The following is a 55,587-nucleotide window of genomic DNA, read 5'->3' on the forward strand; positions in this document are numbered from 1 at the left end:
GCCACCGCCATCACTGCCAATGTGGTACGAGCCGGCGCCCGCGGACGCTACTTCAACACAGTGGACCTGGTGAACCGGCTCGAGGAGGAAACGCGCCTCGGCAAGGCCGGCACGCTGGCGGCCCAGCTTTCGCGCCTCGATCTCGTGGTGCTCGACGAGCTTGGCTACCTGCCGTTTGCACGCTCGGGCGGTCAACTGCTCTTCCACCTCGTCAGCAAGCTCTACGAGAAGACCTCGGTCATCGTCACCACCAACCTGGCCTTTGGTGAGTGGCCGACCGTCTTTGGCGACCCCAAGATGACCACCGCGCTGCTCGACCGCATTACCCACCATTGCGACATCGTCGAAACCGGCAACGACAGCTGGCGCTTCAAACATCGAAGCTGAAGCCTGGGGCACCGGCAGAGAACGCTTCGCGCTGGTTGCGCCTCCGGTCGGGCTACGCCCGCCCTACGCCGCAACCAGCACGAACAGTGCGCCCGTCATACCCGTTACGCTGCTCGACGAAGGGGGTCCCTTTTGCACGCCGATAGGGGGTCCTTTTTGGACGCCGATTGACATGGGAAAGCTCAGGCTCAGCTTAGGCCGGTCGCGGTTCATGGAGCGGCAGGTGCCTTTACCGCATCAAGGACGACAAGCGTCCGGTAGGTCGATACCGCATCGTTGTCGGCGAATAAGGAACGTGCGAGCACTTCATAGCTCGCCATGTCCGGCACGCTGACAATCAGGACGAACCCGCCATTGCCAGTGACGTAATAGCATTGCTGTACTTCGACGGTCTGGCGGAACAGCGCCTTGATTGGTTCGACCAGCTCGGAGCGATCATTTACGAGATGAACTTCGACCACGATGGCGATCCGAGGTCCTTCAAGCGTCGGCGAAACAATCGCCACGTTAGCGATGATCGTGCCATTAGCTTCCATTGCGGCGATGCGCCGCTGCACTGCGGCCGGCGAGAGGTTCACCCGCTCGGCAATCGTTCTTTGAGGCGTGCGATTGTCACGCCGAAGGATGTCGAGGATCGCCCGATCGAAGCGGTCGAGTGGATTAGTCCGATAATTTGTCTCGCTCATCAAGCCCCCCGTGAGTGGATGTCTCGTGCGGTAAGCCGAAGTTAAGCGCTCGCCTCACCCAAATGAGACTATAACCCACAAGATGATTGATGCAGCACCCGCCACCTCCAATCGTCCGTCTGCCCCAATGATCGGCGCAAGCGCCGTCTTGGTGTCCTTGGTCGCGCAGAATGTTGGCGCTGCCTTTGCCAAGCACCTGTTCCCGCTGGTCGGCGCTTACGGCACCACAGGCCTGCGCATCGCTCTGGCGGCGTTGCTGCTTTTTGCACTGCGGCGACCGTGGCGGAGGCGGCCCTCTCGCGCCATGCTGTCGGCGCTCATTGCCTATGGGGCGATGCTCGGGTCGATGAACCTGCTGATCTATCAGGCCTTCGCTCGCCTCCCCATTGGCATCGCGACCGGAATCGAGGTGCTTGGACCGCTGATGGTGGTGCTCTGCGGGTCACGATCGCGGCGAGACATTGTCTGGTTCGTCGCGGCGGTGATCGGCCTTGTGCTGCTGTTGCCGCTTCGCTCGGGCGCGGCGCTCGATCCGATTGGATTGGTTTTTGCAGGCGGCGCGGCGACCTGCTGGGCGCTCTACATTGTTTATGGGAAGCGCGTTTCCGGCGCACTCGGTGGGGATGCGGTCGCTTGGGGAATGATAGTCGCAGCCGCCATTTCCGTGCCGATTGGCGCGGCAACGGCAGGCTCTGCCTTACTGGCACCGTTGGTCCTAGCTGTCGGTTTCGCCGTGGCGATCCTGTCGAGCGCCTTGCCCTACTCGCTGGAAATGGAGGCGATGCGCCGGTTGCCGTCCCACGTCTTCGGCATTCTGCTCAGCGCTGCACCAGCTGTTGCGGCGCTGGCCGGCTTTGTCGTTCTGGGGGAGGTGCTGACGCCACTTCAATGGTTCGCTATTCTGCTCATCATGGCAGCGTCTTCAGGCAGCGCGGTATCGGCCACCAAGCAACCCGCCCTGACCATCTAATGCGGCGAGCGGGAGGCCCCCGTGCCGTTCCCGATTGGGAACCCCAGCCAGGATCACAGAAGGTGAGGGAGGGCACTTCACCTCTCGGGCGGCACCATTTCCCAAAACCTGTTCCCGATTGCGCTTTCTCGAAATGGACACCTGGCGACGGGGTTATGGGACTGGGGTCGTGTCGCCAAAGTCCTGAGTTCCGAGCGTCTCGTATGTCGCTATTTTGCGACATCACTGCAGTGACTTGCCCATCCGGACTAGCGGTACCGACACGCCATCTGCTGCTGCTGCAGCGATCGGCGCCTCCAGTCGCCGGTATCCGCACGCCGTGTAGAGCGGCTCCCCCGCCAGCGTAGCCATCATCTCTGAGCGAACGAAACCGGCGGTGCGCGCGGCGCTCTCGCACAAGTCTAAGATCATGCGGCCGAGGCCGCGCCGAACATAGCCAGGGTCAGTGTACATCGCACGGATCCGCGCCGCATCGATCGCCGGATCGAGGCGTTCGGGCTCTCGGGCCACGATGCTCGCGTCTCCTCCGAACAGCGTCTTGCGGTAACTCCACCCGCCACAGCCCGCGATCGTGTCCCCGTCGAGCAGCATGAAGTAGGTACCATCCCGCAGCAGTTGCGTGTCCAAACCCATTACCTGATGGCTGGCACGGATCTGATCAGGTGTCAGAAAACCTGATTGCAGCTGGTCGATGGCGCGGCGGATCGTGATCTTGAGGGCGTCCAGATCGTCGATCGTGGCGGTGCGTGGAGTAAGCTTCACGTCTTGTCCCATGAGAAGCGGTGAGACGGACCGATCCGCCTCACCGCTGCTTGTCAGTACTTCACGCGCAGACGCGTATAGTAGAAGCCGCCGTTGAATCCGAAGGGGCCGCCATTTCGCGGGTATACCTGACCATCAGAGGTCCCGCCGGTTAGCGGATAGATCTGCACGGTCGCGGTCGGAGCGAGCCGATCGGGCCGTTCGTCGGTGAAATTCTGCGCACCGACTGCCAGCGTGAAATGGTCGGCAAAGGTATAGCTCAGCTCGAGGTCGGTGGTGAACTTGCCGCCGAAACGCTGATTAGGCACGCCGTTGGTCTGACCGTAATCCTGCGCACTGGTGAACGAGCTATAATAGTTCTCGCGCACGTTGAAGCTCAGGTTGTCGAGCGACCAATTGCCATTGAATACCACACGGTGCTTGGGTGCTAAATTCTCCGCATCGATCAGCTGCGCCGCGCTGATGATCCGCGTGTTGTAGTCGACGACCTTGGTATCATTGTAATTGTACGCGATCGAAAAGTTGAGCAGTGCTTCGCTCAGCGTCGTGCGCCAGGTGCCGACGACATCGATGCCGCGGGTGCGCGTCTTGAACCCGTTGGTGAAATATTGCACCTGCCCGCCGACGCCGACTGGGAGCAGAGCGGGCTGCGCGGCGAGATCGGCCGCGGTGACGATGAACGGCGAGGTGAGGCCGATGCGGTTGCGCAGATCGATCTGATAGCCGTCAACCGTGATCGTCATGTTGGCGACCGGTTCCAGGATGAAGCCAGCGCCGTAGTTGGTCGACTTCTCCGGCGTCAGATCGCTCGCGCCGTAATATTGCGCCACTGCGGTGTTGGTCGGGTAGGTGCCGCTCTGGAATGCGACGCCGTTGTTGAACGAGGTCGTCACAATCGAGACGTTGGATTGACCGGGCGAAGGCGCGTGGAAGCCGGTGCCGATGCTGCCGCGGACAGAGAAGGCGTCAGCGAATTTGTAGAGCGCGTTGACCTTACCGACCCAGGCGTCGCCGAAGGTGTTATAATGCTCGTAGCGGCCGGCTGCACCGACCGTCAGCGCTTCGGTCAGATCGGTCTCGAGCCCGACGTACAGGCCATAGGCTTTCTGGCTGAACTTGCCCGCTGTCTGCGGGCTGGTGCCGGCATAGCCGCTCGCACCGACACCCTGCGCGGCGGTCGTGCCGGAGAAGGCGTACACGCCGGGCGCGGTCTGCGTGTAGAGCCGCTGCGCGACCGCGTAAGGACCGGCGGCATAGGATTGCTCGTCTCCGGCAGTCTGCTCGTAGGTTTCCTTGCGGAATTCACCACCGAACGAGATCGTCAGTGGCGCTGCGAGCCCGAGGTCAGCGGCATAGGTGAAGTCGGCGTTGGCGTTCACTTCCTTCTGGATCAGATCGCCGAAGTCGAAACTGGTCTGGGTCGCGGGACCGAAGGAGAAGTTGGCCGAGCTGTACATCGACAGCGCCAGCTTGTTTCGCGCCCAGGTGCCCGACAAGTCGTAGCTGAAGTCGCCGCTCGTCCCCTTGTAGCCGACTACGCCGTAGATCTCTTGCGACTTGCCGACGAAGCGCGGCGTGAAGCCTGCCGGATAGAGGTTGGCGAAACGGAAGGTGTTGGTGTCGCGCACGAAGCCGCCTGCAGGGCAAGTAGCGTTGCCGGTTGGACACGGCGTCAGGAAGAAGGTGTTGTTGAAGGCGCCGTTCGCGCCCTGGTTGCGCACCACGCCATTGGTGTCGACCGCGGTGCTCGATACGGGAGCGCGGTAGTTGAAGCTCTGGTTGCCCTTACTCTCGGCGTAATTGCCGAACGCGTAGAGCTTGCTGTTGTCGGTGACGTTGATCGCGGCGTTCACCACCGATTTGAACCCGTGCATGGGCGAATTGCCCCAGATCTGCACCGGTCCGGGAAAGTTCGGCAGTTGCGACGCGAGCGCGGGGAAGTTCTGCGCGAAATTGGCCGCCGACGGTCGCGTGACACCGCGGCTGGTCTGGCCCTCGTCGACGTATTCGGCGGTTGCGCTGATGAAGCCCCAAGTGCCTTTGAGGCCGGCGTTGCCGGCGATCTGGTAGCTCTCGCCGTCACCCGCGTAGTACTGGCCCGCCCGGCCGACGATCTCGATCCCCTGATCTTCGCGCAGACCGTAGTTCAGCACGCCGGCGATCGCGTCAGAGCCATATTGCGCGGTGGCACCTTCGCGCAGCACCTGCAGGCTGCCGATCGCGAGCGAGGGGATGGCGGAGATGTCCGGACCCTGCGCACCGCGCCCGAGCCCGGTATCGCTGCCGCCGTAGACCTGCACCAGCGCCGCGCGATTGTAGCGCTTGCCGTTCAGCATGACGAGCACCTGATCGCCCGCCAACCCGCGCAGCGACGGCGAGCGCACGAAGGTGGACGCGTCGGAGATCGAGTTCTGCCCGGCGTAGAACGAGGGCACGATGTTCTTCAGCTGGTCGATCATGTTCGCCGACGGCTGTGTCGTCAGTTCGGCCGCGCTGATGACGTCGACCGGTGATGGCGAGTTGGCCAGCGTGCGATCGGTGCGTCGCGTACCGAGCACGACGATGTCGTCGCTGGGATCCGCGGAGGCGGCAGTGCCGGCCGATGCCGACGCGTCCTGCGCCGCCTCCGCTTGCGGCAGGGTCGTTGTCGCCGCAGTTGTCGTCGCGACAGGCTCCGCCGCGTGCGCGGTACCGGCAGCAAGCAGCGCGAACGCGATCGCGCCAGCTGACGTGGTATGTCTGATCATCTGATGCTCCCTTGATGAGTGGCTCTCAGGCGTCCTTCCCCATGTTCCCGTTCCCGACCGCCGATTGAGCTCGGCGCGCCGGAACGCTTGATGATCAGCCCTGCAAATGTGGCGGTGTCGTTTGCTCGCATCGCCTGAAGCAACAATGGCCGCGTCGGCACTAGACTGACAAACAGAATCTTTCGCGTCTGCGCTTGAGGGTATCCATGTTGCAGAATTGATACAGGTAAGTGATGTAAGGAAGCTATGTGCAAGCTGCCGCGGTGATCCGCCCTGCCACCCCCGCCGACGCGGGGTGACTACACGAAAGTGACGTATCTGCACGCTAAGGGCGAACAAATCCGGTACGATGCCAGCAGATGCTATTCGCAGGCTTTCCTGCCCCTTTTATGTGGTGCCGCCCTACGGGCGCCGATATGGGAGGGCGGCAATCCGATTGACCAACGATCGAGGTAGAACCCTGCTCGCCAAATATGTGAGCTGGTTGCCCATCCCCGGTATGGCGAAGGATTGCCGATAAACCAGAGCGTGGACTGCATGGGCCGCGCACCGGTCAACGTCCATCAAACCCAACCTCCCCCACTTCAAATCGCTGAGGGCAGCCATGTCTGTGTCGATTCCACCGGGTGCAAAAGACCCAACACTCACTCCCGTCCCGGCAAGCTCCACGGAAAGCGCTCGCATGAGGGTGCTCACATAGGCTTTCGACGCGCCGTAGACCGCTTGGAAGGGCACGGATGTTTCGCCCGCCAGGCTCGACACGGCGATTACTGAGGATTCAAACGGCTGCTCCCTGAAAATCGCAATCAGGCGAGCCAGCAAATCCGTGAAACCGAGTATGTTTGTTTCAATTACCTCGGCATAAGTGTCGGCACGGCCTGCATCAAATGAACCAACGCTCGTCATTCCGGCAACCAACAAAGCGGCTGTTACTTGCAATTCTGCAACCTTAGCCGCGATTTTCTCCCTGCCCTCGATTTCACGTTGATCAGCCACTATAATCTCGCACGGCACATTGAACCGCTCGTCAATTTCGGTCTGTAGCTCCCGCAAGTTGTCGAGCCTTCGTCCAACAATCAGGGGCTTGGCCTGGTACGATGCCGCCAAGCGGAGGGCGGACGCTCTGCCCAAACCGGTCGAAGCCCCTGTGACCAGCACCCACGAGTTCTTGATCGCCAGCGGTTTCACGCGTTTTCCAGAGCCTTGTATAGGGCGGTTTTGCCGATCTTGAGCCGGGCCGCCGCCTCACGAACAGTGAGGCCCGCTGCGATATGCGCCCGCGCTTTACGTAGTTTGTCGGGGGTAACGACAGGCCGGCGACCACCCTTGTTGCCCCGCTCGCGTGCGGCCTTGAGGCCGGCATGAGTGCGTTCACGGATCAGGTCACGCTCGAATTGGGCCAGCGAGCCGAAGATGTTGAACACCAGCATGCCGCCCGGCGTCGTGGTGTCGATATTCTCGGTGAGTGAGCGGAACCCGATGCCGCGCGCCGCAAGCTCGCCGACCTTCTCGATCAGGTGGCTCATCGAGCGGCCGAGGCGGTCGAGTTTCCAGACCACCAGCGTGTCGCCGGGGCGCAAATAGGCGAGCGCTTCGGTTAGGCCAGGCCGATCGGCTTTTGCCCCGGATGCGTGATCGTCGAATATACGGTCGCACCCGGCAGTGTTCAGCGCGTCAAGCTGGAGCGACAGCTTCTGGTCTGCGGTCGAGACGCGCGCATAGCCGATCAGCGCCATGCGCGGGTCCGAAGTGTCCGTTTTCCCATCTTGACGCGATCTTGTCCGAATCGCCGTTACAGGTCCAGAGTTGACGGACACATTCACGCTGGCCGTCCAATCACCGTCTGACGGACAGCCTCAAGCAGGTTCAGGGTCATGGCGAGGCGACGCCTGCTCACCCGCGAGGCGCTTGCGGGTCAGTTCGATCCCCCGACTGACGAACGCGAGATCGCGCGACATTTCACCCTGTCACGCGAGGATCTCGATTGGGTCTCGATCCGGCGTGGTCCCGCATCGCAGCTCGGTTACGCCATGACGCTCCTTTATATGCGCTGGCCCGGGCGGGTACTCGGCGCGGACGAGACGCCGCCCGCAGCGGTCCTGTCGTTCGTCGCCCGTCAGCTCGATGTGCCTGAAGCGGCTTGGCATGACTATGGCCGTCGTGAGCCGACCCGCCGTGCGCATCTCACCGATCTGGCACGACGCATGGGCTATCGAGCGTTCGGCCGGACCGACTTCCACGCACTGGCCACCTTCGCCATGCCCGTGGCGCAGACCATCATCCAGCCATTGCAGCTGGCCGAGATCGTCATCGACGAAATGCGACGGCGTCGCCTGTTGCTGCCGCCCGTCACCGTCATCGAGGCGATCGTACGACGAGCGCGCCGCCAGGCCGACGAACTCGTCCACGATGTGCTGACCCAGGGGCTGGGTGATGGCGGACGTACCCGCCTCGATGCGCTGCTCGCCCGTCGTGGCGACCGGGGTGCGACGTGGCTGTCGTGGCTGCGCAACCCGCCGCTGTCGCCGGCACCGCGCAACGTCATGCGCCTGCTCGAACGACTGGATCATGTCCGGGCGATCGGACTGGCCCCGGCGCGGGCCGCTACGATCCCGACCGCGGCCTTCGACCGCATCGCCGACGAGGCGGTGCGGATCACATCGCAGCATCTGGCGGAACTGCCCGACCGGCGCCGCCATGCCGTCCTGGCGGCAGCCGCGCTGCGGCTTCGTGAGAGCCTCGCCGATGCGGTGCTGGCGATGACGGACAAGCTGCTCGGCAGCATGATGCGGCGCGCCGAGAACCGGACGCGCGACAAGGCGCTGGGTACGATCCGCGCGCTCCAGGCACAGTTGCGCCTGCTCACCGGCTCCTGCCGCCTGCTGATCGATGCACGGGCGCAAGGCTTGGACTCGCTTGCCGCGATGGCGATCGACTGGGAGAAACTGGGAACGGCGGTCGGGGAAGCGGAGATACTGGTCGCGCCGGAGACGACCGATCGTACTGCCGAGCTGATCGACCGGCATCGCTCGCTGCGTGCGGTGATCGGGCCGTTCCTGGGCGCCTCCACCTTCCGGGGTGCCGGCCCGGTCCAGGGGCTGCTCGATGCGGTCCGGATTGTCGGTGAGGTTTATCGGACCGGCAGGCGACGCTTGCCCGACAATCCACCGCTTCGCTTCGTGCCGCCATCGTGGCGGCCTTTCGTGCTGCGCGACGGGCAGGTCGTCCGCGCAGCCTATGAACTGTGCGCTCTCACCCAGTTGCGCGATCGGCTGCGTGCCGGCGACATATGGGTAGAGGAAAGTCGCCAGTATCGTGCTTTCGACAGCTACCTCCTGCCGCCCGCCACCTTTGCGGCGCTACGCGAGCGCGGGCCGTTGCCGTTGGCGATCGACACCGACTTCGATACCTTCATTGCCGGTCGCCGTGCCCGCCTCGATACCGCGATCGAACAAGTCACGGCGCTCGCCCGGCAGGGGGAACTGCCCCAGGTACGGCTCGACGCCGGCGGGCTCGTCATCTCGCCGCTCAAGGCCGTAACCCCGCCCAGTACAGAGGACGTGCGGCGCATGGTCTACGACCGCCTGCCGCGCGTGAAGATCACCGATCTGTTGCTGGAGGTCGATGGCTGGACCGGCTTTTCCGAATGCTTCACGCATCGCCGCTCCGGTCGACCGGCCGATGATCGTAACGCGCTTCTCACCGTGATCCTGGCGGACGGCATCAATCTCGGCCTGACGCGCATGGCGGATACCTGCCAGGCGGCCACCCTGCGCCAGCTCGCACATCTGCATGACTGGCACGTCAGCGAGAGCGCCTATGGCGCAGCGCTGGCGCGACTGATCGACGCGCATCGCGCCCTGCCGCTAAGCAGCCTGTGGGGCGACGGCACCACGTCGTCGAGCGATGGCCAGCTCTTTCACGCCGGTGGGCGCGGGGCTGCGATCGGTGACATCAACGCGCGTAACGGCAACGAACCCGGCGTCAGCTTCTACACCCACATCTCGGATCAATATGACCCGTTTGCGAGCAGGGTGATCGCGGCGACAGCGGGCAAGGCGCCCTATGTCCTCGACGGGCTGCTCTACCATGCCACCGGTCTGTCGATCGAAGAGCATTACACCGATACCGGCGGGGCCTCCGACCATGTATTTGGCCTCATGCCGTTCTTCGGCTACCGCTTCGCGCCGCGTTTGCGGGATCTGAAGGAACGACGCCTGCATCTGCTGCCGCAGCAGGATGCCGGGGCGCTGCTCGTCGGACTGACCGGCGATCCGGTCGCGGTCGGCCACGTCGCTGACCATTGGGACGAACTGCTCCGCCTCGTCACCTCGATCCGCAGCGGCACCGTCACCGCCTCCGCCATGCTGCGCCGGTTGTCCGCCTATCCACGTCAGAACGGCCTTGCGCTGGCATTGCGTGAGGTCGGGCGGATCGAACGCTCGATTTTCATGCTCGACTGGTTGCGCGACATCGACCTGCGCCGGCGTGCCCAGGCCGGACTCAACAAGGGAGAGGCGCGCAACGCGCTCGCCCGAGCGCTGTTCTTCAATCAGCTCGGCGAACTGCGGGACCGCCGGTTCGAAAACCAGACCTACCGCGCCTCCGGCCTCAACCTGCTCGTAGCCGCCATCATCCTGTGGAACACCCGCTACCTCGAACAGGCCATCGCCGGCATGGCCGTGCCTCCTGAAACTGCCCGCCACATCGCACCGCTCGGGTGGGAGCATATCTCGCTCACCGGCGACTACCGCTGGAACACCGACGACCGCCCTCCGGTCGGCCAGCTCAGGCCGCTACGCACACCCACATCGTTGCTCGCTGCATGACGCGGCTTCGTGTTCGCCTATCGTTCACGCAACACCCGGTGCTCCATATGCAATGCCTCGGGGAGAAGCTCCGGGTTGGCCGTGAGATAGATGATCCGGGTGTCGCAGCTCCGTCGCAGCTCATCAGCGATCATCGGGCCGGTGAAGCCGTCGGCCAGATTGAGGTCGATGATCGCGATCTCAGGAGCAAATTCGATGACGGCTCGAGCGCTCTCGATACTGTCAACGATCATGATCGCGTCGATCCCGGAATCCCGCGCGAGATCCTCTAGGTGGCTGGCAACGGCCGGAATGTCCTCGGCGATCAGCAATCGGTGCATCCGCTTTTCCCCTGTTGTCGTCCGAACAGGTTCAGCCGCCATGCGTTCCAGTCTTATGCATTTTTCCGTGCATAGCGGGAGCCAAAGCGCGCGGTCGTCGTTGAAGCCTATTGCAATCAATGGAGATGCATCGTGGGCGAGTTCGTGGACAAGGTGAAGGGCGCGATCAACGACCTGGTCGGTGACGCCAAGCAGGAGGTCGGCACCCGGACCGATAACCCCGATCTGGCAGCAGACGGCGCCGCACAGCAGGCGACCGGCAAAGGGCAGAAGCTCAAGGGCGGCATCAAAGGCGCGCTCGGTGACAAAATCTGATCAGCCTCGGCCGAAAGGGTCGTGACTGAAAGCAAGGGGCACCTCGATATGAGCACCCCTCCGACTGTTGGAAGACACTCGACATCGTAATCGTCCACGCCGTGCTGCGTGAACTTGAAGGGGATTAGCAATGGCGTCGGACGGCAAAGCGCGGAAGCAGGATTACGCAGGCGGGGAAACGCATCAGATCGCTGACGACGATCATCCGGTGCTCACGACCAACCATGGCATGCCGATCTCGGACAATCAGAACCAGCTGAAGGCGGGGCCGCGCGGCCCGGTGCTGATCGAGGACGAAGTCTTCCGCGAGAAGATGAACCATTTCGATCACGAACGCATCCCCGAGCGCATTGTCCACGCCCGCGGCTCGGCCGCGCACGGCTATTTCGAGTGCACCGAGAGCCTCGCCGATATCACCGTCGCCGATCTGTTCCAGAAGAAAGGCCAGCGCACCGAGGTGTTCACTCGCTTCTCGACCGTCGCGGGCGGTGCCGGATCGGTCGACACGCCGCGCGACGTGCGCGGCTTCGCGGTCAAGTTCTATACGCGCGAGGGCAATTGGGATCTTGTCGGCAACAACATCCCCGTCTTCTTCATCCAGGACGCGATCAAGTTTCCAGACCTGATCCACGCGGCCAAAATGGAGGCTGATCGCGGCTACCCGCAAGCGGCAACCGCGCACGACACGTTCTGGGACTTCATTTCGCTGATGCCCGAGTCCACCCACATGGTCATGTGGGCGATGTCCGACCGCACGCTGCCCCGCACCTTCGCAAACATGGAGGGGTTCGGCGTCCACACGTTCCGCTTCATCAACAAGGAGGGGAAGTCGACCTTCGTCAAGTTTCACTGGAAGCCGAAGGCGGGCCTCGCCTCCACGATCTGGGACGAGACGGTGAAGATTGCCGGCGCCGATCCGGACTTCCAGCGCCGCAATCTGTTCGAGAGCATCGATCGCGGCGATTTCCCGACCTGGGAGCTGGGCGTGCAGCTGTTCGACGAGGCGTTCGCCGAAAGCCAGCCCTACGACGTGCTCGACGCGACCAAGATCATTCCCGAGGAGGTGCTGCCCGTCCGCATCGTCGGCAAGATGGTGCTCGACCGCTATCCTGACAATTTTTTCGCCGAAACCGAACAGGCCGCATTCGTGCCGAGCCATGTCGTCCCGGGCATCGGCTTCTCGAACGATCCGCTGCTGCAGGGCCGTTTGTTCAGCTATACGGACACGCAGCTATCGCGGCTTGGCTCGGTCAATTTCCATCAGCTGCCGATCAACCGCGCGAAGGGCCGTGCCGAGGCGGCGGGCTGCCCGTTCATGAACCAGCAGCGCGATGGCCACATGCAGATGTCGGTTCCCAAGGGTCGCGCCAATTACGAGCCCAACAGCCTGGCGCAGGCGGGCGAAGAAGCCGGCGCCCGCGAAGACCCGGAGCGTGGCTACAAGACTTTCCCCTCGGAAGAGCAGGGCCAGAAGCTGCGCATCCGGCCGGAGAGCTTCGCCGACCATTACAGCCAGGCGCGGCTGTTTTTCCGGTCGATGGACCCGGCCGAACAGGCGCACATCGCCTCGGCGCTGGTGTTCGAGCTCAGCAAGGTCAGCCTTGAGCATATCCGCATCTCGGTCATGGCCAACCTGCGCAACGTCGACGAGACTCTGGCGCAACGCGTCGCCGATGGCCTCGCGATGGACCTGCCGCCGCCATCGAAGACCGCCGCCCCGGTTCTCGACATGGATCCCTCGCCCGCGCTGCGCATCATCCGCGGTCCGCTCGAAAAGCACACGCTGGAAGGCCGCACGGTCGGCATCCTGATCGCCGACGGAACCGACGCCGGCGAGCTGTCGACGCTCAAGGACGCGGTGAAGGCCGCTGGCGGCACGCCGATGACGATCGCGCCCAAAGTCGGCAAGGTGCCCCTGTCCGACGGCAGCGCGATCGCCGCGGACGCGCAGCTGTTCGGCCAGCCGTCGGTGACGGTCGATGCTTGCGCGGTGATCCTGTCTGAGGCGGCTGCGGCCAAGCTCGTCAAGGAAGGCGCCGCGGTGCAATGGGTGATGGACGCTTTCGGCCACTTGAAGGCGATCGGCGTTAACGACGCCGCCAAGCCGCTCCTCGACAAGGCGGGGGTCGAGCCCGACGAGGGCGTCACCGACCTTGCCGGCTTCGTCGAGGCGGCAAAGAAGCGTTATTGGGATCGGGAAGCGTCGGTTCGAACGCTGGCGTGATCGCTCGAGACGTCTCCACGCCCGACCTCGGTCGGGCGCACCCTCACGAAAGGACGGCACATGGCAAATCTGCTCGGCGCGCTCATAGGCGCTGCAATCGACCGCGGTGACGGTGACAGCGGGATCAAGGGCGCTATCATCGGCACCGTCGCTGAAACGGCGATCCGGGGACTGGCGCCCATTGTCGCGACCTACGCACTTGGATGGGGCGTTCAATACGCAGTCCGCAAAGGGTGGCATCTGGTTGCGGGGGCCGATCCGATCGAACCCGCCAATGGAATACTGCGTCGCTGATGCCGAGTGTGCACGCGACGCTGGCCGCAGATCGGGGCACCTCAGATCCGGCGATGCTCCCGAATGATTGACTGCGTGATCATCGGCGGCGGACCGGCAGGCCTGACCGCCGCCATTTATCTCGCACGGTTCCGTCGCAACGTCGTTGTAATTGATGACGGCAACAGCCGGGCAAGCTGGATTCCCAGGTCGCATAATCATCCCGGCTTCCCGGAAGGGATCGGCGGAGACGAGCTGCTCGTGCGGATGCGCGCGCAGGCCGAGCGCTATGGCGCGGTGCTGCATCCTGAACGCGCAACGGCATTGGAGCGGAAGGGAGACGGGTTTCTCGTATCCACAGTGAACCGCACGCTGGACGCGCGTATGACGTTGCTCGCGACAGGTGTGGTCAATCGCAGTCCGCAGATCGATCCCGCCACGCACAGGCGGGCATTGGAAAGCGGCAAGTTGCGCTACTGCCCGATCTGCGACGGTTTCGAGGTCACCGACATGCGCATCGCCGTGATCGGCGCCGACGAACACGGCGTCGCGGAGGCACTTTTTCTCAGGACATATTCGTCAAAGATCACGTTGCTGGCAGAGCGGACCGTCGACCTCGACGAAGAGGACCGACAGGCGCTCCAAGAGGCCGGGATCGCGCTCGCCGGTGCGCCGCTAGCCTCCATCGACTTCGAGTCGGGAGATGATGTCATAATCGCCTTGGAAGACGGTGCCGGCACCGTAGTCGTGGACACCGTGTATCCGGCGCTTGGCTCGGACATCAACAATGCGCTGGCCATCGATATGGGGGTCGCATTGAGTGACTGCCGGTGCATTGCCACTGACGAGGATCAGCGCACCAATCTACCCGGTTGCTATGCTGCCGGCGATGTCGTGGCCGGTCTCGATCAGATCAGCGTGGCGACAGGTCACGGGGCGAAAGCGGCAACGGCGATTCACAACGCGCTTCGAGCGCTTGACGGGCAGACGGCGGACAAATGATCGGTTCCAAGCGTCTTAGCGACTTGACCGCGTCCATATCAAACCAAGACCATGCTCGCGATCGCCGCACCAGATGTCAGTCTTCGCACTCACTGCTCGGTGGCTGCGTGAACAGTTTCGATATTTCACCCCGGATGAGTGCGTAACATTCGCAGGATTCCTCCCGCAGTAGGTCGGGATTGATCACCGAGATCTTGCCGCGTTTGTACTCTATCGCTCCGATCGAGAGAAATTCGCGGGCAACGATGTTGACGGCGTTTCGCTTGACCCCGAGCATTTCGGCAAGGAATTCCTGCTTCAAGGGCAGCCTGTCGGTCTCGGTCCGATCGTGGGTGGTCAGGATCCAGCGCGCGAGGCGCTGGCGAACGGTATGAAGCGCGTTACAGGCAACCGATTGTAGTGACATTCGCACCATGACCTCGCGCCAGCGAGTAACGGCCGAACAGAACTCCACGCTCTCGTCCACCAGATCTTCGAAATCTTCCGCTTTGACCCGGTAGCCGCTGCCGGGGAGTTGAACGACATAGCGGTTGAAAGCGTCGTCGACATAGCCGCTCGCACTCAAACCTGCGGCTCCCTCACGCCCGATCGTCATTCCCTCAGCGGTTCGACCGTCGCTCATGACCGCGACCAGCGAGATCATGCCGGTCAGCGGCAGAAAGACGTGAGTGAGCGGTTGACCGGGCTCGTACAATACCTGTCCGGCTTCCAGCAGCACGGGCTCCAGGCGATCGTCCATCCGCGCCCGCTCATCGGGAGGAACCCGATCGAGAAGGTGGTTGCTGCTCGAAAGAGCCGCACCGTTCTCGCGATCTGCGGGATCGTCAGCCAATGAAAAGCTCCTCTCTAGCTGCATGCTCAACGCGCCGCCCTACACGTCGACCAATTTCGACAAAAGAAACCTCCGCGGGAACGCGCCATGTGAAAAACCGTTAATGAACGGTTGAATACATAACCGGGCGATAGCAGCATGGTTCGATCGGCATGGAGAGCGCTAGGCGGCACGGCGATGCCTGTCGCCGGGGCTGTTCTGCTCGCTTCCTGTGCCAGCCCTTCGACACAAATAGCGACCGGGCTTGGAGGGTACGGACTAAGCGAAGGTTCGGCGCGATGCATGGGAGATCGCCTGCAGTCGCGCCTGTCGCTGGGCCAGCTCCGACAACTCGGTCGCGCCGCACAAGCTTTGAGTCAGTCGCAGGCCGGGCGCCTGACGGCCAATGACCTGATCCGCGCGGGCGCTCAGGTCAACGACGTCAAAATACCCCTGGAAGTCACGAAAGCGGCCGCATCTTGCGGTGCGTTGACGGAAGCGGCCGGGGTTCAGGGAGGTTGATATGAACGATGTCCGCTATGCGGGGGGAACCGTGATCGACGGGACCCGCGACTTTACGAACCAGGTCTGGATGTACGCGCAGGAATGGGGGCCGCGCATTATCGGCGCGCTGGTCATTCTTCTGATCGGATGGCTGGTTGCACGCGCCGTCAAATGGGGCGTCGCGAACCTCATCAATCGGACGCCGCTGGCGCGGCGCGCCAATCAACCCAACCATCCGCCACGCGATAAGTCGACGATCGGTGCGCAGGTCGGGGATGCTGCGTTCTGGGTCGTTCTGCTGGTTGCCTTCTTCCTTGCAGCCCAGCCGCTCGGCCTCGCTAGCGCGACGGGTCCGCTTGCCGACATGCTGAACGGCTTCGGCAATGCCGTCCCGCGGATCATCGGCGCCGGTCTGATCCTTTTCCTCGGTTATATCCTGGCAAGCGTGGCGAAGAAGGCGGTCGAAGCCGTCATCACCGCGAGCCATGTCGAACGATTGTCGGCGCACGTCGGCAGCACGCCGCCCGCCGACCCGAGCGCCTTGCCGCGCGCGGTCGGTAGCGTCGTGTTTGCGCTGATCATCATTCCGGTGGCGATCGCGGCGCTCGACACACTCAATATCGCCGCCATCTCGCAGCCGGCGACTGCCATGCTGCGGATCATTCTCGACGCCATTCCGCATGTGATTGCGGCAGGCATCATCATCACGCTTGCCTACTACCTCGGCAAATTCGCTTCGCAGCTGATCACGTCCTTCCTAGGCTCGACCGGCGTTGACAAGGCGATTAACTCCCTGGGCCTGTTTCCCCGGAGCGATGCGCCCGACGACGGCGTCACCGGCGCCGAGCAGGTATCCGTCAAGGCGGGTGCGACGCTCACCCCGTCGAAGATGATCGGGTCGGGCGTCTTCATCGCCATTGTCATCTTCGGTCTGATGGAGGCGTTCCGGCAGCTCAATTTCGCCTATGGTTCGCGGATCATGGCGGAGGTGCTGACGCTCTTCGGTCAGGTGGTCTTCGGTGCGATCATCATCGCCGCAGCCGTCGCAATCGCACGCCTGATCTCGACGACGATTAAGGCAAGCGGCGGGGCCGGTGCCGACTTTACCGCTTCGCTCACAAAGGTGGCGATCATCGTCCTGGGCACAGCTATCGGCTTGCGCTTCATGGGTCTGGCGGACGACATCATCAATCTGGCGTTCGGCCTCATTCTCGGGGCAATCGCGGTGGCGTTCGCACTCGCTTTTGGCCTTGGCGGGCGCGATCAAGCCGGCAGGATCGTTCAGAGGCTGCTGGGCAAGGCAGAGGATGAGGCGAACCGGCCTGCTGCGCCCTCTACCGTACCGGTCGCCCCTGCGTCGCCGATCGCTCCGCGCGAACAGGACACGCAGGCATGACCCGCTGGATGAGCAAATCGCTGTTGGCTGTCGGCATCCTGCTGGCGGGCTGTGACGGCCGTCGCGAAAACGCCGGAGAGCAGGCGGACGCCAATGCCGGCGTCGTCTCCGGCGAAGATACGTTGGTCAGCGGCCCTGCAGAAACGGCGGGAGAGGCGCAGGATCGTGCGGCAGAAAGCGCGAACGCGGCCATCGAAGCGAACGCCGATGCCGCCGAGGACCGCGCGGACGCGATACGCAGTACGGCCGATCGGGAAGCCGATGCGCTCGAGGAACGAGCCAAGAAGGTCCGTCGGGATGCCGAGCAGAAGGCTGGCGCGGCCGAAGAACGTGCAGACGCCATTCGCGGCAAATGATGTTCACGGGTCGATCGCCCGGGACTGTACCTGAAGGCCCAGAGAGGTCGCGCGTAGCAACTTGATCGGGGCCCGGGGGCACGCGCTCCCGGGCCCCTTTTTACCCCTAGGTTTTGACACCGGAATGGCGCGATATGGAAACACCCGATGATTGCGAAGCTGCCGCGATCGAGCGCGAGCTTGGCTACTGCGAAAGCCGTGCGCACGCGGAAAAGCGGGCAGCGCGCCTTAGCCGGAGCGTCGAGGCAGTCATCGCCCACCGACGCCTTGCGGACGCATACGATTCAAGAGCGCAACGCCTGCGATGTCGCGTTGAAAATCACCCTTATCCGGCCAAGGAATAATCGTGCATCGTGTCATCGACATTACCGTGCCCTCGAACCGCGGCGAGCAGCTGATCGCCGCGCTGAACCAGCTCGAAGGGGTAGTCGGGCTGACGTGGCAGCACGGCGCTTCGATCAAACCCGTCGGCGACGTGGTGACCGTCCACGCCCTCAATCGTGCAACCGACGATGTGATGCGCGCCGTGGCGACGATCGGCAGCGATACGCCGTTCACGGTCGTAACGGCGGAGGTCGCGAGCATCAGCGACCCCGAAAACCAGAAGCAGATCGACGCCGACGTCGACGAGGCGATATGGGAGGAGCTCGAAACCGGTCTCCGGCATCAGGGACGCCTCACCGCAAATTTCCTGATTCTGATGGCGCTTGGCGGCGTTATCGGCGCCGCCGGAGCGTTCACCGAGCCCGCGATCGCGGCAGTGGCATATGTCGCGTCCGCGATCATCGCTCCCGGATTCGAGCCCCTGGCGAAACTGCCGTTGGGCATCGTGCTGAAACGGGCCGAAGTAGCCCGTGCCGGCATGCTGGCGACGCTCACTGGCTACGCGGTTCTGGCGGCTGCCGCAGGGGCGACATGGCTACTGCTTTCCAACTTCGGCGGCGTCCAATCGTCAGCCTTCCTCGAGGGCGACGTCCTCAAGCATACGATCCATCCTTCGGCGGAGCTGTTGACGATCGCGCTTGCCGGGGCTTTTGCCGGCGTACTCATCCAGGCCTCATACCGCCGAAGCGTGATCGCGGGCGCGCTGGTCGCCATGCGGCTGATCGAAGCAGCGTCGGTGGCGGGCATAGCCCTGGCGATGGGGCGCCTTGATTTGGCGGCCGCCAGCGGGGCGCGATTGGCGGTCGACGCCGGCTTCGTACTGGTCGCGGGTGTGATCGTTTTCGGCCTCAAGCAGCTCATCGTCCACCGTCGCGCGCCGCTGCACTGACGGCTCGCGTGGTCCCGCTCCCTGCACCCGCCTTTATTCGATGAAACGAAACCCCTCACAATGAACGATCATTCCGCCTCCGCAACGCACGATAACCGGGTCTGCATCATCGGCTGCGGGCGGGTCGGGATGGCGAGCGCCTACGCGCTCATCCAGAGCAGCTTCATCCGCGAACTCGTGCTGGTCGGCCGAGACCGCGAAAGGACCGAAGGCGAGGTCATGGACCTCGAACACGCGGTCGCGGTCCCGATGAAGTCTCCCATCAACGTCATCAACGGCAGCTACGCTGACGCCGCATCCAGCTCCGTAGTGGTCATCGCTGCCGGAAAGGCCACAGGCGGCAGCGACACCTCGCGGCTCGATCTCCTCGACGCCAACGCACCGATCGTGCGTGAGATCGTCGGCAAACTCAAGAAGGAGGGGTTCGACGGCGTGATCGTCATGGCAACCAACCCGGTCGACCTGCTCGTCCAGGTCGCGCTCGAGGAATCGGGGCTCCCGACAGGCCAGGTCGTCGGGACGGGGACATTGGTCGATACCGCCAGATTGCGCGGGATGCTCGCCGAAGCATTCGATATCGAGCCGCGCGGGGTCGATGCCTATATCATCGGCGAACATGGGGATTCCGAAGTCGCCGTATGGAGCGGTGCACGCATCGCCGGCGTGCCTCTCCTCCGACACTCGGACAGCGGAGAGGCACGGGACCTTGATCGGATGCTCGAGCGCGTTCGTCGCGCGGCACCCGAGGTCGTTCGTCGCAAGGGGCATACCGAATATGCCATCGGCCTGTGCGTCCAGCGGATCTGCGAAGCCGTACTGCGCAATGAGCACGCGGTTCTCGCGGTCTCCACGGTCCTTGATGGTGAATATGGTCTGACCGACGTGTGCCTCGGCACACCGTGCGTGGTCGGCAAGAACGGGATCGAGCGGATCATCGAGCTCGATCTCGACGAAGAGGAGTGCAAAGCTCTCCACCGCTCCGCTGAGACATTGCGGCGGCTTAACCCTCGATTATCGGCAGGCGCGGCATGACGATCGGGAACGACAAGGCCGGTGCTGGAGCGCGGTCGCCGTTCGCGATCCCGACCGAAGGCTGGCTGGCCGTGCTCCGCCGAACCTGGGAAGAGACCGGCAAGGACAATATCGGCCTCATCGCCGCCGGTATCGCCTTCTATGCATTCGCCGCGATCGTCCCGCTGCTCGGCGCGGTTGTCCTCAGCTACGGTCTCTTCGCCGAGCCCGAGACGGTTCGCAGTAACGTCGAGCACGTGTTCGCCGCAGTGCCGCGCGAGGCGGCCACCATCATCACCGAACAACTCGTGACCGTCGTCGAGACCTCGAAGGGCAAGCAGGGTCTCGGCCTGATCATCGCGATCGCGCTCGCCTTTTATGGCGCCACCAAAGGCGCGTCGGCGATCGTGACAGCGCTCAACGTCGCTTATGGCGAGACCGAGCGGCGCGGGTTCTTCCGCGTCAACCTCCTGTATTTCGCGCTGGTCGCCGGCGGTGTGTTCCTGATCTTCCTGGCGATCGCATCGACAACGCTTCTCGGATTTCTCGAAAGCCTGGTTCCGCGCGCTTCGGACGTTCTTCTCACACTCATCAGGGTCGCAGGTTACGCCCTTCTGGGAGCATTCGTCGTGACGGCTGCCGCGATCCTGTATCGCTTCGGACCGGATCGCCGCAAACCGTCATGGGTCTGGCTATCGCCGGGATCGCTGGCCGCCACAATGCTTTGGCTGGGCGGGACCGCCGGCTTCGGCGTCTATGTGTCGAATTTCGGCAACTATGGCGCGACCTATGGTTCGCTGAGCGCGGTGATTGTGATGCTCACCTGGCTGTGGCTGTCGGCGTTCGTCTTTCTGCTGGGCGCCGAGTTGAATGCCGAGCTCGAACGTCAGGTCGAGGGGGCGGAGGCGCAGCCATCCACCTCTCCTCTCAGCGATTCGCCGCACGGGCGAACGCCAGACCCGTCAGGTGACGATCGACGGGCGAGGGCGCCCGACAAGGTCGGGACACGCGCTCCCCCGACCAACGGCCCGGCCTGGGTCGAGGGTGCGTTGTGTGCCGCGGGGCTGCTCCTGCTGCGCAACGGCAAGCCCGGCAAGGCGGCGGTGGCCATCGTCGGCGCAGTCGCCGCCTATAAAATCGGTCGGGGCGCAAGCACTCGGCGCAGCAACGGCTTAAAACTCTCGGCACAGGTAACATCGAACGAACCCGAGCGTTCGCACCTCTCACCAACGAAGGAGTACCCAATGGCAGACCGTGACAATGATATCAGCGTCCTCAACAGCCTGATCGCCACCACCCTCGACAGCGTGGATGGCTATACTGAAGCCGCGGGCGATATCGAAAATCCTCGCTACGGCAGCGTGTTCTCGGATCGTGCTCGTGAACGCCGCGAGGTCGTGAGCGACCTTCAGGCGGAAGTCCGCCGTTTGGGCGGCGATCCCGAAGATGACGGGACCGTGCTTGCCGGAGCCCACCGCATGTTCCTCGACCTCAAGGCCAAGGTCACGGGGCAGGACGACAAGGCGATCATCGACGAGGTCGAGCGGGGCGAAGACCATATCAAGGCGAAGTTCGACGATGCGTTGGCGAAGGAGGATCTGTCGCCGGAGGTGCGGGCGGCAATCGCCAAGGCCAACCAGTCGGTGCAGGAAGGCCACGATCAGATGCGCGACCTGAAGCATAGCATGGAACGCTAACACCAGAACCTTAGCGACGCCGATACGCGTTGCCGACGTGACTTTTCAGCCCGGTCCGCACGCGCGAGGCCGGGCTGAATTATTTGAGGCCAACGCAGCCAAGCCATCGTCATCTCTAGAGTCCGTGCGCGAGCGGTTCTTTCGTGCCTGAACGGAACCCGCCGCTTACACTCTGGTTATGCATCCTGCCGTGCATAGGCATTTTACATAGAACGGGGATCGTCACCAATGAACGACTGGATGCCTAGGCCTGACACCTCGCTAACGCGCTTCGCCGAGGTCCGCATATGACTGACGCGGTCGTGCACCCTCCACGCGCGCGCATGTCCAAGCGCATGACGGCGGAGGCGTTCGGCACATTCTGGCTCGTGCTCGGTGGGTGCGGCACCGCCGTGCTCGCGACCGGAGAGGGCGGTGTCGGCGTTCTGGGGGTTGCGCTGGCTTTCGGCCTGACCGTGTTCACCATGGCGTTCGCCATTGGCGCGATCTCCGGGGGGCATTTCAATCCTGCGGTGACGGTCGGCCTGACCGCCGCAGGCCGCTTCCCGGCGCGGGAGATTCCCGCTTACGTGGCGGCCCAACTCGTCGGCGCGATCGTCGCTTCGCTGCTCCTTCTCATGATCGCCCGCAGCATGCCCGGTTTCGATCTCGGAGGATTTGCGACGAACGGATACGGCGACGCATCGCCCAAGGGATATCCGTTGGTCATTGCGCTGGTCGTCGAGACGGTGCTGACGGCAGCCTTCCTGATGGTCATCCTGGGCGCGACCGATGAACGGTCGCCAGCGGCATTCGCGCCTCTGGCGATCGGTCTGGCACTGACCCTGATCCACCTCCTCTCGATCCCGGTGACCAACACGTCGGTTAATCCTGCGCGCAGTACCGGTCCTGCCTTAGTGGTCGGGGGCACCGCTCTCGCTCAGTTGTGGGCGTTCTGGGTCGCGCCGCTGGTCGGTGCCGTGCTCGCCGGTCTGGTCGGTCGCTGGCTGTTCTCGCACGCCGACGATGTCCGGTCACCCGGACCCATCTCGGTCGCCAAGCTGGATCGCCTGGTGGACCCGGTGACGACGCCGACAGCGGGCTATGACGTCAACAGCAAGTAATCTTGAAAGGACACTCTGATGGATGGGTACCCTTCCTCCCGATCCCTACGCTCCCGATCCGGTCCATGATCCCGATGGCGCACCCCGGCCCGACAATCAGCGAGACAGCTTGCCCGGGCCGGATAATCCCGATGCGCCGTCAATCGATGATCCGGAAGTTCCCGATCAGCAGCCGGTAGAGGAGCCCGGAGCTCCGGGCGACGCGCCGAGCGATAGTCCGACACAGACCCAGGCCTGATGGCTCCCGCACCGTCGCGGACAGTCAAGTTTTAAGAGGATAAATAACATGGCAGTGAAGTTCGCAGGGACGATGAATGCGATCAATCGCGGTCTCGAAGATACCAAGCCCGCCAAGGGTGTTGATATGATCGAGGATTGGGAAGCCGCGCTGGCAGACGTCGATGTTCCGGGTGCGAAGGGCATCTTGCGTGATCTGACGTCGTTACGGAAGCAGCTCGAGAAGTCCGAGCCGGACGCCGATCGGGTCCATGCGCTTGTTCACCGCCTCGGCACTGCTACGACGAAGATCGCCGAGAAGGCCGATAAGTCGCAGGACAAGCTGAAGGCCCTGGGTGAGGCGCTGACCGAGGCGGGCGTGGACAGCCCCGACGAGGACGAGGATACCGCAGCCGCTGCCGCACCGAAGCGCGCGCCCAAAAAGAAGTGATCGAGGCGGCGGGACGATTGTCCCGCCGCGTATCGGCAGTAGTTAACTGATCGAGGGAGTAGATCCATGGCGAAGTCGGAGAAGGGTTCGAAAGGCGCCGAACGCGTCGAAAGCGATGGCACAGCGGTGAACACCAGCGTCGAGAGCAGCGCTCGCGATCAGGTGGCCGAAGCACTGACCAAGGCGACTGCCGACAGCTACACCCTGTATGCCAAGACCCTCGGGGTCCATTGGAACGTTCAGGGGGCCAGCTTTTACGGTCTGCACAACATGACCGAGGCGCAGTATCAGGAACTCCACGAAGCTGCCGACGCGATCGCGGAGCGCATCAGGGCCTTGGGCAAACTTGCCCCAACGGGTAACGCCTCATTCCGCGAGCTGACGGTCATCGACAATGATGCGCCCCATAAGCCGACGCGCGAGATGATCGCCGAACTTGTCGACGACAACGAGAAGGTCGCGCGGCGAATGAGTGAATTCGCCCAACTGGCGGACGAGGCCGGAGATTTGTTCAGCCACGACATGCTGGTAGCGCGGATCGGCGTTCATGAGCAGAATGCATGGATGTTGCGCGCCAGTCTTTCTGACTAGAGACTGACGGGGCGGGCAATTGCAGGATCGGCACGCCGACGTCAACGCCGAGACGAAATGAAGTCAGGCGGGCGATTGTTTTTTGAGGGTCAACCACGGGAGACGAGCGATGAAGAGAATTTTGGCGGGCACGGCCGCGGTTGCGCTGATGTCGCTGGCGGCTTGCAACAGCAGTCCGCGCGAACAGGCTGCCGACAACATCGAGGCGAACGCCGAGCGCGTCGCGGACAACCTCGAAAATGCGGCCGACAACGCGCCGACAGAAGCTTCGGAGGATCGCCTGGAAAATCGCGCCGACGCGGCGCGCGAGCTGGGGGACAAGAAGGCCGAGGATATGCGGACCAACGATCCCGACACCAATCTCTCGAACGGTATGTAGAATGGAGTCTCAAGCGTAGCAGCTGTTCAGAGTAGCCAATTGGAAATTGGGCGCCTACATGTCACGGGTGCCCGACTTCTAACCTCCTGCCAGCGCTCAAGCCCGGTTGCCGGCATTAGAGACGGCAATCGCAAGTGTTGAGTGCCAGCGAAACCTATCGACGTGCACGCCACAGCGACTTGAAGTCGGCTACTCTTCTGAGGCCGCATGATGCCATGCGGACGGCGTCATCGCAGAATCTCTTTCTGAGCGTACTGTCCGTCGTCAGAACATTCGGCACAACTCGCGGCGTAAATTAGCGGAGTGGGGGCCTCGTCTGGGGTTGATGTTAGGCGGCGCGCTTGCGGTGAAGCAAGCGCCGATGTTGAGGGCAGAGCGTTTGTTTCCCGCTAAACAACGCTAAGGCCAGGTTTGATCTACCAGCGTGTTAGTATGGCAGTATGGCAGCTCCCACCCTCACCATCCCCGTTCAGACGGTCCCCGGCTCCGTCCAAGATCGACCGTTGGTTCAACCTCAGCGTCATAGCCGCGCGGTTGCACAGCTCAGAGGGAGCTCTTCAACGCGCGCGGAAAAGCTGCCGAACTCCCTACCTAGTCTGACGGACCTGCCGAGGCCCCACACCAAGCAACTGCTGCATAACTCTTCGCATGTTGCCGTCGTCGCCGAACCCGCATGCCTTCGCGACTGCTGCGATCGACTGATCACTGTTGACCAGGAGTCCGATTGCGCGTTCTACTCTAAGCTCTGCAAGGTAGCGGAAGGGCGGCTTCCCGGTGGAAGTGGTGAACGCTCGAGTCAGGTGATGCCTACTTAAGCCGACGTGGGCTGCTAGCTCCGCGAGAGAGATCGGTCTCGCCTGATGTTCGTGCAGAAAGTCTTTGGCGCAAGCCAACTGCTTGGCCGACAAGCCACCCTTTATCGGCTTGAGAATGCTGCGTAAGCCGAGTGCCTCGATCGCTGCCAGAATGCAAAGCTGGTCGGCGTATAGCTGATCGCCACCCGACCTCGCCACATCGCTTATCTTCTTCATTGTTCCAACCAGGGCAGGATCGCGACCATACAGAACAGGCTCGATTTCAGCACCCCGATACTGCTCAAGGGCCTCGCCGATGAGAACAGGGTCAAAGTAAAGAGCAGTATATGTGCTTTTACTGCCTACTGGATCGCACCAGCCCTTGGCATCTCTATGCGGAGGGAGCAGTGTCAAAGTGTCTTGCAGAGTAGTCTGAGTGCTATGCTCACCACCGTCGATCTGTATCTCTCCGTCCGCGATACTCATGTCATGCAGGGGGCACCTCAAGGTTTGTCATATGGACAGCGGCAGTCGGAACAAATGGTCAACAAAAGCCTGAGCGTTGCCGCAAAGTATATTAAGTTTCGTGGGTTTGTGAGGTTGGACGAGTTGGAAGTTACCGGATCACCTCTCGTGATGTTTCACCCGCGGAGCTCGTAGTAGACGATCTGCCATCCATTCTTGGGACCGCGCCACTGGGTGATCTGAAAGCTATGGGCTTGTGCAGACCCGTCCAGGACGCGGCTACTCCACCGTAGCGTTTCATCGTAACTGCTTCCGGACGATAACGCACCCGCTATGCGCCGAATGGGCAGCTTGGCGGGGAGCCTGCGGATGCGTCGGCCATCGTTGCCGACAAAGATAACGTCTTCGGCCACGCTTCGTCTTGGAACAGCCAACCAGTCGACCTGTTTGCCGGCCTGCTCCTGTCGCAAAACAGACGCGATCTCTTTCGCATCGCTAACGGCTTGGATTTGGAGCTGTTCATTGGTGAGTTTTGCCGAGCACTCAGGTTCGATCGCTTGTAAACTTTCTGCCGCTAATGCCTTCGATCCATCCCGACGATAGTCGTCGATTTCCCAGCGCCACCCCTCAGCACTGTTCCGCCAAAGCGTCTTATATGATCCAACTCGATTTCCGCCATCGTACAGCCCGCCGATAACAACTGCCGACCCGCTCGGATCACAGGACGGAAAGACAAGTTCGGGTCTGCGCTCGGCATGGCTCTCGACACTCATCATTGTGAGCCACCACCTTCGGCTACTCTCGGCTGCTTGCAACATGCTGGCCACAGATGGAGAGCGCGCGGTTTCGGGCGCATGTTGTATTGGCCAGGGGTCGCTTTGTGGACCGAAACTGCGTGCCGCTGCCTGACGGCCACTGGCAAGTACAGCTTCCGAGTAGGCCCGCTCCGCCTCCAGCGCGGAATTCGGCGAACTTGCCGCTAGTAGAAGCGCGAAGATCATGGCGAAATCCTACTCCTCAATCAACGTGTCGAGCGATGTACGGGCATCTGCGCCGGATGGTTGAGCGCCCGATAGAGCGTGGCATGATGACACTTCAGCAGCTTCGCCGCTTCGCGCACCGATGTGCCTTCGCCGACGAGACGCTGTCCGAGCGCGATCTGGTCCGGAGTGAGCTTGGGCTTACGCCCGAACTTCACGCCGCGCGCCATGGCTGCCGCGCGGCCGGAACTGGTACGCTGGTGGATCAGCTCGCGCTCGAACTCCGCGATGCCGGCGAACACGGTGAGCACCATGCGTCCCGCAGGCGTGGTCGTGTCGGCCCAGGGCTCGGCGAGCGAGCGCAGCCCCGCTCCCGCCTCGTTCAGCTTCTCGGCGATGTCGAGCAGGTCGCGCGTCGAACGCGCTAGGCGATCGAGCCGGGTGACCACAACCACGTCGTCGTCGCGCAGCTGCTCCAGCATCCGGTCGAGTTCCGGTCGGGCGCGCTTGGCGCCGGACACCTTCTCCTCGAATGTCCGCCGGCATCCGGCCGCCTTCAGTGCCGTCTTTTGAAGCGTGAGATCCTGATCGTCGGTAGATACGCGCGCATAGCCGAGGAGCATGTCGCAGATGTGCATTGGAACACGGCTGATTAGCAACAGACATTTGCGACAGCGTCCGCCCTCGTGGCGTGACCGGTCAGGGCCGCTGTCGCGAAACTTGAGAGTTACGCGACACCTCGCACGTGTCGGCCATAAACTATACGCTCCCGGACAGGGGGTGATCGATGGCCAGACGCGATCTGTTAACGGGCGACGAACGCCGCGCGTTGTTCGGCGTGCCCCTCGACCATGCCTCGCTCGCCAAGCATTACACGGTTGCCGATGAGGACCGGCCACTGATCGAAGCGAAGCGCGGCGACGCCAACCGGCTCGGCTTCGCGCTGCACCTCGCCCTGCTGCGTCATCCCGGCTTCGGCATACGCCACGACGATGTCGTCCCCGATTTTCTGATCCGGCACCTGGCCGCGCAACTCGACATCGCGCCCACAGCGTTCGAGGGCTACGCGCATCGCGCCCAGACCCGGCTCGAACACGCCTGGGAGGCGATGGAGCGTTTGCGCCTGCGCGCGTTCGAGGCGGCCGACGTCCCCGGCGCGCTCGGCGCAGCCACCCGCGCGGCGGAAGCGACCGAACGGGGCAAGCCGATCGCCGCGGCAGTGCTGGGCCATTTGCGTGCTGCCCGGATCGTTCTGCCCGCGCCCGCCCGTATCGAGCGGATCGGGGTGGCGGGGCGCGCCATGGCGCGCCGCCTCGCGGCCGACACGCTGGTCGATGCGCTTGCTCCGGAGCAGGTGACGGGGCTGGATGCGTTGCTGATCGTGGACCAGGATCGCAGCACGACGCCGCTCGCGTGGCTGCGCGACACGTCGGACAGCCCGACCGCGCGCAATCTCGCCGGCATTCTCGCCCGGCTCGCGCACGTGCGCCGGCTCGGGCTCGACCCGGGCATGGCCGGCCGCATCCACGAGCACCGCTTCGAGCAGCTCGTGCGCGAAGGCCACGTCGCGCCCGCGTTCCTCCTGTCCGACTACTCGCTCCGCAGAAGGCGCGCGACACTCGCCGCAGCCGTCATCGACCTGGAAGCGCGGCTCGCGGACGCCGCGATCGAGATGTTCGGCAAGCAGACCGGCCTCCTGTTCGCCAGGGCCAGGGCCGCGCAGAAGCGCGGCATCGAGGCGACCACACGCGACGTGAACCGGCTCATGCGGCTGCTGGGCGCCACGGTCGGCGCACTCCGGGTCGCGCGCGAGGACGGGTTGGACGTCTGGGCGGCGCTCGACGACGGGGTGGGCTGGACGAGGCTTCTGGACGCCGAGAGCGAGGCGACCGCGATCGCCGACCTGACTCGCGACGAGCCGCTGATCCGCGCGGCGGGGCGCTACATGACGATGCGGCGCTACGCGCCCGCGTTTTTTGACGCGTTCCGGTTCAAGGCGGCAGGCTCGCGCGACGGCGTGCTCGGCGCGATCAAGGTCGTGCGCGCGCTGAACGCGACCGGGCGGCGAGACGTACCGGCCGATGCGCCCATGCCGTTTTCCAGAAAATGGAAGGCGGCGATCACCGAGGGCGGCGTCATCGACCGCCGTCGCTACGAAACCGCCACGGTCGCGACCGTGCGCGAGCGGCTCCAATCGGGCGACCTGTGGGTGGAGGGTACGCGCGAACACCTGCGCTTCGACAGCTATATGCTCCCGCCCGGCAAAGCGGCCGAGATCGCGCTCACGCTGCCGTTCGACACCGACGTCGGCCGCTACTTGGAGGGGCGCGCCAGGCTGCTCGACTGGCGGTTGCGCCGGTTCGCAGGCTCGCTGAAGCGCGGCACGCTCGACGGCGTGGAGCTGCGGGGCGGTAACCTCAGGGTCAGCCCGCTCGCGGCCGTAACGCCCGCTGCGGCCGACAGGCTGGACGCGGCCGTCGACCGGCTCATGCCCCGCGTGCGCATCACCGAGCTGCTCGCCGAGGTGGAAGCCCGCACCGGGTTCCTGTGCGCATTTCCGGAACTGCGCTCGGGCCGCGCCCACTCCAACCCGCAGGCCGTGCTCGCCGCGATCCTGGCAGACGCGACGAACCTCGGCATCGAGCGCATGGCCAACGCCAGCCAGGGCGTCACCTACGCCCAGCTCGCCTGGACGCATGGCTGGTACGTATCGGAAGAGAATTACGCGGCAGGGCTGCGCCATCTGGTGGACGCGCAAGCCGCGCTGCCGCTCACGCGCGTGTGGGGCGACGGCACCGCGTCGAGCTCGGACGGGCAGTTCTTCCGCTCGGGCAGGCGGGGCGCGGCCGGCAGCACCAACGCGCGCTACGACCGGGAGCCGGGGCAGAAGATCTACGCCCATGTCGCCGATACCTACGCGCCCTACCATGTCCGGCTGATCTCGGCGACCGCGGCGGAGGCGCCCTATGTGCTGGACGGGCTGGTCGCGCACGGCTGCGGCATCGAACCCGCGACCCACTATGCCGATACGGGCGGCGCGTCCGACCACGTGTTCGCGCTCGCGCACCTACTCGGCTTCCGGTTCGTGCCCCGCCTGCGCGATCTAGCCGATCGCCGGCTCGGCCTGTTCCCGGGCACGGCCCGCCCCGAGGCGCTCGCGAAGCTGATCGGGCGCCCGTTCAACATCGCTGCCATCCGCGAAAGCTGGGACGAGATCGTCCGGCTCGCCGCGTCCGTGAAGGCCGGCGTGGTGCTACCGTCGGTCATGCTGAAGAAGCTGGCCGCGTACCGTCGCCAGAACCGGCTCGACTTCGCGCTCCAGGAGCTGGGCCGGATCGAGCGCACCCTGTTCACGCTCGACTGGCTAGAATCCAGGGCGCTCCGCCAGCAGTGTCAGGCTGGGCTCAACAAGGGCGAGGCGCGTCACACGCTCGCCCAAGCCGTGTTCGTCCACAAACAGGGCCGCCTGCGCGATCCGCAGTTCGAGAACCAGGCGCTGAAAGCGTCCGGGCTGACGCTGGTCACCGCCGCGATCGTGTACTGGAACACGCTTTACATGGGCCGCGCCGTCGAGCATCTGCGCGCCAGCGGCGAGCCCGCGCCCGACGAGCTGCTCGCCCATGTAGCCCCGCTAGGCTGGCGACACATCAGCCTGACCGGCGATTACCTCTGGCAAAACGCCGCTGCCGAGCTCGATCAAGACGGCTACCGCGCACTCAACATCGCCGGCGGACCCGGAGCCAAGGTGGCCTGAGCCGCCCTGTTCGCTACCTGTTCAGCTTACCGCTGTCCGTGTCACAAACCTTGAGGTGCTCCCATGCAGGGCTAAATAGAATGTTGGGCCACTACGGCTAAATTCGTAGGGTCCAGTGTTAGACACATTCGTCCATTCTACTGAAAATCCGCTCCAGTCATGGTGAACGGAGACCGGCCCGCGTGGGTCTACGAACAGATCTCTGAGTGTCGACATATGGCATCAAACCTGCGAATATTGCTACGACAGAGCTTCTGTTGCTGATTCGGGGCGTCGAACGTAATGGACGGTATGGGGGAATGCCAGAGCGGAATAGGTCACGGGGATAGGTAGACCGATCTGCCAAATGACATTCGGGCACGACTGGCGGAAATCCCGAGAACCGATCTTCACTTGCAGACATGAGGGGGAAATATGGCAAATCCGCCGTGCAGTAGCACTGAGCCCGACATTCTCGCATGCCGCTCACGTGCTTTCTTTTTCGAACATATGTTCAATCAGTCGACGGATTGCTTGTTCTTCGTCCGGCCCGATGCCGATGGACGACTTGTACTCGAATCTGTAAATTCAGCGGCAATGAAGTACGTTACTGTTAGCTATGATCAAGCCCTCGGGAAGCATCCGATTGACGTTGCGGCAAGTGGAACAGGTCTGTTTGACGACGGCACGTTGGCTGAGGTTTTTAAAACGGGTGAGGTGCACCGCCGCCAGCCCCACGAAGAAACTCAGGGCGGGACGGTCAGATTCGACGCGGTATACTCGCCAGTTTACGGCTCCGACGGGGGTCTGATCGGTGTTTTGGGGAGTGCTCGTGACATCACCAACGTTCGAGCGCTCGAAGATAGACTGCGTCACACCCAAAGGATCGAGGCTCTGGGCGCCCTATCAGGCGGTATAGCGCACGATCTTGCCAACGTTCTGACTGCCCTTTCTGGATGTCTGCACTTGCTTCAGAAGCGCATGCCCAGCAGTGAGTGCTCCGACATTATTTCCGAAGCACAACGAACTATAGATCGTGGTACGGCTATAACGGGTCGTCTTCTCTCCTTCATTCACAAGAGAGGGCGTGAACTGGCGCGAGTTGACGTCGTAAAATGTTTAATTGAGCTTGCGCCGTCGATCACCCGCTTTGTGGGGAACAACGTCGAACTCTCGATAACCGGCTGTGATACTGCATTCGTGATGGTAGACCGCCATGAGCTAGAAACAGTCATTATCAATCTTGTTACAAACAGCCGCGACGCGATGCCGAACGGCGGCCGCATCGTTATCAATGTTGAGCTGAAGGACATTCATGCAGACAGTGGCTGTTTAGAACATTATGTTCTGATAGGGGTGCACGATACGGGGACCGGCATACCTCCGGATCTACTAAAGAGCGTGATGGAACCCTACTTTACAACCAAACCGGATGGCGCAGGGACGGGACTTGGACTGAGCTTAGCATCGGATCTCATGCGCAGCTCTGGCGGTCATTTCTATTTAGAAAGCGTCGAAGGGGAAGGCACTACAGCTTACTTGAGGTTCAAACAAGTTTGAGCGGCACGGCGTCTTGCCTGCCTGTCTTCGCTTCCATTTCGCTTGTGACAATATTAGCCACAGCAGACGTCTAGAGACGGTCGTGTCCGAACAGTTCAGCCTTCCAGCTTAAGCGCGCGAAAGCACGCGAAGTCACAGGTCTACGTGTGGCCTGTGTTCGCCTCACGAGAGGCTTGTGATCTGCCGGAGACCCTCTGGCGGCTTCAGGAACGAAAGTCCTTTTACGTCGGCCCGGCGCTCCTGAGCGACCGGGCGGCTTCCTGCCAGCAAGCAGTCACGCCGTTACGGGACGTGCCACGCCTGACCGACGCATCTCGCGATAAACGGTCGAACGTCCGATGCCCAGCTGCCGTGCCGCCTCGGCAGGAGATACATTCGCCTCAACCAGTTTGAGAGCTGCGCTGACTTTGCCCTGGTCCAGTGGCTGCCGTCCGGGCAGCTTTCCCTTGGCGCGTGCCGCGGCGACGCCATCCTTGGTGCGTTCGGAGATTAGCCTTCTCTCGAAATGCGCAATGGCGCCGAACACGTGGAAGACAAGCTCGCCAGCGGCGGACGTGGTATCGATCTTCTCCTCCAGGCTGAGCAGCTCGATGCCGCGCTCCTTGAGCATCTTCACAGTCGAGAGCAGCTCGCCCAGCGAACGGCCGAGCCGATCGAGGCGGACAACGGCCAGTGTATCGCCGTCGCGCGCGAAGGCGATCAGTTCGGCCAGGCCGGGCCGCTCCATGCTCTTGCCGGACATGACGTCGGTGAAGGTGCGGATCGCGCCGGCCTTGTTCAGTCGCATCTCCTGCCCCGCGACATCCTGATCACCGGTACTGACGCGGGCGTAGCCCAGAATGTCGGGCATTATGGTAGTCCCTCAAACGTCCGTTCTGTGGACAGTCAGCCGAGCGGCGTGGCGAAATGGCTTAACCCGTCCAACAACCATGTCCCTTTACTCGCGACCGTCTACAACCTCAACATACCTTTTCTGGACGGTTGGACGAACTGATGCGCAAACACACGCTGCTGACCGACCTTGAACGCGAGCAGCTGATTGGCATTCCCAGCAACGACGATGAGCTCGCCCGGCTCTACACGCTCGATCGCACCGACCTCGACATGATCCGCCTGCGACGACATCCCCGCAATCGGCTCGGGGTCGCGCTGCAACTCGCCGTCATGCGGTATCCCGGCACCTCGCTCGCACAACATCTTCAGCAAGGCGGAGGTATACCGCGCGAACTCGTGGCCTACCTTGCCGCTCAGCTGAACCTTGCTCCCGGTTCACTTGCGGACTACGCCACGCGCGAGCAGACGATGACCGATCACGCCCGCCAGCTTGCCGCTGCGCTCAATCTGCGCGGCCCAATCCGATCTGACGTGCCGTTTCTGATCGAGGCGGCAACCCAGGCAGCCTGGTCAACCGACAACGGCATGGTGATCGCACGTGGGATTGTAGGTGCCCTGCGAAAGGCTAGCATCCTACTGCCGGCGGTCTCGACGATCGAGCGCGCCGGCATCGCCGGCAGAGCGCGTGCCCGGAAGCGCGCCGCCGCCGAGATGACGCAGAGCCTCGGCGGCGAGCAGCTGGCAGCGCTCGATGCGCTGCTCGAAGTGGATGAGGTGAGCGGCATGGTTGTACTCACTTGGCTGAAAACCATCCCGATCGTCGCGAAATCAGATAATCTGCGGGGCGTCCTGGACCGGCTGCGTGCCGTGCGTGCCCTGAAGCTGCCGACCGCCATAGGCGATACGGTTCATCCGGATCGCCAGCGCCGGTTCGTCCGAGAGGGGCGTGCTTCACCCGCCTATATGATCGAGCGCTACGCGCAAGATCGTCGCCACGCGATCCTGGTGGCGGCCATAGACGACCTCGAGGGTCGGCTGATCGATGCCGCTCTCGACATGGCCGACAAGCTCATCGGGAGCCTCTTTCGTCGTGCCAGGAACAGGCAGGAGCGGCGTTACGCAAGCACGCCGGCCCAGGTGGGTCGCCTCATGCGTCTGTTCCGGGGCACCATCGACGCCCTTGCCAATGCCGTGGAGGAAGGAAGCGACCCTATCGATGCGATCGACGAGGCGGTGGGTTGGGCCACGCTCGTGCGGGCACGACCCGACGTGTCGCGCATTGCCGACACCGCCGTTGAGGATCCGCTGGTCGCCGCGGGCGACCAATATGGGGTCAGGACATAGAACGGGCACAGATATACGCTAAGCGTCTCTGCGCGCACTTATGGGTCGACTCTATGCGTCGACGACTCCAGCATTCCAAAGGCATCCATCGGACAGTTGTAGCATCGCCTCTCGTCGCAGAGCCGGCATATCGTCAGCGCCGAGACAGCGTCGTCAGACATCTGCGCAAGTATTGTCTCGGCAATACGTTCCAGCACGAGGCGGTCAGCATTCGAGACATGGCTAAGGATTTCGGATAAAGTCTCGTTTCTTCGTTGCAGGATCGCAGATAGGCGAGTCTCGCCTGCCTCAGTGAGCATCAGCGCTACTGCACGACGGTCCCGTAGCGCTTTGGATCGAACGGCGAACCCGGCTGCAACCAATCGATCGACAAGCCGCACCGTCCCCGCGTGGGACAAGCCTAGCACCCGTCCTAATTCGTCGATCGAAAGACCGGTCGCGTGACCGATGACGACGATCGCCGCGGTGGTTTCGCCACCGCCGGGTATCGTCGGGTCGAATGCCGCCTTCTTAATTCGATCGGTGATGCCCACTGCGAGGGCGCCGAACAGATTGACGAGCCGGTCCGAGAGTACGTTCAAAGGGTTGCCTCATTCATTGACGGCGTATAGTGTATGCGCAGCGCATATATCACGCCTGTCTAAGCATGAAGGCAGGTCATGCGCCATGATGAAAGCGAGGCACCATGTTTTCGACATTACACATAGCTGAAAAGACGACCGGCTCTCGCGGGTCTCTCGCGTTGCTGCGCTGGGCGCTGGTGGTCATCTTTCTCTGGTTCGGTTGCATGAAATTCACGAGCTATGAAGCGATGGGCATCGCGCCATTGATGAAGAACAGTCCGATCATGAGCTGGATTCCGGCCGTTTTTGGGGTGCAGGGTGGAAGCTATTTTATAGGCACCGTCGAGCTCGCGACGGCCGCTGCGCTGATTATCGGTGCTTTCAACAAGACGGCCTCCGCTCTCGGCGCGGCGATGTCATGCCTGACTTATGCCGTGACACTGACGTTTTTCCTGAGCACGCCTGGCGTCGCCGAGCCGACCGCTGGCGGGTTCCCGGCGATTTCGGCCGGAACCGGACAGTTCCTGTTGAAGGACCTGGTGCTTCTTGCGGCATCAGCGTGCCTTCTACTTGCGTCCATACGGACAGCAGACGCGTGACGGCAAACAGGTGATAGGCGACGCTCCGGACCTGCGCTTTTGCCGAACCATACCCGCCTCAGCCCATAACGATCGACAAACCCTGTCGCTTTGATAGGGTGTTCGAAAACATGCTTTCGAGGGTTTGTCGTACATGCTGGTCGGATATATGCGGGTGTCAACGACCGATGACCGCCAAACGGTCGATCTCCAGCGGGACGCGCTCGTCGCAACCGGGGTCGATCATCGGCATCTCCATACCGACAAGGCATCCGGCGCGCGCGACGACCGACCAGGCCTGAAAGCCTGCCTCGACTATCTGAACGCGGGCGACACACTGATCGTGTGGAAGCTCGACCGGCTCGGACGCTCGCTGCCGCACCTGCTGACGATCGTCACCGATCTGAAGGCGCGCGGCATCGCGTTCCGGTCGCTGACCGAGCAGATGGATACGACCACGCCGCACGGCGAATTGCTGTTCTCGCTGTTCGGTGCATTGGCACAATATGAGCGTGCGCTCACGCGCGAACGGGTGATGGCGGGACTGGCTGCTGCCAAACGCCGGGGACGCCAAGGTGGCCGCCCGCCGATGATCGACGCCGAAACGCTCGAGCGGATCACCGCCGCGCTGGATGGCGGGGCCAGCAAGGCGTCCGTCTGCCGGACCTTCAAGGTGCCGCGTTCGACCCTTCTCGGCACGCTTGCCCGGATCGGCTGGACCGCACCGGCCAAGGTCTAAGCCGATGCCGCGTCGCGCCGTCCTGTCGGACGAGCAACGCGCGGCGTTGCTCGCGCTTCCCGACGACGAAACCCTGCTCGTCCAGCACTGGACATTGAGCCGGGACGACTTGGCCATCATCGTCCGCCGGAGGCGACCGCATAACCGGCTGGGTTTCGCGATCCAGCTTTGCGCGCTGCGCTATCCTGGCCGTTTCCTGCGACCCGGTGAACTGATCCCTGATACGCCGCTCGCGTTCGTCGCAGAGCAATTGCAGGTCGGACCCGAGGTGCTGGCCGACTACGCGACGCGCGGCCCGACCCGGTACGAACAGCTCGATGCACTGCGCGATGCATTCGGCTTCATGCCGCTCAGTCGGCCGCTGCGAACGACGTTGCAGGAATGGCTCCTGCCGATCGCGCTGACGACGACCAGCGGGGCTAGGCTGGCGCGCGTGATGCTGGATGAGTGCCGGCGACGGCGCATCATTGTGCCGGGCATCAGTTCGGTCGAGCGGATGGTCGCACAGGCGTTGCTCGATGCCGAACGCCATGTCGCCGAGCATCTGACCCGAGGACTCGATGCTCGACAGCGCCGGCTGCTCGATGCGCTTCTCCTGCCCCACACAGGCACGAACTTGAGCGATCTGGCCTGGGTGCGGCAGTCACCCGGCAAGCCCGGCCGAAAGACATTCGCCGCCATCATCGAGCGACTGACACTGCTTCGGGCCATCGGGATCGATCCGGATATCGCCGTAGGCGTCCATCCCGAGCGCCTCCGACGCCTGTGCCAGGAAGGCGTGCGGCTGACCGCGCAACATGTTCGGACGCTGCAAGCGACGCGGCGTCGCGCCACATTGGTGGCGACCATCCTCGAAACCATCGTTACCCTCACCGACGATGCGGTGCTGATGTTCGATCGCCTGCTTGGGCAGATGTTCCGGCGCGAACAGAACAGCGCGGACACGACACTCAAGCGCAACCGGCGCACCATCAACGGCAAAATCCGGCTGCTTGCCCAACTCGGCGCTGCCTTGCTCGCCGCCAAGATATCAGGTGGCGATATCGGCGCTGCGGTCGAGGCAGCGATCGGATGGAATGATCTCGGCCGCGAGGTCGATGAAGCCCGCAAGCTGATCCGCCCCGATTCGGTCGATCCCGTCGCGGTCGCCGCGACCAATTACCCCGTCCTCCGACAGGTCGGTCCCTCGTTCATCGCCTCGTTCACATTCGGGGCGGTGCCAGCCTGCCATGCGCTCGCGCGAGCGGTCGCGATCATGCGCGACCTTCATTTTGGTCATCTGCGCAAATTGCCTGCAGGCACGCCAGTCGGCTTCATCCGGCAAGCTTGGCGTCGGGCGATCGGCACCGGCATTCCCGATCGCAGGATCTATGAATTGTGCGTGCTGGTCGAGCTTCGCGACCGGCTTCGCGCCGGCGACATGTGGGTCGAGGGAAGCCGACGCTATCGTGCTGTCGAGCAGCAACTCATTCCTGCCCCCGTATTCGCCAACATGCGCGCGGCCGGCCCCTTGCCGATACCGGCACCGGATACGGCCGATATCTGGCTGGCCGAACGACGCGCCCGCCTCGCCCGTCGATTGGCCGAGGTCGAGCGAAAGGCGGAGACGGACGCGCTGGAAGACGTGCAGCTCAGCTTGGGCAGGCTGCGGATTTCGCCCTTGAAGGCGATTACTCCCGAGGAATCCGATACCGCCCTTGCGCCGCTCTATGCGCATCTGCCCGCGATCCGCATCACCGACCTTCTTGCCGAAGTCGATCGATGGACCGGGTTCAGCCAGTGCTTCACGCATCTGCAAAGTGGCCGTGCCGCGGATGAACCACGTGCGATCCTCACGGCGGTGCTCGCCGATGCCACCAATCTGGGCCATACGCGCATGGCGGAAGCCTGCAATCTCGTGACCCAGCGCCAACTCGGTTGGCTCGCCTCGTGGCATCTGCGCGAGGAAACCTACGGTCGCGCGCTCGCCCGGCTTGTCGACGCCCAACACACCGCGCCGCTGGCCGCGCTGTTCGGGTCCGGCACCTCGTCCAGCTCAGACGGTCAGAACTTTCCGCTCGACCGCCGCGCCCAGGCAACCGGCGCAGTCAATCCGCACAAGGGGACAGAGCCGGCTGTCTCCTTTTACAGCCACGTCTCGGATCGCTACGCGCCGTTCCATTCCACAGTTATCTCCGCTTCGGCGAGCGAGGCGGCACAGGTGCTCGACGGGCTGCTCCACCACGGCGCCGATCTGCACATCGAAGAGCATCACGTCGATGGCGGGGGCGTCTCCGACCATGTGTTCGCGCTATGTCATCTGCTTGGGTTCCGGTTCGCGCCGCGTATCCCGAATATCGCCGCACGCCGTTTGCACCTGTTTAACGGCATCGAACCCGGCCCCGATATTGCGCCGCTGGTCGCGGGCCGCATCGACGAAGGTCTGATCGAGGCACACTGGGACGACGTGCTGCGACTGGGAACCTCGATCCGCACAGGCGTCGTCAGCGCCTCGATCATGCTGGAACGGCTCGGCTCCTATCCACGCGCCAACGGCCTGGCACTGGCGTTGCGCGAGATCGGTCGCGTCGAGCGTACCCTGTTCACGCTCGACTGGATCGAGCAGCCCGAACAGCGTCGCCGCGCCACCCGCGAACTCAACAAGGGAGAAGCGGAAAATGCCCTGAAACGCGCCATCTTCTTCCATCGCATCGGCCGTATCCGCGATCATGCGCTGCAAGCCCAAAGCCATCGGGCGAGCGCGCTGAACCTCGTCGCCGGTGCCATCGTCCTGTGGAACACGACCTACCTGCAAGCCGCCCGGATGCATCTCGCCAACCTCGGCCGGCCGGTCCCGCCGGACCTGCTGCAACACCTATCACCGCTCGGTTGGCAGCATATCAATCTCACCGGCGATTACCTCTGGACCGATCCCGATGCGCCATCCACCGCGCTCAGACCGCTTCGCCAGATGCGCGCCGTCGAAGGCACGGCAAAACCTTAGCGTATATCTGGGTCCGTTCTGTGTACCGACCCCAATATGCGACCCTGCGCAAATTCGCGCCGCTACTGATCGAGGCGCTGGAGTTTCGGTCACTGCAGGGCAGCGCGCGTACCGTGAAGGCGCTGGACCTACTCCGCGAGCTGAACCGCTCGGGCAAGCGCGACGTACCGGAGAACGCGCCCATGCCGTTCCGTAAAGAATGGCGGAAGCTCGTCGTGGAACCTGACGGCAAGATCAACCGCCGCCTTTATGAGACCGCAACTCTGGCACACGTCCGCAACAAGCTCAGAAGCGGCGACGTATGGGTGGATCGCTCATCCTCGTACCGGCGCTTCGACAGCTATTTGGTGCCGATGGCCACCGCTACGCCGATTGCAAAAGGGTTGGGGCTACCGGACTCGGCTGACGAGTGGCTGAACAGCCGCGCGACCTTGCTGGACCAGCGTCTCAAGGGCTTCGAGCGGCAGCTCCGTAAAGGGCAGCTGGAAGGCGTGGCGATGGTTGGTGATCGGCTCAGAATCACGCCAATCTCGAACACCACCCCGCCGGACGCCAAGGCGCTGGCCGAACGCCTCTACGGGCTGCTGCCGCGCATTCGCGTGACCGAACTGTTGCACGAGGTCGCACGCGAAACCGGTTTCCTATCTGCCTTCACCAACCTGCGTACCGGACGCACCAGTGACAACGAGAGTGCGCTCCTCGCCGCCATCCTGGCGGATGCCACCAACCTTGGGCTATCGCGCATGTCAGCAGCCAGCGAGGGCGTCACGCGCGACCAGCTAGTCTGGGCCAAGGACGCCTATATCCGCGACGATTGCTACTCGACCGCCTTGGCGCATCTGATCAACGCTCATCACATCCTGCCATTCTCCCAGGTTTGGGGTCATGGCACCACGTCGAGTTCGGACGGTCAGTTCTTCCGCGGCCGAAAGCGAGGAGCGTCCGGTGGCGACATCAACGCCCGCTACGGTGTCGATCCAGGGTTCAGCTTTTACACCCATGTCTCCGATCAGCACGGCCCCTTCCATGCGAAGGTAATTTCGGCGGCCACCCACGAGGCGCCATACGTTCTCGATGGGCTCCTGCACCACGGCAGCGTCCTGAGGATTGACGAGCATTTCACCGACACCGGCGGGGCTACCGATCACGTGTTCGCGCTCTGCTCGATGCTAGGCTTTCGATTCTGCCCACGCCTGCGCGACTTTCCCGATCGGCGGCTCGTGTCGATCGCCTCGCCGGGCACCTATCCAACGCTCGCTCCGCTCCTCGGCAAGCGCCTCCGTATCGACGTTGTGCGCGAGCATTGGGATGAAATCGTTCGCCTCGTCGCCTCAACCAGCAGCGGGCATGTTCTCCCCTCCGCCATGCTCAGGAAGCTTGCCGCCTACGAGCGCCAGAACCAAGTCGATTTGGCGCTTCAGGAGATCGGAAAGGTCGAGCGCACGCTGTTCATGCTGGACTGGCTCGAGGATCCCGCGCTGAGGCGCCGCTGCCATGCCGGGCTCAACAAGAGCGAGCAGCGCCACTCCCTTACCCAAGCGATCTACACCTTCCATCAAGGCCGCGTCGTCGATCGTACACAGGAGGCGCAGCAGTATCGTGCCTCAGGTCTGAACCTCGTAATCGCCGCCATCGTTTACTGGAACACGGTCTACCTTTCAGATGCGGTGCAACACCTGAAGGAGAGCGGTGAGGAGATGCCCGAGCCGCTGCTTGCCCACAGCTCTCCGGTCGGATGGGAGCATATAGCGTTCTCGGGAGACTTCCTGTGGGACCGTGCAGCCCGGCGTGCCGACCACAAGCCGCTCAACCTCTCACCTGACAGGGCCGCTTAGCGTTGTTTAGCGGGAAACCCACGCTCTGCCCTCATGTTGGATGGTCTGTCGTTTGATCCTTTCGCGCTGTTTTATGATGGCGGGAGCCCTTCCGAAGTAGGTGTAGGCGCTTGCAATCGTAGCGGCGTGTGCTCGCAAACAGCCTGATTTCCTGCTCACGCTTTCTGCCACTGGCGGGGAGCGTCCTGCTCGAATTATCTGCCAGTGTGCTCGCCATCATCCGGCGCTGCTTGCAAACGGGGCGTTGTGCTCACGCTCCGTGCCAATGGGCTCTCCAAACCCGTAGCCGGCAAGCGCTTTTGCGAAGCAGGTTTCCAGAACAGTTCTGACAAGCGGCGGGCCGCAGAAATGCGTTGTCGTCATGGCCCGCCCGCGAGGTCGTCAGAAAGGAAGGCTTTTGCGAACAGCGGGTGGCGCATAGAGCGGGCACAGATATACGTTTACGACTGAACCAGTCGAAGCGCGCTGGCCGCGACCGTCCCGAATGGGATCAATGGTCGGGATAGGATTCTCTTCATGCCCCAGCCGGTATAAAGGAACCGCCCCGATCGTAGCGGCTGCGTCGTTATCCCGCCTACCCAACCCGTGGGCTCGACCTTCGGCCCAGCCGGGCCCGCCTCAACGTGGCCCGTCGACTGCGATGACCGCGGCGTCGTCTAGCTGGAACCGGCCAAAGTCGTCGTCGCCCCATAACGAACGCTCCAGCCGGCCGACAAGCCGGATCGGCTTCCCGGTCGGCATTGACCCATAAGGCAGCGAGTATTCATGGTTTTGCGTCGAGGGAGCCGATCATAGGCAGGAATACGGCACAACCCGTTTCCTTGCAGGAAAGATCAAGCACCAGGTTCTTCCCCGATCCGTCGTTCCGCCCAGCAAACGTCCACAGAAGGCTGCGGCGCTCGGGATAGTTCGGGTCGGCGACACGGTAGGAAGCTACGCCTGCGGGGCGGCCGTCGAGCGTGAGCTGATCCGCTTTGTAGTTGGTCCCGGAGCTCGCGATCGGCAGCGCCGATCCTCGGCCTGTCACTGTGAACATGCCTTCGTAGCCCGGCCCGCGCAGCAGGAACACCGGATCGTCTACCGGGTCCTTTCCCGCCTTCAGAGTCGCATCTGATGGAATGGCGACCGTGCAGCACGAAGGGATCCCGACCGACTTCCAGCCGGCCGGGACCTCGGGTTGCGGTGCGTTCGGCGAGCAGGACACTAGCAGCAATCCCGCTACCGACCACACCGCGACCCTCATATCACCGCACTCCGTAGGCGTTGCGAAGCGCTGTCGTCTCCGTCGAGCACGGGGTGCGACGCACCACGCCCGCCGGCTGACTATAGTGCATGACGCACGCCGTGTTGTTGGCTTCACCGAAGCCCAAAGCATGATCGAATTGTGACCGCCAATCGTGAGGTGCTGGAGGCGTGTCAGAAGCGCGCCAACAAGACAGGAAAATCGGTGCAGTGCACCGGCACGGTCGAGCCAGTAGGCAAAGAGGCTCGTAAGTGAGGGTAATCGTCTTGCAATCCGTATTACAAGGCAATACCAGAACATACATGGTACGCCGGAGAGGCATATGGCAGACGATATCGTTGTAACAGTGCGGGTGCCGAAGAAGCTCGCGCAAAAGGCACGGCAAGTTGCTGATAGTCGTGACGAAACAGTGAGTCAGGTCATCCGGCGAGGCTTGCGTGGCTATGTGGGTCGCGCGCCAAAATCGATTAAGAATGAGGACGCAGCCTAATGTCAGAATCCAAGCGCAAGGCGTCCAAGAAGTCACCGGATTATAGTCCGGCAGCTATGGATCTGTTGAACGTCGCAGGGGGCGGCAATTTCAGAACAGTACTGGCGGATCCGCCGTGGCAGTTTCAAAACCGTACCGGGAAGGTGGCACCCGAGCACCGCCGCCTAAACCGCTACGGGACAATGACGCTGGACGAGATTTGCGAGCTACCGGTGCAGGAGTGCGTTGCGCCAACCGCCCACCTCTACCTGTGGGTGCCTAATGCGCTCTTGCCGGACGGCTTGCGTGTAATGCGGGAATGGGGCTTTGAGTATAAATCCAACATCGTATGGCGGAAGATCCGCAAGGATGGCGGATCTGATGGTCGGGGCGTGGGATTCTATTTCCGCAACGTTACAGAACTGATCCTATTTGGCGTCCGGGGCAAGAACGCCCGCACGCTTGATCCGGGTCGGACACAGGTGAACTATCTTGAGAGCCGCAAGCGGGAGCACAGCCGTAAGCCTGACGAGCAATATCCGCTGATTGAGGAATGCAGCCCCGGCCCGTTCTTGGAGATGTTCTCGCGTGGAACGCGGCCGGATTGGACCGTATGGGGCAACCAGGCGGACGAGGAATATACCCCTTCCTGGCCGACGTATGCCCATCACTCTAGGGCTGGGCTGGTGGCGGAAGCGGCTGAATAGGCTCAGCAAGGATCTCCTGCTCCTCCTCGCCCTCGGCGATGGCGCCCACGTCGAGATGCTCATCGAAAGTGACGATTGAGCTGGGTAGTCCAATGAGGAGGAGCGGGCATGGATTGCCGACGCCGCGGTGCACGCGATCTTCTAGCTTTCGCCAATGGGTCGTGGCGGCCCCATATTTATCCTTCACGAAACTAAGCGACCAAGCGTCTGCAAAGGTCGCGCCGCCTGCTCGCATACGCCGAGCAACATCGGCCTTCTGCCGGGGGGTGGGCGTCAGTCCCAAAGATCCAAGGTCATCACTCGACTCCAGACCCCGCTCGGTTGCAAACCGGCGGACGAGCTGCACCATGTCGTCCTGTAGGCTCGATCCCCGCGTGACAATCACGCCAACGCTGATCGCCCCCTCCGCGTGCAGCCGCTTAAAGTTCTCCAGGTCGCGGTCGAAGAATGGATCCTTGTTGTTCCACTCGATTTCGAGCGCGATGACGCGGCCATCGGCGAAGGTACGGACATGATCGACCTCATGGGAGATCGACTCCCTTTGGACGCCGTTGATGCGCTTTTCGATCGTGAAATTGACCTTGTGCCAGCCCAGCTCGGCCAAGGCGCGCCGGAGACGCTGAGTGCCCTTTGTCTCGCCTCCACCCGAGCCGATGATCTCCTCAATTGGGATGGATAGCGCGCCGAGCGCCGCTTCCAACTCCCCGATCGCGTCGGGAAAATCGACGCTCAGGATGGCCGTGGCATGGCTGTGAAACTCAATTTGGAAGCCGCGAGCGGCCAGATCTTCAAACATGCTCGTCCAAGAGTCGCTTCTGATGCGCCCAGGTGCCATAGATTGCCGGGCTAGGGCGAGGCCCCTATGCTCACCGAGGCGATTGCGCACGAGAGGATTGGCCACCTATCCGACTTTGCCGGCAAGCGGGTAGAGCGGTGGTGGGTGGATGCCCTGTTTCTCGCACTAGATCGTCTCATTGAGGATAGGGAGCTGGACGGAGAGCGCGTCAGCCCTGAGCGCTACGGCTCCCTATTGGGGCGATCGAGCTTCGCCCAAATTGCGGGTGCCCGCAGCTTGGAGAAGGATCTTGCGACCAAGCACCTAGTCGCCCTCTACACCGCTTGTGGCGGTAGAGAGCGCTTTTCCGATCAGCACGTCCGTGAGCGGACGGAACTGACCATACCCGATGTTCAATGGTTTGCCGCTAACGACAATCGACCCCAGGGAGCTGTGCATCCCTCAAATCCACGGTTCACTACCCGCTCTGCTGAGGCCTTGGCGGGCGATTTTACATTGGAGGATCTGGGCTTCATCTTCGTTCCTTCGTCACTACGACGAAGCCCAGATCCTCCTTAAATCACAACCTCAAATCTGTGCCATTGGTGCTGACGGCGGACACGCGACCTTGGTGAGCTTCGAATCCGTGCCCGCGGACTTGAACGCGAACGCGGCCCCGGCTGCCGCGGTGCTGGCGACGGCCGCTCCAACGAGCACCTTCTGCTTCGTGTCCATCAGACTGTCCCTCTCTCAAGGGGCCGCGCGACCGACGTGTTCCTGCTCGTCCTCTCCTCATCACCAGCGGATGCAATCTTGAACGCCAAGATTTGTGCGCGGTGGATCTGGGGAGGCTCGGCGAACAGCGAAGCAGCGCTTCCGGATAGCGCCGTGCCGATTTCGCCCGACAGATGCGTCTCGCGCCCTGCCTCGTCGGCGAAGGTATCGAGGATGGCGAACCGAGTCTTTCCGAGACGCAGAGCGTACCACGACAGGGTGCCAGGCTCCCGCTCCACGGCCGATCGGGCTCCTTGGAGGAAGCGGGCAACCTCTTCCTCCGCACCGTCCCGTGCTTCAAGCGGAACATGCAGGGCCAAGCGCGGCAGGGCGTCCGCCGCCGGCACCTTGAGGGCGAGGATGTCGGCCGGCTCGATCTCCGGCAATCCGTTGAGGATGGTGAAGGTCTTCACGACCAGCGCCCGGCCGACCGTGCCGAACAGATGCTTCAGCCGGCCGGCATTGCCGGGGAAGGTATCGAAGATGGCGAAGTCGGCGGGGCCAAAGCGCAGCGCGTACCAGTGCCGCGTGTCCTGCTCATGCTCGACCGGCTCCAGCGCACCCCGGAGGAATTCAGCGGCATCTTCCTGGTGGGTCGGCCCGGCTTCAATGCCTACGAACAGTGCCTTGTGCATCTTTTCTCTCCTTGTTCCGATGGTAGCGCCTCGAGCTCCACGGAAGGCGTCCTGGGCCTAAATCATGGGAAGTTCGCGCGGCCGGGCGCCGACAGCCCGTTCGGCCAGGGCGACTTCCCCGGCCCGCGCACCCCTGGCGGGCGCGTGCTGGAGGAGATCGCGGCCAGCCACGGCGCGACCGCACGCCAAGTGGCGCTTCGCTTCCTGGTGCGTCGGCCATCGCTGTTCGCTATGGTCAACGAGTCATCGTGTAATTTGTGGCTGCTTCCCCGGGCCGGCTGAGCGGCGCACCTTCTGGTTGTCGGACCTGAAGGAAGGAAGCAGCTATGAAGCACTATGCCGGAATAGACCTGTCGATGGAAACGTCGCACGTCTGCATTGTCGATGCCGAAGGGCGCAAGGTCGCAGCGCAATGCGTGGACAGCACGCCGGAAGCGATCGCCGCGCTGCTGGAACGCCATGGTCCGATGGAACGCGTGGTGATCGAGACCGGCCGGATGACGCCATGGGTTGCGCGTGGCCTGCACGAGCTGGGCGTCGCGATCGTGTGCATCGATGCGCGCCAGGCCCACCAGAGCCTCAAGGCGATGAAGGCGAACAAGACTGATCCACATGACGCAGCGGGGCTCGCGCAGTTGGCCCGGACCGGCTTTTACAAGGAGGTGCACGTCAAGTCGCCGACATCGCACGGTGTACGCTCGGTGATCACCGCCCGCGCGCACCTGGTCGAGGCGCGCGTCCGGCTCGACAACACCATCCGCGGCTTATGCGCTACCTTCGGGATCAGACCGGGAGCTGGCCAGGGCGAGCGGTTTCTCGCACGGGTGCAGGCCGCCATCGCTGTCCCGGGGCTCGGCGAGGCAGTGGCTTCGCTGCTTCGGGCGCGAACCGGGCTGGTCGACGAGATCCGTCGGATGGATCGCGAGCTCAAGGCGATCAGCATCGCCTCTCCAGCCTGTCAGGCGCTGATGAGCATCCCGGGCGTCGGTGTGCAGACCTCGGCTGCGTTCGCCGCCGCCGTCGATGAAGCGGGTCGGTTCAAGCGGTCGCGGACAGCCGGCGCCTACTTTGGCCTCGTCCCACGTCGGCACCAGTCCGGCGAGCTCGACTGGACCGGCCGGATCACCAAGCAGGGCGACGGCACCGTCCGCAAGCTCCTCTACGAGGCGGCGAACTCGATCCTGACGCGCACGCGGCAGACCTTCGCGCTGAAGACCTGGGCGCTGAAGATCGCGAAGCGGCGCGGCCTCAAGAAAGCCCGGGTCGCGCTCGCCCGCCGCCTCGCCGTCATCATGCACGCCATGCTCCGCGACGGCACCTTGTTCGAGGCCTGAAATGCGATAAGTTCCCGTTCGCCAGCGGTGATGCTCTCCAGCTGACCCGATGGCGGTGTCCCGCGAGGGAACGCAGGGACGGACGATCTGCGAAGGTTATCAGATGGGCTCCCGAGCCCGCTTCGAGTCAATGCAACGTCCGGCCTTGTGAGACCCGATACAGCACGACCGATCCTCGGATCGGCGAGTGCGGACAGATCCTTGAGACCCTCAAGGGACAACCGCCGAGCGACTGCAAATTACAGATCCTGACCCTAGGTCTGCCGACATACTTGGTCGCAAGCTGATCGACACCGCCGCTACACGTGCTCCAAAGCGGCGGTGTCGATCGGCATCGATAAGCGTCCTGTTCCCGGTTATTCCGCCAATCAACCGTGCGGGCGCATAACAACCTTGATCACACCTTCTTCCTTGTCGCGGAATTTAGCGTACATTTCTGGCGCGTCTTCAAGACTGGCCGGGTGGGTGATCACGAAGCTGGGGTCGATCGCGCCCGCGACGATTTTTTCCAGCAACGGTCTAGTATAGCGCTGCACGTGGGTTTGGCCGAGCTTGATCGTTAGTCCTTTGTTCATCGCTGCACCGATCGGAAGCTTGTCACCCATCCCGACGTAGACGCCGGGCACGGAGACCGTGCCGCCCTTGCGGCAGCTCATGATCGCCTGCCGCAGGACGTGGACGCGATCAGTGGCGAGCATCATGCTTGCCTTCACCTTGTCCATGACCGCGTCCGCCGCCCCGTGCGCGGCCGCCTCGCAGCCGACAGCATCGATGCAGCTGTCGGGGCCCCGGCCCTTGGTTCGCGCCTGCAGCTCGTCGTAGACATCGGTTTCGGCGAAGTTAATCGTCTCAGCGCCACCGGCCTCCGCCATGGCGAGTCGCTCGGGCACCTCGTCGATCGCGATCACGCGGCCGGCGCCCATCATCAGCGCGGAGCGGATGGCGAACTGGCCGACCGGACCGCAGCCCCAGATCGCGACGGTGTCGCCATGCTCGATCTGCGCATTCTCGGCGGCCATGTAGCCGGTCGGGAAGATATCCGATAGGAAGAGGGCCTGCTCGTCGGTAACGTTGTCGGGAATCTTGATCGGACCAACATCCGCCATCGGCACGCGGAGATACTCCGCCTGGCCGCCGCAGTAGCCGCCCAGCATGTGGCTGAAGCCGAACAGCCCGGCGGGCGAATGGCCCATCGCTTTGGCGGCCATATCGGCGTTCGGATTGGTCCGATCGCAGGCCGCAAACAGACCCTTCTTGCAGAACCAGCAATCGCCGCAGCTGATCGTGAACGGCACGACGACACGGTCGCCGATCTTGAGGTTGGTTACCTCGGACCCGAGCGCCACGACCTCGCCCATGTTCTCGTGGCCGAGGATATCGCCGGCTTCCATGGTGGGCTGGTAGCCATCCAGCAGGTGAAGGTCCGACCCGCAGATCGCGCAGGCGGTTATTTTGATGATCGCATCGCGCGGGTGCTTGATCTCGGGATCCGCAACGGTGTCGACGCGGACATCGCCTTTACCGTGCCAGCATAGTGCGCGCATGTCGTTTCCTCATCTGAGTGGATGTCCCTGTCGTCAGGGCCATGTCTATGACGCTCAACGCCTTGAGCCGCGGCATGGGTCCCCGTCCATTTGATTCGTTTACATCAACGAGCGGCCGTAAAACGGCCGTACGGCCAGCGGGTTGAACGCAGACGGCATGCCCGGCTTGAAAGCCAGCAAGATAATGAAGTGGGTCGCCCAGGCCGTGCAGCCGGCCGACACGATGGTGACAGGTTCCCACAGGCTGCGCGTCTTCCGCCCTGAGCGTACGGCATGGTCGGCCAGGGCAAAGGACGCATAGATACCGCAGAGGCAAACCAGGCCCGCGAGCAGCACCAACCACGGATCGTGGTCGTGCCAGACGCAGTCGAAAACCTGTACGACCTGGGAGTACATCATGCTCGGCTAACGGCAAGGCGTTAAGACATCCTCAACCGGTCCATATCGGCTTTCCCTGGCTGTGATCCAGGACCAAGGAAGCCGCAGTCGGGTTCTGCGCAGCCATGAACACTTACGTTGCCGAGCCCGCGCCTGTCGTCCGAACCGGCGACCATGCTCGACTGACATAACTTGATTTCGCTCCTCCGGGTCGGTTCCCAGTCGCTACAAAGATTTATGCCTCGCACCGCCGTGGCGCTGGTGGCATTAAGGGCATGATCGGAGGATTACGTCCATGGCACGCAAGAGCATCAAAAGCGCGGTGAAACTCAAGGGCGAGACGGCCAAGAAGGCACCGCCGCTGCCGGCGGGTGCCGACCAGCCGACGAACTATGCCGAGCAGCAGGGCCATGGCGGTGAAACCCGCCAGACGACCTCGGACGCGGCACTTACCATGACCACGCAGCAGGGCATCCCGATCGCGGACGCCCAGAACAGTCTCAAGGCGGGTCTGCGGGGCCCCACGCTGCTCGAAGACTTCATCCTCCGCGAAAAGATCTTCCATTTCGATCACGAGCGCATCCCGGAGCGCGTCGTCCACGCACGCGGCTATGGCGCGCACGGCGTGTTCGAACTGACCGACAGTCTGGCCGACTACACCCGCGCCGACGTGCTGAGCACGGTCGGGCAGCAGACCGAGGTGTTCGTCCGCTTCTCAACGGTAGCGGGCAACAAGGGCTCGCGCGATCTGGCGCGCGACGTGCGCGGCTTCGCCGTCAAGATGTACACGAAGCAGGGCAACTGGGACATCGTCGGCAACAACATCCCGGTGTTCTTCATCCAGGATGCCATCAAGTTCCCCGATCTGGTCCATGCGGCCAAGCAGGAGCCCGACCGGGCGTTCCCCCAAGCGCAAACCGCACACGACAATTTCTGGGATTTCGCCAGCCTCACCCCGGAAGCCTGGCACATGATCATGTGGATCATGTCCGATCGCACGATCCCCCGCTCCTTCCGCACGATGGAGGGCTTCGGCGTCCACAGCTTCCGCCTGGTGAACGCGGAAGGCAGGTCGACCTTCGTCAAGTTCCACTGGAAGCCGCGCCAGGGGCTCCAGTCGGTGCTGTGGAACGAGGCGGTCAAGATCAGCGGCGCCGATCCCGACTATCATCGCCGCGATCTTTGGGAGGCGATCGAGAGCGGTGACTTCCCGCAATGGGATCTCGGCGTCCAGCTGTTCGATCAGGAAACCGCCGACAAGCTTCCCTTCGACCATCTCGACTCGACCAAACTCATCCCCGAGGAGGACGTGCCGGTCCGCATCGTCGGTACGCTCACGCTCAATCGCAACGTCGACAACTTCTTCGCCGAAACCGAGCAGGTCGCTTATTGCACGCAGAACATCGTGCCGGGCATCGACTTCAGTGACGACCCGCTGCTGCACGGCCGCAACTTCTCCTATCTCGATACCCAGCTGAAGCGGCTCGGCAGCCCGAACTTCACCCACCTGCCGATCAATGCCCCGCGCTGTCCGGTGATGAACTTCCAGCAGGACGGCCACATGGCGATGCGCAATCCAAAGGGGCGCGTGAACTATGAGCCGAACAGCTGGGGCGCGGAAGGCGGTCCGCGCGAGAACGCGGAGATCGGCTTCACCAGCTTCCCCGCTGAGGTTCAGGGGACCAAGCAGCGGATTCGGTCCGAAACCTTTGCCGATCATTACAGCCAGGCGCGGCAGTTCTATCTCAGCCAGCAGCCGATCGAGCAGAAGCACATCGGCGACGCGCTGGTGTTCGAGCTGTCGAAGGTAGAGCGTGTCGACATCCGGGCCCGGGCGGTCAGCCACCTGCGCAACATCGACGAGGATCTCGCCGCTACCGTTGCGAACGGGCTCGGCCTCGACCTGCCGGACGCCGCCAAGGCGGCCAAGCCGACGCTAGACCTGCCGACATCGTCGGCGCTCTCGATCGTCGCCAACGGCCCGGCGAATTTCGCCGGGCGAAAGATGGGCCTGCTGCTGACCGATGGGTCGAGCGCCGAGCTGTTCAATGCGCTGACCAAGGCGCTGGAAGCCGAAGGCGCGGTCTGGGAGGTGGTCGCGCCGAAGATCGGCGGGGTCACGCTCGACGACGGCACCAAGGTCGCGGCCAAGCAGAAGATCGACGGCGGACCTTCGGTCCTGTTCGATGCCGTCGCGGTGCTCCCGTCCGAGGAGGGGGCTGCGATGCTCGCCAAGGATGCGGCCTCCAAGGACTTCGTGGCGGACGCGTTCGGCCACTGCAAGTTCATCGGCTACACCGATGCAGCCGCCACGTTGTTCGACGCTTCTCGGGTGCCGGAGCTTGACGATGGCTTCGTAGCCCTAAGCAAGAGCAAGGACGTCAAGGCGTTCGTCACGACCTGTCGTGACCTCAGGTTCTGGGCTCGGGAGATGAAGGTCGATCTCGACGCGGCGGCCTGACGACCCTGGCGGGAGCGGCAGGTGGACGTCCTGCCGCTCCACTTAACGGCAAGCCTCATATCGCACGGACGTGGGACGTGCTGCCTCGCTCGCGTTCAAGGGGATCGGGGCACACCGTCGGCGCGGGCCGCGGTGACGACCCAGCGGCGGGTGCGGCGCACGGTGCGAACCGTCCAACGACGCCCGGTCTCTGCGAGGAACCGGGCGTGGATTCCTGCCGCGTGCTGGGCGAAGTCGTAGTAGTCGATCCTGTGGTGCGCGAGCACGATGGTGCCGTCTCCCCGCAGGCGAGCGGCCATCTCACGCGCAACCCGGGCCATCTCTCGCGCTGAGAGGTAATACAGGATCTCGGCGATCACGATCACGTCATAGACGAGACGTGGCGGTCGACCGGGGAGCACGAGCAGCGATGCGCACGCACGAGGCCAGGCCGCGACGGCGCGTGCCGTCAGGTCGACCCCCTCCCTCGTGCCCTCGGTCGCATCGAGGCACAACGCCATCCTCGCGATCGCGGCACTGTTGGATCCGTTGCCGCTGGCCAGCTCCAGCACCCGTCCGACCGGTCGGTGACCTATCGCGTGCAGGATCGCGGCACGCTTCACCGCCTCGTCACGGGCGGTGAAGGTGCGCCAGGGATCGTCGTCGCCGGCGAACTTGGCGGCGAACCCGGCAAGATCGATCGGGCTCGTCACTTCGAACCCGGCCGGTAGCGCTCGACCGGACGAGCAAAGGCCGCAAGCTCGTGTCTCGCGATCGTGAAGCCTGCTGGATCATCGGAAACGGCGCCGAGCTGCGTCCGGTAGACGCGGATCAGCGACCGCTTAACCGGAACTCCTCCGGGCACAGCGATGCGCCATGCCGGTCCGGACCTGTCCGGGCGAGGCGGCCACACGCGGTAGGTCAGCCGACCGGCGCCACCCGGGCATCGGGCGACGGCCGCTGCTACGGCGCGGTGATCGGGATGGTCGTCATCGCAGGCCGGTCCGACGATGAGATCGAGATCCCGGCATCGTGCGACCTGGCGGCGCAGCGCGCGATAACAGCGTCCCGGGATCGAGGGCAACTGGCCATCGGGCAAATTGAGGAACGAGACGTCGCCAGCAACGATGCCGAGACGACGTAGCGCATGAAGGCTCTCACGCTGGCGCGCCGCGACCAGTCGCGCTCTCGGCCATTGTCGGCTGCCCCGGTGAGACGCGGCACCATCGGTCACGACCGCAACCCGGACCCGAGCTCCATGGCGGCGAAGCCGCGCAATGAGGCCTGCCGCGCCGATGACCTCGTCATCCGGGTGCGGGGCGATCACCAGCGCGACACGTACGTTTCGCAGCGGGATCCTCACAGAATGGGGTCGAGGATGTGCTCGGCGACAGCCTGGCCGACGCGAAAGCGATGCGCGTCGGGCGCAGGCTGGCGCAGGTACACCATGAGATCGGCGATCTTTGCCGCCAGCGGATGCGATAGGAACAATCCCTGCAGCCCCACCGCCTCCTGCGCGATCGTCAGGGCGCGCTCGGCAGAGCCGGCGATCGATAGCCGCGCAGCGGACACCCGGGCGAGGCGTTCCGCATCCGTCCCGCTGAACCAGGCGCCCGCCGTGTCGCGGATGCTCGCCGCTGCACCCTGGGCAAGCAGGAACAGGTCGGCGAGGCGCGATGCCTGGAACGGATCGGAAGCGCGCTCGTGGGTGGTCAGGTGGTCACGCACTGCATCGAGCAGGCCGGCGATGCCGCCGGCATGAACCGCGGCGAAGCGCAGCGCGCCTCCGCTGAAGAACGGCTCCCGCGCATAGCTGCCGGGCTCGCCGATACGGCCGTCTTCACCGATCACAGAGCCGGACCAGCGCACCAGATGTGTCTCCGAGCGCTGCATGCCGATCGTCTGCCACCACTCCCGATCGATGGCAGGTGGATCGGCCTCGAGGTCGAGCAGGAGCAGCTGCGGTCCGCGTTCGCTATCCGCGGTTACCAGCGCGTGAGTCAGTATCCCCGCCCCCGATGCATAGCCCTTGCCGCCGGTCAGCCGTCCGCCGGTAAGCACCAGCGGCTCACCCGGCAGGCCCGCATTCCAAACACCCAACGTCGCTCCCGCAGCGATGCGCGCCCGCAACGCAGCGACCTGGGACGACGTGCCGTATCGAAACACGATCTGCACCGCATCGACATGCCCCTCAAGCAGGCGCCCGATGGGGAGATCCCGGCGTCCCGCAGCGTAAAGAGGGCGGAGCAGGTCCAGATATGCCTTGGGCGTCGTCGGATCGCCGGCGGGATCGGTCGCCCACCCCGCCGCGACGATCCCATGACGCAGAGCCCCGACCGTCGTCATACCGCCTGCTCGCAAAGCTGGCGCTCGAGCAAAGCCAGGGCCTGCTCGGCCTCAGCGAGGGTGACGTCGGCTATATCGGGCAGTGCCGGCACGACACGCATGGCGAACGCCTCTGCGTTGGGGCAGTCGCGCGCGACGCCGATCACATGGTCACCGGTCAATCCGATACGGTCGCCGAAGCGAGCTGCGACAAAGGAATCGGGGAGCCCGGCCCAAATGCGGCGCGCCTCCGCCTGCTGTCGGTATTGCCATGCCGCCCCTCGGGGATGCGGCATTGAGGGTGCCCCGTGATGGTCGATAGCACTGAGCGCAGCCGCCATGCCGCCCGGCGCCCGGCCGAGCCGCCGTGAGGAGGTCGCAACCACCATGCCGGGATCGCGGCGCACGCGAAACCCGGCGCGCCCGGCATCGTCGAGCAGGGCGGCGTCCTCGCCGCATGGCACCGGCTGGAAGCCACCCAGCGCCTGATAGGCTCCGGGTCGGAAGGCCATGTTGGCGCCTCCCGAGCAGTGGGAGCCGGTCGGACTGTCCCACGGAACGGGGTCGACCGATCGTCGGTAGGCGTGAAGCCGATCGAGGTAGCGCTCGACCCTCCCCTGCACCGGATCCCGCTCCGCTGCGATCCGGACGATTCGCCCGGCGACAAGGTCGGCCGAGGCCAGGCCCTGCAGTGCCGCCCTGACCCAATCGGCACGGGGCTGGCTGTCGGCGTCGGTCGTCAGGAGAATACCGTGGGGCGTGCTCGCCGCATGATGCAGGCCGAGGGCGATGGCGGCCCGGCGTGCACGACCGGCATTGGCATCAGGGGACGGGTCTCCCTGAGCCACCGTGAACGGAAGGGCCATGCGACCAGCATGCTCGAGTATTACCTGCTCGCTCGCATCCGAGCAATTATCAAGGAGGAAGAACACGGCAGCCTCGACGTCGCCCAGGTCCAGTCGCTCGATCGCCTCCAGCAACTTCGGTAACGCAGTCTCCTCGTTGCGGACCGGAACACAGATCGCAGCTGACACAGGTCGCAACGGCACCCCCACCATCGGTTTCGCAGGACCGGCGACCCTGCCTTGCAGGACTGTAGGTGATAAACGCCGGTTTCGATAGCTGCTCGCGGTGATGCAAGATGCCAGATCGTCATGCAGGACTATAGGTTTGCCCGGTTTCAACCGAGATATCGGCGTCGGGTAGGTAGCCGTCGAAGTTCGCGCCGCGCACCTACAAGCTGCTGTTCGACATGGCAGGCTACCCGGATGCGAAGGCGGTGCCATTCTTCCCCGAGATCGATCCCGTGTTCCGCGTCACCGACCCTGCCGCGCACTACCATGTGCCGGTCGTGGTCAGCCCCTTCGGCTACTCCACCTACAGGGGCAATTGATCACCGATCACGCCTCGATCCCTGCCTGGTGCATCGGCTTATAGAGCTCGTGCTCAAGCGACCGCAGGTAGCGGTCGAGGCGCTCTACCAGTGTTGCGACGTCCGCAGCATAGGCTGGGACGTTCGAAGCTATCGCGTTGCTGCTCCAACGCCGTATGTGGTCGGAGTAGCGTAGCCGAAGCTCGCGATCCTCTTCCATGATCCGCTCGTAAGTCGGCATCTGGTCGGCGAAATAGCCTCGAGCCTCCTTGTTCCAGCCCTGCTGTGTAGGCAGATGCTCCCGTACCGCATTGGCCAGGTTCATTCGTAGCCGGCCGAGGTCGGTAAGCGGAGGTCCGGCCCTGACGCAGTCACGAAGTGCGTAGGCAGCGGCGCGGATCGCCTCGTGGGAGCGCCTGCTATCATCGGGCCTCATCATCTCGTTCTACTCGCCATCATCTTACTAGCCGTCATTGCTGGCGCGCCGCGCGCCGATCATGGCCGTCTGAGCTGCCCCCTTCTGAGTGGTCCATCGACTATTACAGTCTGGACCAAGGAAGGGACGACGAATGCCTGCGAAGAAGCACAAGCCCGAGGAGATTATCGGGAAGCTACGTGAGGTTGAGATCATGCTGGGTCAGGGCGGCACGACCGCCGAGGCCTGTCGGCGCATCGCGGTCAGCGAGCAGACCTACTACCGCTGGCGCAAGGAATATGGTGGCCTGAAGACCGATCAGACTCGGCGGATGAAGGATCTGGAAAAGGAGAACCTGCGGCTGCGCCGTAAGCGTCCGGTCTTCTCCGCCTTGCCGACGAGGTGATGCGCAAGCCACAGGTGCGGCACTGTGGCAGACACCGGTGCGGCATCATGGCGACGCGA

General features: G+C 63.4%; 50 protein-coding genes and 3 pseudogenes. 30 read left to right on the forward strand and 23 right to left on the reverse strand.

What is annotated here, in order from left to right:
* The coding region (locus tag ASF14_RS07270) for an ATP-binding protein (RefSeq protein WP_056433606.1) at positions 1-387 on the forward strand (387 nt) is incomplete at its 5' end.
* Between the two features lie 209 nt (positions 388-596).
* Here ASF14_RS07270 and ASF14_RS07275 read toward each other — a convergent pair.
* Positions 597-1,073, reverse strand: coding sequence for an Lrp/AsnC family transcriptional regulator (locus tag ASF14_RS07275; RefSeq protein ID WP_010408833.1), 477 nt, complete (start codon positions 1,071-1,073; stop codon positions 597-599).
* Positions 1,074-1,155: 82 nt separating this feature from the next.
* Here ASF14_RS07275 and ASF14_RS07280 point away from each other — a divergent pair, with 82 nt between their 5' ends.
* Complete coding sequence (locus tag ASF14_RS07280; RefSeq protein ID WP_050811005.1) at positions 1,156-2,043, forward strand: EamA family transporter; 888 nt, start codon at positions 1,156-1,158, stop codon at positions 2,041-2,043.
* Positions 2,044-2,265: 222 nt separating this feature from the next.
* On the opposite strand, the gene ASF14_RS07285 is transcribed toward ASF14_RS07280, so the two are convergent.
* The 4 genes from ASF14_RS07285 to ASF14_RS07300 form a co-directional block, all read right to left on the reverse strand.
* Positions 2,266-2,817, reverse strand: a complete 552-nt coding sequence (locus ASF14_RS07285) for a GNAT family N-acetyltransferase (protein ID WP_010408831.1) — start codon at positions 2,815-2,817, stop codon at positions 2,266-2,268.
* A 41-nt stretch (positions 2,818-2,858) separates the two neighbouring features.
* Complete coding sequence (locus tag ASF14_RS07290) at positions 2,859-5,552, reverse strand: TonB-dependent receptor plug domain-containing protein (RefSeq protein ID WP_007406879.1); 2,694 nt, start codon at positions 5,550-5,552, stop codon at positions 2,859-2,861.
* 402 nt (positions 5,553-5,954) lie between these two features.
* Complete coding sequence (locus ASF14_RS07295; RefSeq protein ID WP_004213209.1) at positions 5,955-6,740, reverse strand: SDR family NAD(P)-dependent oxidoreductase; 786 nt, start codon at positions 6,738-6,740, stop codon at positions 5,955-5,957.
* Positions 6,737-7,288, reverse strand: coding sequence for a recombinase family protein (locus ASF14_RS07300; RefSeq protein ID WP_056433609.1), 552 nt, complete (start codon positions 7,286-7,288; stop codon positions 6,737-6,739). Before ASF14_RS07300 ends, ASF14_RS07295 begins: the two co-directional genes overlap by 4 nt.
* A gap of 138 nt (positions 7,289-7,426) precedes the next feature.
* Between ASF14_RS07300 and ASF14_RS07305 the strand changes: the two genes are divergently transcribed.
* Entirely contained in the window at positions 7,427-10,381 is a 2,955-nt protein-coding gene (locus ASF14_RS07305; RefSeq protein WP_010408827.1) for a Tn3 family transposase, read from the forward strand.
* Positions 10,382-10,398: 17 nt separating this feature from the next.
* Here the strand turns inward: ASF14_RS07305 and ASF14_RS07310 are convergent, their stop codons facing one another.
* Entirely contained in the window at positions 10,399-10,701 is a 303-nt protein-coding gene (locus ASF14_RS07310) for a response regulator (protein ID WP_010408826.1), read from the reverse strand.
* Between the two features lie 132 nt (positions 10,702-10,833).
* Between ASF14_RS07310 and ASF14_RS07315 the strand changes: the two genes are divergently transcribed.
* The 4 genes from ASF14_RS07315 (at position 10,834) to ASF14_RS07330 (ending at position 14,515) form a co-directional block, all read left to right on the forward strand.
* A complete protein-coding gene (locus tag ASF14_RS07315) occupies positions 10,834-11,016 on the forward strand; it encodes a CsbD family protein (RefSeq protein ID WP_010408824.1) in 183 nt (60 codons plus the stop codon).
* Positions 11,017-11,146: 130 nt separating this feature from the next.
* Positions 11,147-13,240: a catalase gene (locus tag ASF14_RS07320; protein WP_056433612.1), complete on the forward strand. Its 2,094-nt coding sequence runs from the start codon at positions 11,147-11,149 to the stop codon at positions 13,238-13,240.
* A 60-nt stretch (positions 13,241-13,300) separates the two neighbouring features.
* Positions 13,301-13,534 carry a hypothetical protein gene (locus ASF14_RS07325; RefSeq protein WP_056433615.1) on the forward strand — a complete coding sequence of 78 codons (234 nt, stop codon included), beginning with the start codon at positions 13,301-13,303 and terminating at the stop codon, positions 13,532-13,534.
* A 63-nt stretch (positions 13,535-13,597) separates the two neighbouring features.
* Positions 13,598-14,515 carry an NAD(P)/FAD-dependent oxidoreductase gene (locus ASF14_RS07330; RefSeq protein ID WP_056433618.1) on the forward strand — a complete coding sequence of 306 codons (918 nt, stop codon included), beginning with the start codon at positions 13,598-13,600 and terminating at the stop codon, positions 14,513-14,515.
* Between the two features lie 76 nt (positions 14,516-14,591).
* Here ASF14_RS07330 and ASF14_RS07335 read toward each other — a convergent pair whose 3' ends face one another.
* Positions 14,592-15,347 carry a Crp/Fnr family transcriptional regulator gene (locus tag ASF14_RS07335; RefSeq protein WP_236696976.1) on the reverse strand — a complete coding sequence of 252 codons (756 nt, stop codon included), beginning with the start codon at positions 15,345-15,347 and terminating at the stop codon, positions 14,592-14,594.
* 282 nt (positions 15,348-15,629) lie between these two features.
* Here ASF14_RS07335 and ASF14_RS07340 point away from each other — a divergent pair, with 282 nt between their 5' ends.
* The 10 genes from ASF14_RS07340 (at position 15,630) to ASF14_RS07385 (ending at position 24,303) form a co-directional block, all read left to right on the forward strand.
* Positions 15,630-15,848 (forward strand): hypothetical protein, encoded by a 219-nt coding sequence (locus ASF14_RS07340; RefSeq protein ID WP_236696977.1) that lies wholly within the window; start codon positions 15,630-15,632, stop codon positions 15,846-15,848.
* Position 15,849: 1 nt separating this feature from the next.
* Positions 15,850-17,226, forward strand: a complete 1,377-nt coding sequence (locus ASF14_RS07345) for a mechanosensitive ion channel (protein WP_056433628.1) — start codon at positions 15,850-15,852, stop codon at positions 17,224-17,226.
* Positions 17,223-17,582: a hypothetical protein gene (locus ASF14_RS07350; RefSeq protein WP_056433632.1), complete on the forward strand. Its 360-nt coding sequence runs from the start codon at positions 17,223-17,225 to the stop codon at positions 17,580-17,582. Before ASF14_RS07345 ends, ASF14_RS07350 begins: the two co-directional genes overlap by 4 nt.
* Positions 17,583-17,928: 346 nt before the next feature.
* Entirely contained in the window at positions 17,929-18,855 is a 927-nt protein-coding gene (locus ASF14_RS07355; protein ID WP_056433637.1) for a DUF389 domain-containing protein, read from the forward strand.
* 60 nt (positions 18,856-18,915) lie between these two features.
* Positions 18,916-19,887: an L-lactate dehydrogenase gene (locus tag ASF14_RS07360; protein WP_056433641.1), complete on the forward strand. Its 972-nt coding sequence runs from the start codon at positions 18,916-18,918 to the stop codon at positions 19,885-19,887.
* Positions 19,884-21,563: a YhjD/YihY/BrkB family envelope integrity protein gene (locus ASF14_RS07365; RefSeq protein ID WP_056433644.1), complete on the forward strand. Its 1,680-nt coding sequence runs from the start codon at positions 19,884-19,886 to the stop codon at positions 21,561-21,563. Before ASF14_RS07360 ends, ASF14_RS07365 begins: the two co-directional genes overlap by 4 nt.
* Before the next feature lie 323 nt (positions 21,564-21,886).
* On the forward strand, positions 21,887-22,666 hold the full coding sequence (gene aqpZ, locus ASF14_RS07370) for an aquaporin Z (protein WP_236696978.1): 780 nt from the start codon (positions 21,887-21,889) through the stop codon (positions 22,664-22,666).
* Positions 22,667-22,952: 286 nt separating this feature from the next.
* Positions 22,953-23,333: a hypothetical protein gene (locus ASF14_RS07375; protein ID WP_198930512.1), complete on the forward strand. Its 381-nt coding sequence runs from the start codon at positions 22,953-22,955 to the stop codon at positions 23,331-23,333.
* A 66-nt stretch (positions 23,334-23,399) separates the two neighbouring features.
* Positions 23,400-23,924 carry a Dps family protein gene (locus ASF14_RS07380; RefSeq protein WP_056433650.1) on the forward strand — a complete coding sequence of 175 codons (525 nt, stop codon included), beginning with the start codon at positions 23,400-23,402 and terminating at the stop codon, positions 23,922-23,924.
* 109 nt (positions 23,925-24,033) lie between these two features.
* Positions 24,034-24,303, forward strand: coding sequence for a hypothetical protein (locus tag ASF14_RS07385; protein WP_056433653.1), 270 nt, complete (start codon positions 24,034-24,036; stop codon positions 24,301-24,303).
* A 587-nt stretch (positions 24,304-24,890) separates the two neighbouring features.
* Here the strand turns inward: ASF14_RS07385 and ASF14_RS20700 are convergent.
* The 3 genes from ASF14_RS20700 to ASF14_RS07400 form a co-directional block, all read right to left on the reverse strand.
* A complete protein-coding gene (locus ASF14_RS20700) occupies positions 24,891-25,583 on the reverse strand; it encodes a helix-turn-helix domain-containing protein (RefSeq protein WP_076711218.1) in 693 nt (230 codons plus the stop codon).
* 155 nt (positions 25,584-25,738) lie between these two features.
* Positions 25,739-26,338 carry a hypothetical protein gene (locus ASF14_RS21375; RefSeq protein ID WP_037447156.1) on the reverse strand — a complete coding sequence of 200 codons (600 nt, stop codon included), beginning with the start codon at positions 26,336-26,338 and terminating at the stop codon, positions 25,739-25,741.
* Between the two features lie 245 nt (positions 26,339-26,583).
* Positions 26,584-27,165: a recombinase family protein gene (locus ASF14_RS07400; RefSeq protein ID WP_007406331.1), complete on the reverse strand. Its 582-nt coding sequence runs from the start codon at positions 27,163-27,165 to the stop codon at positions 26,584-26,586.
* A 164-nt stretch (positions 27,166-27,329) separates the two neighbouring features.
* Between ASF14_RS07400 and ASF14_RS07405 the strand changes: the two genes are divergently transcribed.
* Both ASF14_RS07405 and ASF14_RS07410 read left to right on the forward strand, forming a co-directional pair.
* Complete coding sequence (locus ASF14_RS07405) at positions 27,330-30,296, forward strand: Tn3 family transposase (RefSeq protein ID WP_018250482.1); 2,967 nt, start codon at positions 27,330-27,332, stop codon at positions 30,294-30,296.
* Between the two features lie 414 nt (positions 30,297-30,710).
* Positions 30,711-31,835: a two-component system sensor histidine kinase NtrB gene (locus ASF14_RS07410; RefSeq protein WP_082442130.1), complete on the forward strand. Its 1,125-nt coding sequence runs from the start codon at positions 30,711-30,713 to the stop codon at positions 31,833-31,835.
* A 274-nt stretch (positions 31,836-32,109) separates the two neighbouring features.
* Here ASF14_RS07410 and ASF14_RS07415 read toward each other — a convergent pair whose 3' ends face one another.
* A complete protein-coding gene (locus tag ASF14_RS07415; protein ID WP_056433663.1) occupies positions 32,110-32,685 on the reverse strand; it encodes a recombinase family protein in 576 nt (191 codons plus the stop codon).
* Positions 32,686-32,828: 143 nt separating this feature from the next.
* On the opposite strand from ASF14_RS07415, the gene ASF14_RS07420 reads away from it, so the two are divergent.
* Positions 32,829-34,013 (forward strand): DUF4158 domain-containing protein, encoded by a 1,185-nt coding sequence (locus ASF14_RS07420; protein WP_156361081.1) that lies wholly within the window; start codon positions 32,829-32,831, stop codon positions 34,011-34,013.
* 38 nt (positions 34,014-34,051) lie between these two features.
* On the opposite strand, the gene ASF14_RS07425 is transcribed toward ASF14_RS07420, so the two are convergent.
* Positions 34,052-34,594 carry a MarR family winged helix-turn-helix transcriptional regulator gene (locus ASF14_RS07425; protein WP_010339851.1) on the reverse strand — a complete coding sequence of 181 codons (543 nt, stop codon included), beginning with the start codon at positions 34,592-34,594 and terminating at the stop codon, positions 34,052-34,054.
* A gap of 104 nt (positions 34,595-34,698) precedes the next feature.
* Here ASF14_RS07425 and ASF14_RS07430 point away from each other — a divergent pair, with 104 nt between their 5' ends.
* The 4 genes and pseudogenes from ASF14_RS07430 to ASF14_RS07445 form a co-directional block, all read left to right on the forward strand.
* A complete protein-coding gene (locus ASF14_RS07430; protein ID WP_010339850.1) occupies positions 34,699-35,175 on the forward strand; it encodes a YkgB family protein in 477 nt (158 codons plus the stop codon).
* Positions 35,176-35,308: 133 nt separating this feature from the next.
* On the forward strand, positions 35,309-35,893 hold the full coding sequence (locus ASF14_RS07435; protein WP_010339849.1) for a recombinase family protein: 585 nt from the start codon (positions 35,309-35,311) through the stop codon (positions 35,891-35,893).
* A 4-nt stretch (positions 35,894-35,897) separates the two neighbouring features.
* Positions 35,898-38,876 (forward strand): Tn3-like element ISMpo10 family transposase, encoded by a 2,979-nt coding sequence (locus ASF14_RS07440; RefSeq protein WP_012449407.1) that lies wholly within the window; start codon positions 35,898-35,900, stop codon positions 38,874-38,876.
* Positions 38,877-38,908: 32 nt separating this feature from the next.
* Positions 38,909-40,711, forward strand: a pseudogene (locus tag ASF14_RS07445) (Tn3 family transposase); the annotation flags it as partial.
* A 763-nt stretch (positions 40,712-41,474) separates the two neighbouring features.
* Here ASF14_RS07445 and ASF14_RS22185 read toward each other — a convergent pair.
* Positions 41,475-41,954, reverse strand: coding sequence for a hypothetical protein (locus ASF14_RS22185; protein WP_231376736.1), 480 nt, complete (start codon positions 41,952-41,954; stop codon positions 41,475-41,477).
* Between the two features lie 322 nt (positions 41,955-42,276).
* On the opposite strand from ASF14_RS22185, the gene ASF14_RS21385 reads away from it, so the two are divergent.
* Together ASF14_RS21385 and ASF14_RS07455 are read left to right on the forward strand one after the other, a co-directional pair.
* Positions 42,277-42,444, forward strand: coding sequence for a hypothetical protein (locus tag ASF14_RS21385; RefSeq protein ID WP_154651464.1), 168 nt, complete (start codon positions 42,277-42,279; stop codon positions 42,442-42,444).
* Positions 42,445-42,500: 56 nt separating this feature from the next.
* The gene (locus ASF14_RS07455; RefSeq protein ID WP_010408786.1) at positions 42,501-43,130 is read left to right on the forward strand and encodes an MT-A70 family methyltransferase; all 630 of its coding nucleotides are present in this window, start codon (positions 42,501-42,503) and stop codon (positions 43,128-43,130) included.
* Here ASF14_RS07455 and ASF14_RS07460 read toward each other — a convergent pair.
* The 3 genes from ASF14_RS07460 to ASF14_RS07470 all read right to left on the reverse strand — a co-directional run bounded on the left by ASF14_RS07460 (position 43,096) and on the right by ASF14_RS07470 (position 45,314).
* Positions 43,096-43,926, reverse strand: coding sequence for a BglII/BstYI family type II restriction endonuclease (locus ASF14_RS07460; RefSeq protein ID WP_010408784.1), 831 nt, complete (start codon positions 43,924-43,926; stop codon positions 43,096-43,098). The genes ASF14_RS07455 and ASF14_RS07460 overlap by 35 nt on opposite strands.
* 567 nt (positions 43,927-44,493) lie before the next feature.
* Positions 44,494-44,640, reverse strand: a complete 147-nt coding sequence (locus tag ASF14_RS21390) for a hypothetical protein (protein ID WP_018250478.1) — start codon at positions 44,638-44,640, stop codon at positions 44,494-44,496.
* Complete coding sequence (locus ASF14_RS07470; protein WP_010408781.1) at positions 44,640-45,314, reverse strand: putative quinol monooxygenase; 675 nt, start codon at positions 45,312-45,314, stop codon at positions 44,640-44,642. Before ASF14_RS07470 ends, ASF14_RS21390 begins: the two co-directional genes overlap by 1 nt.
* A gap of 326 nt (positions 45,315-45,640) precedes the next feature.
* Between ASF14_RS07470 and ASF14_RS07475 the strand changes: the two genes are divergently transcribed.
* Positions 45,641-46,648: an IS110 family transposase gene (locus tag ASF14_RS07475; protein ID WP_010408776.1), complete on the forward strand. Its 1,008-nt coding sequence runs from the start codon at positions 45,641-45,643 to the stop codon at positions 46,646-46,648.
* Positions 46,649-47,016: 368 nt separating this feature from the next.
* Here ASF14_RS07475 and ASF14_RS07480 read toward each other — a convergent pair whose 3' ends face one another.
* The gene (locus tag ASF14_RS07480) at positions 47,017-48,192 is read right to left on the reverse strand and encodes a zinc-dependent alcohol dehydrogenase (RefSeq protein WP_010408774.1); all 1,176 of its coding nucleotides are present in this window, start codon (positions 48,190-48,192) and stop codon (positions 47,017-47,019) included.
* A 99-nt stretch (positions 48,193-48,291) separates the two neighbouring features.
* Positions 48,292-48,591: a diguanylate cyclase gene (locus tag ASF14_RS07485; protein ID WP_231902888.1), complete on the reverse strand. Its 300-nt coding sequence runs from the start codon at positions 48,589-48,591 to the stop codon at positions 48,292-48,294.
* Positions 48,592-48,865: 274 nt separating this feature from the next.
* On the opposite strand from ASF14_RS07485, the gene ASF14_RS07490 reads away from it, so the two are divergent.
* On the forward strand, positions 48,866-51,031 hold the full coding sequence (locus ASF14_RS07490; protein ID WP_056433666.1) for a catalase: 2,166 nt from the start codon (positions 48,866-48,868) through the stop codon (positions 51,029-51,031).
* Between the two features lie 95 nt (positions 51,032-51,126).
* Here ASF14_RS07490 and ASF14_RS07495 read toward each other — a convergent pair whose 3' ends face one another.
* From ASF14_RS07495 to ASF14_RS20720, 4 genes are read right to left on the reverse strand one after another with little or no spacing between them, the layout of a single operon-like run.
* Positions 51,127-51,723, reverse strand: coding sequence for an SAM-dependent methyltransferase (locus ASF14_RS07495; RefSeq protein ID WP_010408767.1), 597 nt, complete (start codon positions 51,721-51,723; stop codon positions 51,127-51,129).
* On the reverse strand, positions 51,720-52,373 hold the full coding sequence (locus tag ASF14_RS20715; RefSeq protein ID WP_010408764.1) for a PIG-L deacetylase family protein: 654 nt from the start codon (positions 52,371-52,373) through the stop codon (positions 51,720-51,722). Before ASF14_RS20715 ends, ASF14_RS07495 begins: the two co-directional genes overlap by 4 nt.
* Positions 52,370-53,356 (reverse strand): hypothetical protein, encoded by a 987-nt coding sequence (locus ASF14_RS07500; RefSeq protein WP_056433670.1) that lies wholly within the window; start codon positions 53,354-53,356, stop codon positions 52,370-52,372. Before ASF14_RS07500 ends, ASF14_RS20715 begins: the two co-directional genes overlap by 4 nt.
* Positions 53,353-54,315, reverse strand: a complete 963-nt coding sequence (locus ASF14_RS20720; RefSeq protein ID WP_236696979.1) for a glycosyltransferase — start codon at positions 54,313-54,315, stop codon at positions 53,353-53,355. The genes ASF14_RS07500 and ASF14_RS20720 overlap by 4 nt, the downstream gene beginning before the upstream one ends.
* 248 nt (positions 54,316-54,563) lie before the next feature.
* Here ASF14_RS20720 and ASF14_RS07510 point away from each other — a divergent pair.
* A pseudogene (locus tag ASF14_RS07510) lies at positions 54,564-54,728 on the forward strand (hydroxyisourate hydrolase); the annotation flags it as partial.
* Positions 54,729-54,735: 7 nt separating this feature from the next.
* Here the strand turns inward: ASF14_RS07510 and ASF14_RS07515 are convergent.
* A complete protein-coding gene (locus ASF14_RS07515) occupies positions 54,736-55,032 on the reverse strand; it encodes a hypothetical protein (RefSeq protein WP_082442131.1) in 297 nt (98 codons plus the stop codon).
* Positions 55,033-55,276: 244 nt separating this feature from the next.
* Here ASF14_RS07515 and ASF14_RS07520 point away from each other — a divergent pair.
* A pseudogene (locus tag ASF14_RS07520) lies at positions 55,277-55,492 on the forward strand (transposase); the annotation flags it as partial.
* Between the last annotated feature and the right edge of the window lie 95 nt (positions 55,493-55,587).

The organism is Sphingomonas sp. Leaf257 (assembly GCF_001422185.1).
Lineage (GTDB): Bacteria > Pseudomonadota > Alphaproteobacteria > Sphingomonadales > Sphingomonadaceae > Sphingomonas > Sphingomonas yabuuchiae.

Excerpts from the sequence above, each read along its gene's own strand:
- ASF14_RS07325 (WP_056433615.1), top strand. The coding sequence starts at position 13,301 with ATGGCAAATCTGCTCGGCGCGCTCATAGGCGCTGCAATCGACCGCGGT.
- ASF14_RS07385 (WP_056433653.1), top strand. The coding sequence starts at position 24,034 with ATGAAGAGAATTTTGGCGGGCACGGCCGCGGTTGCGCTGATGTCGCTG.
- ASF14_RS07375 (WP_198930512.1), top strand. The coding sequence starts at position 22,953 with ATGGCAGTGAAGTTCGCAGGGACGATGAATGCGATCAATCGCGGTCTC.
- ASF14_RS07310 (WP_010408826.1), bottom strand. The coding sequence starts at position 10,701 with ATGCACCGATTGCTGATCGCCGAGGACATTCCGGCCGTTGCCAGCCAC.
- ASF14_RS07320 (WP_056433612.1), top strand. The coding sequence starts at position 11,147 with ATGGCGTCGGACGGCAAAGCGCGGAAGCAGGATTACGCAGGCGGGGAA.
- ASF14_RS07280 (WP_050811005.1), top strand. The coding sequence starts at position 1,156 with ATGATTGATGCAGCACCCGCCACCTCCAATCGTCCGTCTGCCCCAATG.
- ASF14_RS21375 (WP_037447156.1), bottom strand. The coding sequence starts at position 26,338 with ATGATGAGTGTCGAGAGCCATGCCGAGCGCAGACCCGAACTTGTCTTT.
- ASF14_RS21390 (WP_018250478.1), bottom strand. The coding sequence starts at position 44,640 with ATGGACACGAAGCAGAAGGTGCTCGTTGGAGCGGCCGTCGCCAGCACC.
- ASF14_RS07415 (WP_056433663.1), bottom strand. The coding sequence starts at position 32,685 with ATGCCCGACATTCTGGGCTACGCCCGCGTCAGTACCGGTGATCAGGAT.
- ASF14_RS07360 (WP_056433641.1), top strand. The coding sequence starts at position 18,916 with ATGAACGATCATTCCGCCTCCGCAACGCACGATAACCGGGTCTGCATC.
- ASF14_RS07405 (WP_018250482.1), top strand. The coding sequence starts at position 27,330 with ATGGCCAGACGCGATCTGTTAACGGGCGACGAACGCCGCGCGTTGTTC.
- ASF14_RS07350 (WP_056433632.1), top strand. The coding sequence starts at position 17,223 with ATGACCCGCTGGATGAGCAAATCGCTGTTGGCTGTCGGCATCCTGCTG.
- ASF14_RS07285 (WP_010408831.1), bottom strand. The coding sequence starts at position 2,817 with ATGGGACAAGACGTGAAGCTTACTCCACGCACCGCCACGATCGACGAT.
- ASF14_RS07400 (WP_007406331.1), bottom strand. The coding sequence starts at position 27,165 with ATGCTCCTCGGCTATGCGCGCGTATCTACCGACGATCAGGATCTCACG.
- ASF14_RS07455 (WP_010408786.1), top strand. The coding sequence starts at position 42,501 with ATGGATCTGTTGAACGTCGCAGGGGGCGGCAATTTCAGAACAGTACTG.
- ASF14_RS20700 (WP_076711218.1), bottom strand. The coding sequence starts at position 25,583 with ATGAGTATCGCGGACGGAGAGATACAGATCGACGGTGGTGAGCATAGC.
- ASF14_RS07435 (WP_010339849.1), top strand. The coding sequence starts at position 35,309 with ATGCTGGTCGGATATATGCGGGTGTCAACGACCGATGACCGCCAAACG.
- ASF14_RS07410 (WP_082442130.1), top strand. The coding sequence starts at position 30,711 with ATGGCAAATCCGCCGTGCAGTAGCACTGAGCCCGACATTCTCGCATGC.
- ASF14_RS07475 (WP_010408776.1), top strand. The coding sequence starts at position 45,641 with ATGAAGCACTATGCCGGAATAGACCTGTCGATGGAAACGTCGCACGTC.
- ASF14_RS07365 (WP_056433644.1), top strand. The coding sequence starts at position 19,884 with ATGACGATCGGGAACGACAAGGCCGGTGCTGGAGCGCGGTCGCCGTTC.
- ASF14_RS07430 (WP_010339850.1), top strand. The coding sequence starts at position 34,699 with ATGTTTTCGACATTACACATAGCTGAAAAGACGACCGGCTCTCGCGGG.
- ASF14_RS07480 (WP_010408774.1), bottom strand. The coding sequence starts at position 48,192 with ATGCGCGCACTATGCTGGCACGGTAAAGGCGATGTCCGCGTCGACACC.
- ASF14_RS07290 (WP_007406879.1), bottom strand. The coding sequence starts at position 5,552 with ATGATCAGACATACCACGTCAGCTGGCGCGATCGCGTTCGCGCTGCTT.
- ASF14_RS07305 (WP_010408827.1), top strand. The coding sequence starts at position 7,427 with ATGGCGAGGCGACGCCTGCTCACCCGCGAGGCGCTTGCGGGTCAGTTC.
- ASF14_RS07470 (WP_010408781.1), bottom strand. The coding sequence starts at position 45,314 with ATGCACAAGGCACTGTTCGTAGGCATTGAAGCCGGGCCGACCCACCAG.
- ASF14_RS07515 (WP_082442131.1), bottom strand. The coding sequence starts at position 55,032 with ATGAACCTGGCCAATGCGGTACGGGAGCATCTGCCTACACAGCAGGGC.
- ASF14_RS21385 (WP_154651464.1), top strand. The coding sequence starts at position 42,277 with ATGGCAGACGATATCGTTGTAACAGTGCGGGTGCCGAAGAAGCTCGCG.
- ASF14_RS07300 (WP_056433609.1), bottom strand. The coding sequence starts at position 7,288 with ATGGCGCTGATCGGCTATGCGCGCGTCTCGACCGCAGACCAGAAGCTG.
- ASF14_RS07460 (WP_010408784.1), bottom strand. The coding sequence starts at position 43,926 with ATGTTTGAAGATCTGGCCGCTCGCGGCTTCCAAATTGAGTTTCACAGC.
- ASF14_RS07490 (WP_056433666.1), top strand. The coding sequence starts at position 48,866 with ATGGCACGCAAGAGCATCAAAAGCGCGGTGAAACTCAAGGGCGAGACG.
- ASF14_RS07485 (WP_231902888.1), bottom strand. The coding sequence starts at position 48,591 with ATGATGTACTCCCAGGTCGTACAGGTTTTCGACTGCGTCTGGCACGAC.
- ASF14_RS07340 (WP_236696977.1), top strand. The coding sequence starts at position 15,630 with ATGGGAGATCGCCTGCAGTCGCGCCTGTCGCTGGGCCAGCTCCGACAA.
- ASF14_RS07500 (WP_056433670.1), bottom strand. The coding sequence starts at position 53,356 with ATGACGACGGTCGGGGCTCTGCGTCATGGGATCGTCGCGGCGGGGTGG.
- ASF14_RS07275 (WP_010408833.1), bottom strand. The coding sequence starts at position 1,073 with ATGAGCGAGACAAATTATCGGACTAATCCACTCGACCGCTTCGATCGG.
- ASF14_RS07420 (WP_156361081.1), top strand. The coding sequence starts at position 32,829 with ATGCGCAAACACACGCTGCTGACCGACCTTGAACGCGAGCAGCTGATT.
- ASF14_RS07380 (WP_056433650.1), top strand. The coding sequence starts at position 23,400 with ATGGCGAAGTCGGAGAAGGGTTCGAAAGGCGCCGAACGCGTCGAAAGC.
- ASF14_RS07345 (WP_056433628.1), top strand. The coding sequence starts at position 15,850 with ATGAACGATGTCCGCTATGCGGGGGGAACCGTGATCGACGGGACCCGC.
- ASF14_RS22185 (WP_231376736.1), bottom strand. The coding sequence starts at position 41,954 with ATGAGGGTCGCGGTGTGGTCGGTAGCGGGATTGCTGCTAGTGTCCTGC.
- ASF14_RS07440 (WP_012449407.1), top strand. The coding sequence starts at position 35,898 with ATGCCGCGTCGCGCCGTCCTGTCGGACGAGCAACGCGCGGCGTTGCTC.
- ASF14_RS07330 (WP_056433618.1), top strand. The coding sequence starts at position 13,598 with ATGATTGACTGCGTGATCATCGGCGGCGGACCGGCAGGCCTGACCGCC.
- aqpZ (WP_236696978.1), top strand. The coding sequence starts at position 21,887 with ATGTCCAAGCGCATGACGGCGGAGGCGTTCGGCACATTCTGGCTCGTG.